At 63.3% G+C, this 47,676-nt stretch carries 41 protein-coding genes, 2 tRNA genes and 1 pseudogene (1 of these 44 only partly in view); 28 read left to right on the top strand and 16 right to left on the bottom strand.

Annotated elements, in window-relative coordinates:
* A pseudogene (locus AC1RBA_RS26410) lies at nt 1-270 on the top strand (IS1595 family transposase); the annotation flags it as partial.
* A gap of 16 nt (nt 271-286) precedes the next feature.
* Here the strand turns inward: AC1RBA_RS26410 and AC1RBA_RS26405 are convergent.
* Entirely contained in the window at nt 287-625 is a 339-nt protein-coding gene (locus AC1RBA_RS26405; protein WP_492420370.1) for a hypothetical protein, read from the bottom strand.
* Between the two features lie 294 nt (nt 626-919).
* On the opposite strand from AC1RBA_RS26405, the gene AC1RBA_RS26400 reads away from it, so the two are divergent.
* From AC1RBA_RS26400 to fdhD, 4 genes are all read left to right on the top strand, one after another.
* A complete protein-coding gene (locus AC1RBA_RS26400) occupies nt 920-2,002 on the top strand; it encodes a calcium:cation antiporter (RefSeq protein WP_070219547.1) in 1,083 nt (360 codons plus the stop codon).
* Between the two features lie 163 nt (nt 2,003-2,165).
* Entirely contained in the window at nt 2,166-3,623 is a 1,458-nt protein-coding gene (locus AC1RBA_RS26395; RefSeq protein ID WP_070219545.1) for a Ppx/GppA phosphatase family protein, read from the top strand.
* Nucleotides 3,624-3,716: 93 nt separating this feature from the next.
* Nucleotides 3,717-4,436 (top strand): hypothetical protein, encoded by a 720-nt coding sequence (locus AC1RBA_RS26390; protein WP_492420368.1) that lies wholly within the window; start codon nt 3,717-3,719, stop codon nt 4,434-4,436.
* A 76-nt stretch (nt 4,437-4,512) separates the two neighbouring features.
* Nucleotides 4,513-5,331, top strand: coding sequence for a formate dehydrogenase accessory sulfurtransferase FdhD (gene fdhD / locus AC1RBA_RS26385; protein ID WP_492420366.1), 819 nt, complete (start codon nt 4,513-4,515; stop codon nt 5,329-5,331).
* Here fdhD and AC1RBA_RS26380 read toward each other — a convergent pair.
* Nucleotides 5,307-5,813, bottom strand: a complete 507-nt coding sequence (locus AC1RBA_RS26380) for a hypothetical protein (RefSeq protein ID WP_492420364.1) — start codon at nt 5,811-5,813, stop codon at nt 5,307-5,309. The two genes, fdhD and AC1RBA_RS26380, sit on opposite strands and share 25 nt — an antisense overlap.
* A 146-nt stretch (nt 5,814-5,959) precedes the next feature.
* Here AC1RBA_RS26380 and AC1RBA_RS26375 point away from each other — a divergent pair, with 146 nt between their 5' ends.
* Nucleotides 5,960-6,721, top strand: coding sequence for a GNAT family N-acetyltransferase (locus AC1RBA_RS26375; RefSeq protein WP_070219538.1), 762 nt, complete (start codon nt 5,960-5,962; stop codon nt 6,719-6,721).
* Here the strand turns inward: AC1RBA_RS26375 and AC1RBA_RS26370 are convergent.
* The 3 genes from AC1RBA_RS26370 to AC1RBA_RS26360 all read right to left on the bottom strand — a co-directional run bounded on the left by AC1RBA_RS26370 (nt 6,654) and on the right by AC1RBA_RS26360 (nt 13,559).
* A complete protein-coding gene (locus AC1RBA_RS26370) occupies nt 6,654-12,131 on the bottom strand; it encodes a CHAT domain-containing protein (RefSeq protein ID WP_492420362.1) in 5,478 nt (1,825 codons plus the stop codon). The two genes, AC1RBA_RS26375 and AC1RBA_RS26370, sit on opposite strands and share 68 nt — an antisense overlap.
* Before the next feature lie 266 nt (nt 12,132-12,397).
* Nucleotides 12,398-12,685, bottom strand: coding sequence for a hypothetical protein (locus AC1RBA_RS26365; RefSeq protein WP_034757399.1), 288 nt, complete (start codon nt 12,683-12,685; stop codon nt 12,398-12,400).
* A 181-nt stretch (nt 12,686-12,866) separates the two neighbouring features.
* Nucleotides 12,867-13,559, bottom strand: a complete 693-nt coding sequence (locus AC1RBA_RS26360) for an ABC transporter ATP-binding protein (RefSeq protein ID WP_070313594.1) — start codon at nt 13,557-13,559, stop codon at nt 12,867-12,869.
* Nucleotides 13,560-13,880: 321 nt separating this feature from the next.
* On the opposite strand from AC1RBA_RS26360, the gene egtD reads away from it, so the two are divergent.
* Nucleotides 13,881-14,873 (top strand): L-histidine N(alpha)-methyltransferase, encoded by a 993-nt coding sequence (gene egtD / locus AC1RBA_RS26355; protein WP_492420360.1) that lies wholly within the window; start codon nt 13,881-13,883, stop codon nt 14,871-14,873.
* A 7-nt stretch (nt 14,874-14,880) separates the two neighbouring features.
* On the top strand, nt 14,881-16,137 hold the full coding sequence (gene egtB / locus AC1RBA_RS26350) for an ergothioneine biosynthesis protein EgtB (RefSeq protein ID WP_492420358.1): 1,257 nt from the start codon (nt 14,881-14,883) through the stop codon (nt 16,135-16,137).
* A 23-nt stretch (nt 16,138-16,160) separates the two neighbouring features.
* Here the strand turns inward: egtB and AC1RBA_RS26345 are convergent, their stop codons facing one another.
* From AC1RBA_RS26345 to AC1RBA_RS26330, 4 genes are all read right to left on the bottom strand, one after another.
* Nucleotides 16,161-17,765: a methyl-accepting chemotaxis protein gene (locus AC1RBA_RS26345; RefSeq protein WP_492420356.1), complete on the bottom strand. Its 1,605-nt coding sequence runs from the start codon at nt 17,763-17,765 to the stop codon at nt 16,161-16,163.
* A gap of 329 nt (nt 17,766-18,094) precedes the next feature.
* Nucleotides 18,095-19,801: a 2-isopropylmalate synthase gene (gene leuA / locus AC1RBA_RS26340; RefSeq protein WP_492420354.1), complete on the bottom strand. Its 1,707-nt coding sequence runs from the start codon at nt 19,799-19,801 to the stop codon at nt 18,095-18,097.
* A 352-nt stretch (nt 19,802-20,153) separates the two neighbouring features.
* On the bottom strand, nt 20,154-20,441 hold the full coding sequence (locus AC1RBA_RS26335; protein ID WP_492420352.1) for a barstar family protein: 288 nt from the start codon (nt 20,439-20,441) through the stop codon (nt 20,154-20,156).
* On the bottom strand, nt 20,438-21,100 hold the full coding sequence (locus AC1RBA_RS26330) for a hypothetical protein (RefSeq protein ID WP_492420350.1): 663 nt from the start codon (nt 21,098-21,100) through the stop codon (nt 20,438-20,440). Before AC1RBA_RS26330 ends, AC1RBA_RS26335 begins: the two co-directional genes overlap by 4 nt.
* Nucleotides 21,101-21,266: 166 nt before the next feature.
* On the opposite strand from AC1RBA_RS26330, the gene AC1RBA_RS26325 reads away from it, so the two are divergent.
* From AC1RBA_RS26325 to AC1RBA_RS26300, 6 genes are all read left to right on the top strand, one after another.
* Nucleotides 21,267-22,175 carry a patatin-like phospholipase family protein gene (locus AC1RBA_RS26325; RefSeq protein ID WP_121669134.1) on the top strand — a complete coding sequence of 303 codons (909 nt, stop codon included), beginning with the start codon at nt 21,267-21,269 and terminating at the stop codon, nt 22,173-22,175.
* Between the two features lie 59 nt (nt 22,176-22,234).
* A complete protein-coding gene (locus AC1RBA_RS26320) occupies nt 22,235-22,639 on the top strand; it encodes a GlcG/HbpS family heme-binding protein (protein ID WP_492420348.1) in 405 nt (134 codons plus the stop codon).
* A 460-nt stretch (nt 22,640-23,099) separates the two neighbouring features.
* On the top strand, nt 23,100-24,278 hold the full coding sequence (gene carA, locus AC1RBA_RS26315; protein WP_492420346.1) for a glutamine-hydrolyzing carbamoyl-phosphate synthase small subunit: 1,179 nt from the start codon (nt 23,100-23,102) through the stop codon (nt 24,276-24,278).
* Nucleotides 24,271-27,501 (top strand): carbamoyl-phosphate synthase large subunit, encoded by a 3,231-nt coding sequence (carB, locus tag AC1RBA_RS26310; protein ID WP_070219519.1) that lies wholly within the window; start codon nt 24,271-24,273, stop codon nt 27,499-27,501. The genes carA and carB overlap by 8 nt, the downstream gene beginning before the upstream one ends.
* 163 nt (nt 27,502-27,664) lie before the next feature.
* Nucleotides 27,665-28,141, top strand: a complete 477-nt coding sequence (gene greA / locus AC1RBA_RS26305; protein WP_034757428.1) for a transcription elongation factor GreA — start codon at nt 27,665-27,667, stop codon at nt 28,139-28,141.
* Nucleotides 28,141-28,584 (top strand): DUF4149 domain-containing protein, encoded by a 444-nt coding sequence (locus tag AC1RBA_RS26300; protein WP_492420344.1) that lies wholly within the window; start codon nt 28,141-28,143, stop codon nt 28,582-28,584. The genes greA and AC1RBA_RS26300 overlap by 1 nt, the downstream gene beginning before the upstream one ends.
* Nucleotides 28,585-28,785: 201 nt before the next feature.
* Here the strand turns inward: AC1RBA_RS26300 and AC1RBA_RS26295 are convergent, their stop codons facing one another.
* Nucleotides 28,786-29,256 carry a YhbY family RNA-binding protein gene (locus AC1RBA_RS26295; protein WP_010397237.1) on the bottom strand — a complete coding sequence of 157 codons (471 nt, stop codon included), beginning with the start codon at nt 29,254-29,256 and terminating at the stop codon, nt 28,786-28,788.
* 42 nt (nt 29,257-29,298) lie between these two features.
* Here AC1RBA_RS26295 and AC1RBA_RS26290 point away from each other — a divergent pair, with 42 nt between their 5' ends.
* From AC1RBA_RS26290 to AC1RBA_RS26265, 6 genes are all read left to right on the top strand, one after another.
* Nucleotides 29,299-29,982 carry an RlmE family RNA methyltransferase gene (locus AC1RBA_RS26290; protein ID WP_070219517.1) on the top strand — a complete coding sequence of 228 codons (684 nt, stop codon included), beginning with the start codon at nt 29,299-29,301 and terminating at the stop codon, nt 29,980-29,982.
* A 202-nt stretch (nt 29,983-30,184) separates the two neighbouring features.
* Nucleotides 30,185-32,065: an ATP-dependent zinc metalloprotease FtsH gene (gene ftsH / locus AC1RBA_RS26285; RefSeq protein ID WP_035817778.1), complete on the top strand. Its 1,881-nt coding sequence runs from the start codon at nt 30,185-30,187 to the stop codon at nt 32,063-32,065.
* Nucleotides 32,066-32,180: 115 nt separating this feature from the next.
* Nucleotides 32,181-33,014, top strand: coding sequence for a dihydropteroate synthase (folP, locus tag AC1RBA_RS26280; RefSeq protein ID WP_230505425.1), 834 nt, complete (start codon nt 32,181-32,183; stop codon nt 33,012-33,014).
* 38 nt (nt 33,015-33,052) lie between these two features.
* On the top strand, nt 33,053-34,390 hold the full coding sequence (gene glmM, locus AC1RBA_RS26275; protein WP_099408642.1) for a phosphoglucosamine mutase: 1,338 nt from the start codon (nt 33,053-33,055) through the stop codon (nt 34,388-34,390).
* Between the two features lie 135 nt (nt 34,391-34,525).
* Nucleotides 34,526-34,602: transfer RNA gene (locus AC1RBA_RS26270), tRNA-Pro, on the top strand.
* 94 nt (nt 34,603-34,696) lie between these two features.
* Nucleotides 34,697-34,771: transfer RNA gene (locus AC1RBA_RS26265), tRNA-Arg, on the top strand.
* 71 nt (nt 34,772-34,842) lie between these two features.
* Here the strand turns inward: AC1RBA_RS26265 and AC1RBA_RS26260 are convergent.
* From AC1RBA_RS26260 to AC1RBA_RS26250, 3 genes are all read right to left on the bottom strand, one after another.
* On the bottom strand, nt 34,843-35,022 hold the full coding sequence (locus AC1RBA_RS26260) for a hypothetical protein (RefSeq protein ID WP_492420342.1): 180 nt from the start codon (nt 35,020-35,022) through the stop codon (nt 34,843-34,845).
* Nucleotides 35,023-35,181: 159 nt separating this feature from the next.
* Complete coding sequence (locus AC1RBA_RS26255) at nt 35,182-35,748, bottom strand: PEP-CTERM sorting domain-containing protein (RefSeq protein WP_070300314.1); 567 nt, start codon at nt 35,746-35,748, stop codon at nt 35,182-35,184.
* A gap of 302 nt (nt 35,749-36,050) precedes the next feature.
* The gene (locus tag AC1RBA_RS26250; protein ID WP_175444744.1) at nt 36,051-36,602 is read right to left on the bottom strand and encodes a GbsR/MarR family transcriptional regulator; all 552 of its coding nucleotides are present in this window, start codon (nt 36,600-36,602) and stop codon (nt 36,051-36,053) included.
* Nucleotides 36,603-36,739: 137 nt separating this feature from the next.
* On the opposite strand from AC1RBA_RS26250, the gene cydD reads away from it, so the two are divergent.
* The 6 genes from cydD (at nt 36,740) to AC1RBA_RS26220 (ending at nt 45,388) form a co-directional block, all read left to right on the top strand.
* Nucleotides 36,740-38,440 (top strand): thiol reductant ABC exporter subunit CydD, encoded by a 1,701-nt coding sequence (gene cydD, locus AC1RBA_RS26245; RefSeq protein WP_492420340.1) that lies wholly within the window; start codon nt 36,740-36,742, stop codon nt 38,438-38,440.
* Nucleotides 38,437-40,119 carry an amino acid ABC transporter ATP-binding/permease protein gene (locus AC1RBA_RS26240; protein ID WP_492420338.1) on the top strand — a complete coding sequence of 561 codons (1,683 nt, stop codon included), beginning with the start codon at nt 38,437-38,439 and terminating at the stop codon, nt 40,117-40,119. The genes cydD and AC1RBA_RS26240 overlap by 4 nt, the downstream gene beginning before the upstream one ends.
* Nucleotides 40,120-40,244: 125 nt before the next feature.
* Complete coding sequence (locus AC1RBA_RS26235; protein WP_489627974.1) at nt 40,245-41,822, top strand: cytochrome ubiquinol oxidase subunit I; 1,578 nt, start codon at nt 40,245-40,247, stop codon at nt 41,820-41,822.
* 13 nt (nt 41,823-41,835) lie between these two features.
* Nucleotides 41,836-42,990 (top strand): cytochrome d ubiquinol oxidase subunit II, encoded by a 1,155-nt coding sequence (gene cydB, locus AC1RBA_RS26230; RefSeq protein WP_492420336.1) that lies wholly within the window; start codon nt 41,836-41,838, stop codon nt 42,988-42,990.
* 173 nt (nt 42,991-43,163) lie between these two features.
* Nucleotides 43,164-43,289: a cytochrome bd-I oxidase subunit CydX gene (cydX, locus tag AC1RBA_RS26225; RefSeq protein ID WP_070222085.1), complete on the top strand. Its 126-nt coding sequence runs from the start codon at nt 43,164-43,166 to the stop codon at nt 43,287-43,289.
* Nucleotides 43,290-43,828: 539 nt separating this feature from the next.
* Nucleotides 43,829-45,388 carry a methyl-accepting chemotaxis protein gene (locus tag AC1RBA_RS26220; protein WP_492420334.1) on the top strand — a complete coding sequence of 520 codons (1,560 nt, stop codon included), beginning with the start codon at nt 43,829-43,831 and terminating at the stop codon, nt 45,386-45,388.
* Between the two features lie 61 nt (nt 45,389-45,449).
* Here AC1RBA_RS26220 and AC1RBA_RS26215 read toward each other — a convergent pair whose 3' ends face one another.
* Nucleotides 45,450-45,629, bottom strand: a complete 180-nt coding sequence (locus AC1RBA_RS26215; RefSeq protein ID WP_070222083.1) for a hypothetical protein — start codon at nt 45,627-45,629, stop codon at nt 45,450-45,452.
* A 165-nt stretch (nt 45,630-45,794) separates the two neighbouring features.
* Between AC1RBA_RS26215 and AC1RBA_RS26210 the strand changes: the two genes are divergently transcribed.
* Nucleotides 45,795-46,514, top strand: a complete 720-nt coding sequence (locus AC1RBA_RS26210; protein ID WP_492420332.1) for a hypothetical protein — start codon at nt 45,795-45,797, stop codon at nt 46,512-46,514.
* A gap of 2 nt (nt 46,515-46,516) precedes the next feature.
* Here AC1RBA_RS26210 and AC1RBA_RS26205 read toward each other — a convergent pair whose 3' ends face one another.
* Both AC1RBA_RS26205 and AC1RBA_RS26200 read right to left on the bottom strand, forming a co-directional pair.
* Entirely contained in the window at nt 46,517-46,891 is a 375-nt protein-coding gene (locus AC1RBA_RS26205) for a DUF1294 domain-containing protein (RefSeq protein ID WP_070222081.1), read from the bottom strand.
* Nucleotides 46,892-46,950: 59 nt separating this feature from the next.
* The gene (locus AC1RBA_RS26200) at nt 46,951-47,517 is read right to left on the bottom strand and encodes a methylated-DNA--[protein]-cysteine S-methyltransferase (RefSeq protein ID WP_492420330.1); all 567 of its coding nucleotides are present in this window, start codon (nt 47,515-47,517) and stop codon (nt 46,951-46,953) included.
* 95 nt (nt 47,518-47,612) lie between these two features.
* Here AC1RBA_RS26200 and AC1RBA_RS26195 point away from each other — a divergent pair, with 95 nt between their 5' ends.
* Nucleotides 47,613-47,676, top strand: partial view of a nucleotidyltransferase domain-containing protein gene (locus tag AC1RBA_RS26195; protein WP_492420328.1) — the 5' end (the start) only. It continues 686 nt past the right edge of the window; 64 of the gene's 750 nt are visible here — the first part of the coding sequence; the start codon lies at nt 47,613-47,615; its stop codon lies beyond the right edge, outside the window.

Here is a 47,676-nt window from a genome sequence, read left to right as displayed (position 1 = left end):
TATCGCGCCTTCGCGCGTGAAGCGGGCATCAGTCACCAGGCCGTCAATGTGCGTGCCGGCATCCGCGTGCAGGGCGCTGCCCACGTGCAGAACGTCAACGCGTATCACAGCCGCTTGCGCGGCTGGCTGCGCATCTTCCATGGCGTGGCCAGCCGTTATCTGCCGAATTACCTGGGGTGGCGCTGGATACTGGACGCCGGGCGCATCCGCTCCCCAGAAACATTATTGAAGGCAACACTGGGCGAGTTCCCACATTTGACGGTGACATAGCCATATCTAAACCGGATTATTTCTTGTGCGAGCCCAGCCAGCTGGGTTCCTTGCCGCATTCTTTGGGCAAGAACAGCGCATCGAGGCCCGGATCGCAGCGCCGGTCAGGCGCCTTCATCGGCTCGACGCTGAGCCATTCGCTCTTGGGCAGTATCTTTTCTTCGCGTGGCGCCACGGGCGGCGCGGGCGGCAGGCTGTCTTGCCAGCGTGCCTCCGGGGCAGGCGCGGGCGCAGTGGCCCAGTTGGCGTCAACCTGCGCTGCCTGCGCCGGCGGTGTGTCTGCGTGCGCGGCGGCGCACAGCAGGCTGCCCGCGAAGAAGAACGCGCGCATGGCTGTGCTGTTTATGGAAATCATGGTTTGTCCTTGGTCGGTGCCTGGAAGGCGGACCCTGCATTATGACGGCGGCAGCAAGCAAAAAGACAAGAAAATTGCAACGGCATGTTACCAAAGGGACTATAGTTACTGGTAGCAAGCAGGTGCACTGTGGCAAGGTGATTGAAAGGCGGGTCAGGCGCGGGTCGCCGTCACTCGAGATGTGTATTCCCTAACTTGCATTTAAGCTAGGCAAGTTATGCTGTGGCATGCACGCCAGGCTGTCCTTTGCCGTCCGCACCGCGCCCCTCTTTTTTTACTCTTGCCAGGCCCATAATGAAAATGCTCAAATCCCTGCCTGTATGGCCGCTTGCCGCCCCGCTTGCCGGCTGGCTGTTCCTGTTCGGTTCCACCCTCAATCTCGGCGGCGCCTATCAGATCCTGCTGGTGGCTGGCCTGATCGGCAGCGTGCTGGCCGCCGTGTACCACGCGGAAGTGGTCGCGCACCGCATCGGCGAACCGTATGGCACCCTCGTGCTGGCGCTGGCCGTGACGCTGATCGAGGTCGCGCTGATCGTCTCGCTGATGCTGGCTGGCGGACCGGAAACGACGGGGCTGGCGCGCGACACCGTGTTTGCCGCCATCATGATCATTTTGAACGGCATCGTCGGCATCTGCCTGCTGCTGGGCGCCGGGCGCCACCGCGAGCAGACCTTCGGCCTGCTGGGCGTGAGCGCGTCGCTGGCCACCCTGGCGGCCATCGCCATTTTGACGCTGGTGCTGCCGAACTACACGTCGAGCGCCGCCGGCCCGTACTACAACTCCAGCCAGCTCATTTTCATCGCCGTCATCTCGCTGGTCCTGTACGGCACTTTCGTGCTGGTGCAGACGGTCCGCCACCGCGATTACTTCCTGCCCAAGGAAGCCGTCGGCGATGAAGAGGTGCATGCGGCGCCGCCCACGCCCACCGTCGCCTGGGTCAGTGCCGGTGCGCTGCTGGTGTGCCTGGGCGCCGTGGTGCTGCTGGCCAAGTCGCTGGCGCCCGCGCTGGAGACGGCCATTGCCGCCATGGGCGCGCCGAAAACCCTGGTCGGCATCGTCATCGCCGCCATCGTGCTGCTGCCCGAAGGCCTGGCCGCCGTGCGCGCCGCGCGCGCGAATCGCCTGCAAACGAGCTTGAACCTGGCGCTCGGCTCCGCGCTGGCCAGCATCGGCCTGACTATTCCGGCCGTGGTGGTGGTGTCGCTGGCCACGGGCCTGACCATTACGCTGGGACTCGATATCAAGTCGACGGTGCTGTTGCTGCTGTCGCTGATGGTGGCCACCCTGTCGCTGGGCACGGGCCGCACCACGGTCATGCAGGGCACGGTGCACCTGGTGATTTTCGCCGTGTATCTCTTTACCACCATCGTCCCATAAGCTGCCGCACGGCTGCCGTTTTGTCACAATCCTGTCACGCCGCTGTCATACGATGAGGGTAGTGTGGTAGGATTTTTAAATCGTTTAAATGATTTATATAGTTTAGCAACTGAATTTGCCAACTTTTTCAGTTGGCACAGTCATGACAAGACAAGAGGCCAGTATGTATGCAGCGGTGGACCTGGGGTCCAACAGTTTTCGTTTACACGTCGGCAAGCATGATGGCGACACCATCCGCGTGGTCAAGAGCGTGCGCGATCCGATACGCCTGGCCGCCGGCCTGGACGCCAATGGCGACCTGACCGAAGCGGCCATGCAGGGCGCGCTGGCCTGCCTGCAGCGCTTTCGCGCCATTCTCGCCGGCTTCGAACTCGATGCCGTGCGCGTGGTGGCCACGTCGGCCATGCGCGTGGCGCGCAACGGCGCCGTCTTCCTGCCGCTGGCCGAGCAAGCCATCGGCTACCCGATCGAGATCATCTCGGGCGAGGAAGAAGGCCGCCTGATCTACATGGGCGTGGCCAATGCGCTGGCCATTCCCGGCGAACGCCGGCTGGTGATGGATATCGGCGGCGGTTCGACCGAACTGATACTGGGGCGCGGCAATGATATCGAACGCGTCGAATCCTTCAGCCTGGGCACGGTCAAGCAAAGCCTGTCGTTCTTCATCGGCGGACGCATCGACGCGCCGTCGTTCGAGGCGGCCATCCTGTCGGCGCGCAGCCATTTCGAGGATGCCGCGCCGCCATACCATCCGCAGCACTGGAAGACGGCCTACGGCTCTTCCGGCACCATCCGCACGATCGCCGACATCATCGCCCGCAACAAGCTCGGTGACGGCTTGCTCACCAGCGTCAGCCTCGATGCGCTGGCGCGCCGCTTCATCGAACTCGGTCACACCAGCCGCATCGACATGCCGGGCTTGCGCCCCGACCGCGCCAGCACCATCGTCGGCGGCCTGGCCATCTTGATCGGCCTGTTCCGCGAATTGGCCATTCCCGCCATGACGCCGATCGAGGCGGGTTTGCGCATGGGTGTGATGTGGGATCTGTACCTGCGTTCGACCAAGCGCGACCGCCGCGAACAGTCGGTGCAGGGCTGCATGGAGAAATTCCATATCGACCAGCAGCGCGCCGGCCGGGTGGCCGAGCAGGCGCTGGCCATGTACGCGCAGCTCAAGCCCACGTCCGATGCCCTCGTGAAATGCCTGCGCTGGAGCAGCCTGCTGCACGAGGTGGGCCTGGCCGTGTCGCAGACGGGCTATCACAAGCACGCATCCTACATCGTGGAAAATGCGGACTTGCCCGGTTTTACCACGCGCGAACAGAAGACCATGAGCCGGCTGATCCTGGCGCAGAAGGGCAACTTGCGCAAGATCGGCGAGGTGCTGTCCGACCCCGATTTCGCCAAGGCCGTGCTGGCGCTGCGCCTGTCGATTCTGCTCATGCATGCGCGCATCGAGGCCGATTTCAGCGAACTGCGCCTGCGCATGAAGAGCCGCATCGAACTCGACATCAAGCGCGGCTGGGTGGCGCACCATCCCACCGTGTCGTTCTGGATCGAGAAGGAGCAGGAATTCTGGGATGAGGTCGGGGTCGATTTCACCATCCGCGCCAGCGCCTAGAAGGTCATGGCATGCGCATGACTTGATGTGCAGCAAGCAAGATTTCAAAAAACAGTATATATTGTTTATATTATTTACTAGATTGGAGAATTCATGACCAAAACCACCCCAGCGAAAAAGGCCGACAGCGCGCCCGTATCGATGTTCCCGACCAGCGCATCGATCAACGCGGCAGCGGCCAAGGCCGCACCGGCCGCCAAGCCTGCAGTGAAGCCCGCCGCGAAGCCGGCAGCCAAGCCGGTGGCCAAGGCCGCCGTCAAGCCAGTGGCCGCCAAACCGGCCGCTGCGAAGCCGGCGGCAGCGAAACCGGCTGCCGCCAAGCCCGCCGCCGCCAAGGCGCCAGCCGCCAAGCCGGCGGCCAAGGCCGTCGTGGCCAAGCCCGTTGCCAAACCTGTCGCCAAGGCCGCTGTCAAGCCTGCCGCCAAGACGGCAGTAAAAACCGTTGCCAAGCCAGCGGCCAAGGTTGCTGCAAAGCCCGCCGCCAAGGCGGCAGCGAAAACCGCCGTCAAACCGGCTGCCAAGGCCGCCGCCAAGCCTGCGCCAGCGAAAAAAGCGCCGGTCGCCAAGGTTGCCGCCATCAAGGAAAAAGCCCGCAAGCCGAAACTGGTGCGCGACAGCTTCACCATGCCGGAAGCGGAATATGAAGTCCTGGGCCAGGTCAAGAAAGCCTGCCTGAAGGCCGGATTCGAGATCAAGAAAAGCGAATTGCTGCGCATCGGCGTGGCGCTGATCAGCCAGATCGACCTGGCCACGCTGCAAAACGTGCTGGCCGGTTTGCCGCAGCTGAAAACGGGCCGTCCGAAGAAGGATTGATGGCGCGGGCAGGGGCCGCCCCCTGCCTGGCCGTTCTGGTTTACCATGGGGCCTGTGATAGTTCCCCATGGTTGCCATGTCAGAAGAAACAGAGATCGAACGCGCCGGCTTCGTCGAGCGCGCCATTGTCCGCCATCGCGCGGGCCAGTTCACCGATGCCATCGACCACGTCGCCGAGGAAATCCCCGTCGCGCTGGTCTTCAATGGCATTTCCCACGTCGTCATGATGGCCACCCCGCGCGACCTGGAAGCGTTTGCCTACGGTTTCGCGCTGACGGAAGGCGTGGTGGCATCGGCTGCCGCCATCTTCGATTGCGAAGTGTTGCTGCGTCCCGATTCCGCCGAAGTGTCCTTGAGCATCGCGCAGGAGGATTTCGTGCGCCTGAAGGACCGGCGCCGCCAGCTGACGGGCCGCACGGGCTGCGGCGTGTGCGGCATCGACAGCATCGACATGCTCGATTTGCGGCCCGCGGCGCTGCCGCCGTCCCTGATCCGCGTCGACTTGCCCGCCGCGCTGGCGCGCGCATCGGCCGGCTTGCGCGAGCACCAGGCGCTGATGCGGGAAACGGGCGGCGTGCACGCGGCCGCGTGGTGCACGCCCGACGGCGACATCGTGCATGTGTTCGAGGATGTCGGCCGGCACAATGGTCTCGACAAGCTGATTGGCTACCTGGCGCTGCACGATATCGACATGCGGCGCGGCTTCGTCTTCCTGTCCAGCCGTGGCAGCTACGAGCTGGCGCGCAAGGCGGCGCGCATGCAGATACCCTTGCTGGCGACGATTTCCGCCCCCAGTTCGCTGGCCATTTCCATCGCGACGCAGGCCGGCATGAAGCTGGTGGGTTTCTGCCGTCAGGACGCGTACGTGGACTACACGCCGGATATCGGCATCTGAACATTCGCCGCTTGTAGCAGCACCGGCACGGACTTCGACGTCGGCGTGCCGGCGCCGTCGGCCGTGCTGGCCAGCGGCACCAGCGCATTCGTCTCCGGGTAGTAGGCGCCCAGGCAGCCGCGCGGGATGTCATAGGCGACCAGCCGGAAACCGTCGGCCCGGCGCGTCACGCCATCGTCCCAGCCGCCTATCAAATCGACCATGTCGCCATCCGTAAAATCCAGCATGGCGATATCGGCCGCATTGGCGGCGACGGCCTTGGCGCCGTTTTCGCAAATGGCGAACGTGGACGCGTGGTGGCGGTCGGGCCAGGCGCAGCTGGGGCAATCGAAACCGTCCGGCTGGTTTTGCGCCAGCAGCGCCTTCAGATTCCCTGGCGCGACGCGCTCCTGGCGCAGGCTGATGGCCGCGTGTTTCAAGGCGTCCCAGCCGGCGGCAGGCTTGGTGTAGGGCGTGATGTGGACGGCGTCGGTGTCTGTCATGGGCTCTTTCGGCCGGGCGAGTGTGGTAATTATGCACGATCCCCGCATGGCATTGCCTTGCGTCATGGAAATGACATTCGGCTGTCATTTTCCTGACATATTAGGCAAGTACGCTGGAGTCGTCTTGATCACAGGGGGATGAAACCATGCAAAACATAATCGCATCAAACGAAGCCAAGGCCCGGCCGGTCCAGCTGGTGCTGAGCCAGGCCTCCACGGCGGCGGAATTGCGCGAAGTCCAGCGTTTGCGTTACAAGGTGTTTATCGAGACGATGGGATTGACGTCGCTGGCCAACGCCGATGGCCTCGACAGCGATGAATTCGACGCGCACTGCGATCACCTGATCGTGCGCGACGCCGACACCCTGAAAGTGGTGGGCACTTACCGCGTGCTGAGCGCGGCCAAGGCGGCCAAGATCGGCCGCCTGTATGCGGAAAACGAGTTCGACCTGAGCCGCCTGAAGAACCTGCGCGGGCGCATGGTCGAAGCGGGCCGCGCCTGCATCCACCCGAAATACCGGGGCGGCAGCGTGATCATGCTGCTGTGGTCGGGCTTGGCCGAGTACATGCGCCGCGAGCGCTGCGACTACCTGGTCGGCTGCGCCAGCATCAGCCTGGCCGATGGCGGCCATAACGCCGTCGCCGTGTACCAGGCGCTGGCGGAAAAGCACATGGCCCCGAGCGAGTACCGTGTCACGCCGCACCTGCCTTTCCCCATCCACCAGGTGGAAGCGGCGCACAAGCCGCAAGTGCCGCCGCTGATCAAGGGCTATCTGCGTTCGGGCGCCTGGATTTGCGGCGAGCCGGCCTGGGATCCTGATTTCGAAAGCGCCGACATGTTCATGATGATGCCGCTGGCGAATCTGGACGAGCGCTATGCGCGTCATTACGGGGTGGTGCCTGGCTAAGGCTGCCAGGGCTCGCGCCGGGCAGTGAGGCCTGCAGCTGGCTGGCCAGCGCCTGCACGGCGCTGCGCAAGCCGGTCTCCGGGCTGTCCGGCGGCAGCAGTTCGAGCAGGAAGCGCAGCGGCGCCGTGATCGTTTCGGGTTCGCCGATGCTGCCGTGGCGCCGCACGGCGTCGTGGTACAGGGCCAGGAAGGCGGCGCGCGCGGAAGAGTCGAAGGGCTGGCCGTCCGGCGCCTGCCACAGGGCCGCCAGCAGGGCGGCGCGCACGGGGGCGCCGGCGTCGATGGCGCGGTGTTCATCCGCGTGGCGCTGGCGCGCATAGGCGATGGCGTCGTGCAGCAAGTCGCCCAGCTGCGGATCGAGCGCGCGCCAGGCGCCGCCGTCGCCATGGGCTTTCAGCAGCAGGGCGCCCGCCAGCGCCTGGAAAATCAGGTCGCAGTCGGCCGCGCCGCTGCGCCGCCGCGCTTCTTCCAGCGCGGCCAGGCAGGCGTCCGTCATGGCGCGCAGGGCCGATGCGCCGGAGTTTCCTTCGCGGCAGGCCAGGCGCGCCTGCAAGGCCCAGTAGCGTCCCAGCAGGGCCAGGCGCTGCGCCGTGGGCGCCAGCGCCACCAGCAGGTCGATATGCTGTTTTCCATCCTGCAGCAGCTGGCGTCCCTGGGCCGGGTCGGGCACGGCGGGCACCTCGATGCCGGCACCCGCATCGAGGCCGCACAGGGCCGCGCCCTGGCGTATCTCCAGTTCCGCCCAGTGCGCGAGCGCGCGCAAGCCCACCTTGCCGTCGGCCGCGCTGTGCGCCGCCCGGTAGTGTTCGATGGCGCGCAGGGTGTTCTCCAGTCCACCGAGACCGGCGCGCGTGGCGGCCATGTTTTCGCGGATGTCGGCGCAGCCGAAGAAGCGCGCGCGCACGGCTTCCTCGATGCTGCCCAGCTTTTCCTCGATGGCCGCGCGGCGCGCAGGATCGGCGCCCGCCAGGCGCGCGTGCAGGGTTTCCAGGTCGGCCAGCAAATGGCCGTGGTAGTGGTAATCGGGCGCTTGCCAGGGCCGGCTCTGCGTGTTCGGAAAGCGGTAGCGGTCGTCGCCGTACGCCTGGTAGGCGCCCCAGGTGTTCGAGGCGGGAAATTGCAGATACGCCGCCTCGCGCCCCAGGCGCACGGCGTCGCCGAAGTATTCGCCGCTCAGCATGGCGTGATAAAAGCTGTGCGCGAAGATGCTGGCTGCCTGGTCGTCGATGCGCCAGCCGGCCGCGATCACCGCCTGCGAGCCCATTTCAATGAAGGCCGTGGCCAGGCTGGCGGCCAGTTTCGACCACGGCGCGATGGCGTCCGGGCGCATGTCGCCCAGGTGGCAGCAATTGATGAAGACGAATTGCGGCACGCGCTTCAATTTCCCCACCTGCGCCGCCGTCAGCCGCGTCTTCGGTCCCAGCACCAGGCCCGTATGGGCGATGCCGGGGCCGGCCACTTCGCCATGGCCGGCCAGGTGGATGGCGAAATAGCGCTCGTCGAACAGGTGCACCAGCACGCGCTGCGCCTGCGGGCGCAGCAGCTCGCGTACCTGGTAGCCGTACGCGCCGAACATGCGCGCCACGTCCTGCGCTTCGGCCTGCGCGGCGGGCAGCTCGGGCAGGCCGGAATCGGTGTCGCCGATCACCAGCACGCTGTTGCTGGGCGGGCTGACGGCCGGCGGCTGCTCGCGCAGGCTGGCCAGCTGGCGCACCATGCCGATGCGCGTCGACAGGGGGCTTTCCTCGCTGCCCGCCTCGTCGCGCATCAGTTCCCACGGGTAGATGGCGGCGCTCTGGTCGACGGCCAGGATCAGGCCGCGCATCTCGGGGATGGCCGCCTTCAGGCCATTGGGCAGCATCAGTTCGTACAGCGCGCGCGACAGGCCCGGCTGGTCGGTGGTGTTGTCGGTGGCATCCATGATCAGGCCATCGACGGCTTGCCGCTGGTTCGGCTCCTCGTCGACGCTGTTGTGGGCGCGGTCCGTCAGCACGGTGAAGCGCAGGGCGCCCGACAGATCGGCGGCGACGATCTGCACGCGGCGCCAGCCGTTGTCGCCGCTCAGGCTGGGCAGGATGCGCCGGTAGCCGCCGGGGCTGTGGCGGATACGCCGCTCGAACGTGAAGCTGCCCTGGTAGCGCGCTTCGGCCATGATCTGTTCGATGGCCACGGCGGCGGCGATGGCGCGCGCCTCGGACTGTTCGTAGATGGCGATATGGCCGATGCGGCAGGTCATGCCCGCGTCTTCGAGGCGCCGGTTGGCGCTGCGCGCGCCGTCGATCAGGGCGCGCGCGCACAGGGCGATGCTCAAGCCGCCGTAGCCGGAACCGGACAACAGGCTGGCCACGCGCAAGCCGTGCTCGCCCATCGGCGGCGCGGCCACATGGCCGGCGGCGCGCACCTGCAGGCAGACGCACGCGTATTCGAGCAGGCCGCCGGCAAAGGCGCGCGCCAGTTCGCCCGGCGTCAGCTCGCCCAGCGCGCCCAGGCCGATGACGATGGCGCCGCCGGGCCGGCGCGCCGCATCGGGCTGCAGCACCACGAGGGCGGAGTCGGGGCGCTGCGGAAAGCGCCCGAGCGCGTGGATTTCCTGCAGCTTGCCCGCCAGCAGGCGGTCGAGAAAACTCATGCTGCCACGCAGCGATTCGGACGCGTAGCAGCCGCTCATGACGGGCGCATCGGCCGAGGCCATGCTGCCGTGGATGACGGATAAGCTCAGCTGCGGCGCGCGGCTTTCCGGCGCGCTGGCGGGGCCGGCGGCGCCGATGGCCGCATCGAGCAGTTCCTGCGGCTGCGGGTACAGCGGCGTGGCGTCGGGCACGTAGGGATGGAAGCGGGGCGGGGCGCCGCCCGGCGCGTGCGGCGGGTGCCGGGGCAGGGCGGCGCCCTGGCCGCCGTCGAGCAGCTGCGCGATGGCCGGGTAGTATTCCTTTTGCAGCAGCAGGTCGCCATGCGCCACCGGCAGGTAGCAGGCCGCCACGCCGTCCGGCACCGCGCCTAGCCAGGCCGTGCGGCCATCGCCGTCCGGCGACCAGGCCGTCTCGATGGCGCCGTCGCGCAGGCGCAGCGCCACCGGCGTGGCGGCGCAGCCGGCCAGGTAGCTGCAATGGCGCGCGTCGAGCGGGGCCGCTTCCAGCAGGGTCACGGTGGCGCGCGCGGCGGCCAGCGCCGGCGCCTCGGGCGCCTGCCAGCCGCCGGGCAGGCCCGCTTGCGCGTCGCCGGCGGCCAGCTGCGCCCAGGCGCCGGCGTCGAAATAATCGATGCCGCCCGCCTGCGGCCACGGCAGCATGTCGAGCACGCCGGGAAAGGCGCGCACGAAGCCGAGAAACTGGCGCCGCGTGTGCTTCCAGCCGATCCAGCAGGCCAGCATCTGCACCAGCCGGTCACGCCCCAGCAGCACTTGCACCATCGCCTGCGTGCCACGGTTGGCCGTGCCCACCTGCAGCAATCGGCTGCCGGGCAGGGCGCCGAAGCGCTGCCAGCGGTCTTTCAGGGCCAGGCGCGCCACCAGTCCGCCCATGCCGTGGGCGACGATGCGCAAGGGCTGGCCGCGCTGTTCGGCGTCGCGCATGGCGTCGTCGAGCACGGGCAGGAAGGCGCGGCACGACTCCTGCAGCGACAAGCGCCAATCATAGGTAAAGGGCCGCACTTCCTGGCTTTGCGCGAGAAAGCGGGCGAACGGTTCATAGCAGGACTCGAGCCAGCCGGCGCTGACGATGTGCGGCTGGCCCACGGCCAGGCGTTCGATGCGCCCTTCGACCAGGTTGACGGGGTCGAACCAGATGCGGTTGCTGCCCACTTGCAGGTGGCTGCCCATGATGTCGGGCAGCAGCAGCACGATGGGCGCGTGCGCGCGCCGTTTCGGCACTTCGCCGCCGCGCGCCAGCGGGCCGTGCTCGATGCCCGGCAGCGGCTGGTAGGCGGTCTCGTCGCCGGCGAGCGCCTGCACGGCGGCCTGGCTCGATGGCGCGCGCTCGAAGTAGTTCAGGTGGTGCGTGTGCGGCCCGCGCAGCAGCAGTTGCCGCACGGGTGTGCTGCGCGTGGCGCCGCCGGCCATCGAGGCGCAATTGACCACCAGGTCGTTCTGCCCGCCGTACAGCTGGTCGTCGAGGCAGTCGCCCAGCCAGCCCAGCAGGCCGTCGCCGCTGCACGCGCCGGCCAGCACGTGCAGCGGACTGGCCACGCGCACGTCGGGCGCGTTGAGCAGCGCCACCAGGGGTGAGTCGGGCATCATCGCTTCCAGTCCCGGCAGGATGCGCGCGTCGCAGCGCTGCTGCACCACGGCCAGCAGGAAGGCCATGGCGCCGTCGGGAACGCCGCCGTGCAGCAGCAGGTTGAACATCACGCTGGCCCAGCGGTCCAGGCGGCCCGACATCAGGGTGGTGCCGCGCGACGGGCAAGCCACGCGCACGAAACGGGCGATGCGGATGGCGCGTGTTTTCAGTTCCACGCTCAATTCGCGCAGGCGCCCCGCATCCGCGTCGTAGCCGCCGCGTCCGCCCAGCCGCGCCTGCGCCGTGAAGTGTTCGATATCGTGGCTGTTGAACGCTTCGCCGCCCACCGTGTTTTCGCTCAACCGCTCCAGGCCGTCGCCGGCCAGGTCGACGGCGCCGCGGCTGTCGATGCGCTGCGCCCGGGCCAGCAATTCGCCCACCAGGCCGCCGCGCGAATGGGTCAGCAGGTGCAGCACGGCGCCGTGCGGCAACTGGCGCACGAGGGCCAGCGCGTTCTCGATGGGACTGTCGCTGAGGCTGCGGTGCTCATAGCCGTAGATGCGGTTGCCGTACTGCGCCGCCAGTTGCGGCGCCAGGCCGTTGCGCCACAGGCCGGCAAAGCTGCGCTGGGTCGACGAGGCCGTGCCGTGCAACAGCAGCAGCACCGGTTCCGGCCCGGCGGGCAGGCTGGCGACGGCCGTCATGCCGCCCGCCTCGATGCCGCAGCGGTACAGGCCCAGCCGTTGTTCCAGCTGGCGGTCCTGGAAGGCGCCGGCCGCCGCCAGCGCCGTCATGGCGGCGGCGCCGCAGCGGTACACGCGCACGGCCCGCAGCATCCAGGCGCCCAGGCCGTCGCGGCTGGCGCCGGGCGGCGGGCGCGCCGCCTGCGGGCGCAGGGCCAGCCCCACTTCGATGCTGGCGGGCGCGCCGTCGCGCGCCAGCGTGGCCGGCCCCAGGTAGCGTGGCAGGTCCAGGCTGCCTGCCAGCAGCGAACTGCCGTCGCACAGCAGCAGCTGCACCACGTCGGCCGGGCCGATATCGAGGGCGATGCGGCAGCTCCCGATGCCGCGCGCGCTCGACAGCACGTGGGTTTCGCTGTGCCAGCCGGGCGCGGCGGGGCAATCGCCGGCGCTGGCGAGCGGATCGCGCGCGAGCGTCAGGCGCAGCACGGGCGGCGCAAGGGGATTGCTGGACATGCGGTTGGGATCACTGGTTAAAAGCTGACCTTGATGCCTGCGCGGACTATGCGTGTTGTGTCAGATCAAGTATGTGTGGAAATGCAGGGGGAGAAGCTGGGAGGGCTGGCGCGGCAGGGCAGAGAAACGGTCAGCATGGTTTGGGCTGGGTCTCTTCGCTATCGTGCTCGGATGTTGTGCGGTGAGCGAACTACGCGAATTGTATGGCAAAAGTTCATGGCGCCGGGGACCTGGGTGCCTGGCATGGCATTACAACAGCGGGTGGTTCAATGGACTGGTGTGGCGGACAATTCCTTCAGTTCGCGGATGGTGATGTCCGATTTTTCATGCATGCGCAATAAAATCGTTGCACCGACCGACAGTTTGCCGTGCCGAATCTTGCTGATGATGGGAGGCTGAACTTCCAGGACGCGGCACAGTTCCGCATCATTTTTCAAGTTCAGCTTCTCGATCAGGGTATCGAGCAGCTTGTTCGGCACAAAACTCGATGGTTCGAGCGCACGCGCCCGGTTCATCGCTTCAATCATTTCCAGCTTCTTTTGTCGAACGTTCATTTACTCCTCCTTCAGGTTATGCAAGGGACGAGACCACTTTTTATATGGTCCCGGCTATAGTTCGTCATCGCAGTACGGCTGTCTGGGTGACGTGACAACATTTGCGTTACAACATTGATAACCAGGCAAGTGTTTTCAATAATACTACGATAACAAAACTTGTGACAGATGGTCAGTTAAATTAACTGATTGTTTGATCAATTTGGTTGACGGTTGTTGTATTTTGTAAGCCGCTTTTCGTCAGAATCATGGTCCGGTCCGCCATTTCGGCGGCGGCCAGCGAGTGCGTGACCATGATCGCGCAACTGCCGTTGGCCTTGATTTCGGCGCGCAGCAATTGCAGGATGCTGTGCGCCGTGTCCGGGTCGAGGTTGCCGGTGGGCTCATCGGCCAGCACCAGCGCCGGCTTGTGCACGAGTGCGCGGGCGATGGCCACGCGCTGCATTTCGCCGCCCGACAATTGCTGCGGAAAGTCGCCGCCGCGTCCGCCCAGGCCGACGGCCTCGAGCATGCTGGCGGCACGCTCCTGGGGCAGTCCGTTGAGCAGCAGCGGCAGGGCCACGTTTTGCAGCAGGGTCAGGTGCGGCAAGACGTGGAAAGCCTGGAAAATAAAGCCCATGCGGGCGCGACGCAGCCGGGTGGCGGCGGCGTCATCGAGGCTGGACATGGCAATGCCGTCCACCAGGATAGGGTGCGCTTCGGCACCCGCATCGGGCGTATCGAGGCCGGCGATCAGGTTCAGCAAGGTCGACTTGCCCACGCCCGAATCGCCCATGATGGCGATGAATTCCCCCGCCTTGAAGCGGCAGGAAAGGTTGGCCAGCACGGGACGGGCATTGGCATAGGACTTCGACAGATGGCGCAATTCGAGCATGGTGATCTTGATTAATAACGGCTATCGTAAAGGGAGGCACGCGGGGGAGAGGGGGGCCTGGGAACTGCAAGGGGCGCGGATTGTTTGGCCGGCAATGTGTAGTATACGACAGCCTTATCATTTTTGCTGGGTAATACCAATTTTATGTGCATGCCGGCTGTTCGACCTTAAGTTACCTGCCGCACGGCTGGCTTGCGCGGATTCCGCTATGATGGAAAAAAGTCATCGGCAAGGCGCCCGCACACCGCTGCGGCAGGGGCGGCGCGCCCGGTGGCTGACCGTGCAAGCCTTTCGTGAACCTCATATTGACGACGCCAGCCCATGACCATGCCACTCGCGCAACAGCAGTCCGATTTGTATCCCGCCAGCAACGCCAGCGCGGCCAGCGCCACTCCTGTCACGATAGCCGAGATCAGCGCAGGCCTGTTGGCGCGCGATGCGTGGACGTCGCCCAAGTATCTGTACGACGCGCTCGGCTCGAAACTGTTCGAAGCCATCTGCGCCTTGCCCGAGTACTATCCGACGCGTACCGAGGCGGCCATCTTCGCGCGCCACGGCGCCGAGATCGCGCACGCCGTGGGGCCGGGCAGCACCCTGATCGACCTGGGCGCGGGCAATTGCGCCAAGGCCGCCAGCCTGTTTCCGCTGCTGCATCCGGCGCAATATGTGGCCGTGGATATTTCCTACGATTTTCTCAGTGAATCGCTGAGCCGGCTGCAGCAGCGCTTTCCGCATATCGAGATGACGGGTCTGGGCCTGGATTTCTCCAGCCGCCTGGACTTGCCCGACAGCGTGCGCGAGGCGCGGCGCCTGTTCTTCTATCCCGGCTCGTCCATCGGCAATTTTGCGCCTGAGCAAGCGACCGCTTTTTTGCGCCGCCTGCGCGCGAACGCGGACGGCGATGGCGGCCTGCTGATCGGCGTCGACCTGATCAAGGACGACGCCATCCTCGACGCCGCCTATGACGACGCGCTGGGCGTCACGGCCGCCTTCAACCTGAACATGCTGCGCCACGTGAACGGCCTGATCGGCGCCGACTTCGACGTGCGCGCGTGGCGGCACCACGGCTTTTTCAACGCCGACGAGCACCGCGTCGAAATGCACCTGGAAGCGCGCAGCGAACAAGTTGTCCATTGGAAAGGTGGCCAGCGCCGTTTCGCGAAAGGCGAACGCATCCATACAGAGGACAGCTATAAATATACGCGCCCGGCCTTCGTCGGCTTGCTGGAGCAGGCGGGGTTTTCCACCGTGCAAGTCTGGACGGACCCGCAGCAGTGGTTTGCCGTCATTTATGCGCGCATCATCAGGGACTAAGAAAAAGATGCTGATCGATCATTACAATACAGTGCGCCAGCACTCGCTGCGGCTGGCCGAACCCCTGTCCGACGAAGATTGCGGCGCCCAGTCGATGCCGGACGCCAGTCCCGTCAAATGGCACCTCGCGCATACGACCTGGTTTTTCGAAACGTTTATCCTGGAAAGCATGGAAACGGCGTTCGCGCCATTCCACCCGGCTTTCCGCGTGCTGTTCAACTCGTATTACAACGGCGTGGGCGAGAAGCACCCGCGCGCCCAGCGGGGCTTGCTGACGCGCCCCGGCATGGCGCAGGTGCGCGCTTACCGGGCCGACGTCGATGCGCGCGTCGCGCGCCTGCTGGCGGGCGAACTGGCGCGCGACGAACGCGAACGGCTGACCATGCTGCTGGCGCTGGGCCTGGAACACGAGCAGCAGCACCAGGAATTGCTGTTGACGGATGTCAAACACCTGCTGGCGCAGAGCGCGCTGTTTCCCGCTTACCTGGACAATGCGCTGAACAATGCGCTGGACAGCACGTTTGCGCCAGCGCAAGAACACGCGCAGCCCACGGCCTGGCTCGCCTTCGACGGCGGTCTGGCGCAGATCGGCCATGCGGGCGACGGTTTTTGCTTCGACAACGAATTGCCCCGTCATCCGCAATACGTGGCGCCGTTCGAACTGGCCAGCGCGCTGGTGACGAATGGCGAATTTCTCGCTTTCATCGAGGCGGGCGGCTACCGCACGGCGCACCTGTGGCTGGCCGAGGGCTGGGACTGGGTGCGCACGCAGCAGCTGCAATGCCCGCTGTACTGGCAGGTCGATGACGCGGGGCATTGGCAGGAATTCACCTTGTTTGGCTTGCGCCCGCTCAACCTGCGGGCGCCGGCCACGCATCTGTCGCTGTTCGAGGCGGACGCGTATGCGCACTGGGCCGGCGCGCGCCTGCCGACGGAAGGGGAGTGGGAGCTGGCGGCGCAGGGTGTCGACATGCAAGTCGGCCGGCTGCATCCGGCGGCCGCCACGCCGGGAACGGGATTGCGGCAAATGTTCGGCCACTGCTGGCAGTGGACCAGCAGCAGCTATGCGCCGTATCCCGGCTACCGCACGGCGCCCGGGGCGCTCGGTGAATACAACGGCAAGTTCATGCTGAACCAGTACGTGCTGCGCGGCTCGTCGTGCGCCACGCCAGCCGGCCATGCGCGCGCCAGCTACCGTAATTTCTTTCCGGCAAGCGCGCGCTGGCAATTTTCCGGCATCCGCCTGGCGCGCCAGGTGGAATAAAGGTGGAATAAAGGTGGAATAACTTAGTGCAGGCGCGGCACGGCGGGCGCGTCAGGGCGGGGCGGCGCCTTGGCGACGGCGTTCTGTTCCAGCTTGAACTGGCTGACGAGGGTTTCCAGTTCGCCCGCCTGTTCATGCATGGCGGCCGCTGCCGCGGCTGCTTCCTCGACCAGGGCCGCATTCTGCTGCGTCGTCTGGTCCATCTGCATGATGGCGGCATTGATCTGCTCGATACCTTCGCTTTGCTCGTGGTTGGCGACGCTGATTTCGCCGACGATGGCGCTGACCCGGCCCACGCTGGCCACCACTTCATCCATCGTGGCGCCCGCCTGGCTGACCAGCTGCGCGCCCTGGCCCACGCGGTTGACGGAGTCGGCAATGAGTTCCTTGATCTCTTTTGCCGCCGCCGCCGAGCGTTGCGCCAGGTTCCGTACTTCGGACGCCACCACGGCAAAGCCGCGCCCCTGCTCGCCGGCACGTGCCGCCTCGACAGCCGCGTTCAGGGCCAGGATATTCGTCTGGAAGGCGATGCCGTCGATGACGGCGATGATGTCGACGATCTTGCGCGACGAGGCATTGATGGCGTCCATGGTGCCGATCACTTCCGCCATGGCCGTGCCGCCGCGCTGGGCGATGGCGGAGGCCGAGCGGGCCAGGCTGTCGGCCTGGCGCGCATTGTCGCTGTTGCTGCGCACGGTGCCCGTCAGTTCGATCATCGACGAGGCCGTTTCTTCCAGCGCGCTGGCCTGCGCTTCCGTGCGGGCCGACAGGTCGGCATTGCCGCTGGCGATCTGGCTCGACGCCACGGCGATCGTGCCCGTGCCGCCGCGCACTTGCCCCACGAGGGTGGCCAGGTTGGTGTTCATGTCGCGCAAGGCCTGCAGCAGCTGGGCCGCTTCATCCTTGCCGTCGGCCACGATCTTGCTGCTCAAGTCGCCTCCAGCCACGGCTTGCGCCACGCGCAGTGCATACGCGATCGGCGTGGTGATCGAGCGCGTGACCCGCCAGGCAAAGAGCACGCCCAGCAGCAGGGCGGCCGTGCCTAGGCTGGCCATCAGCACATTCGCTGCGGAAATATTCTGCTGGATTTGCTGGCCGCCATGCACGACCACGCCGCGCTGGATTTCATTCAGGCGGTTCACCGTCTTTTGCAGCTGGTTCAGGGCGGGCAGGGTATCGTCGCGCACGTGCTTGGCCGCTTCCGCGCGCTGCCCCGCCACCAGCAGCTTGTCTGCCTGGCTGAACGAGACGACATAGGCCTTGCGCTGCTGCTTCAGGGTGGCCAGCAGTTCCTTGCCTTCCGGCAGCACGATCAGGCGGTCGAGGATGGCCAGCGCATCGGTGATGGTGGCCTTGTTGGCATCGATTTCGCCATGGATGGCGTTGGCGCGGGCTGGATCTTCATGGATGAACAGTTCCAGCACCAATGCCGCGTTCGAACGCGTCGTGCTGCGGATGGTGGCGATGGCGTCGGCCTTGGCCCAGTCTTTCTCGATGATGGACTCGCTGAGCGCGCCGATCTTGTCCAGCCGGAACAGGCCCGTTCCCACCAGCACTGCCATCAGCAGCAGCACCACGCCAAAGCCGGCACCCAGGCGCGCGCCTATCTTCATATCCGTCAATTTCATACTGATTCCCTCGGTAGCGAAAGTAATCCTCAAGAAATTATTGGCAATTTATAGCGAACAGAAACAGATGTGATGCTAGGCGCGCTCTGCGACGCAGTGCAAGCACTGCTAGCGGAGGGCAACAAAGCAGCACGCTGTTTATGGAAGCTAGAAATGACAAGAATTTATTGGGGGTTACTTTTAAATCTGTCCCCGGTGGTCTTATTATGAGTCGATTATACGGCGCGTGATACTTCTTTTGCAGCAACAATTGCCTTGCGGAAATGAAAAAGCGGCACGGCGATCAAGCCGTACCGCTTTTTTTCCCTGTGCGAGAGGGAATGCAGTCCTTAGACGGCGCTCGCCGCCACGTTGGCCGTTGTTGTTTTTTCGGCTTCCGTCTGCCCGATGCGGCGGTTCACGGCCGACAGCACGGCCTTGAACGAGGCGGTGACGATGTTGCTGTCGATGGCGGCGCCGAACAGGGTCGGGCCGTTATCGAGGCGCAATTCCACGTAGCACGCCGCTTGCGCGTTGGCGCCGGAGCCGATCGAGTGTTCGTGGTAATCCATCAGCTTGATGTCGAGACCGAGCGCATTGACGAAGGCGTCGATGGGACCGTTGCCGCCGCCTTGCAGGGCCAATGGCGTGTGGCGGTGCGACAGGCTGATGTCGATCTGCACGGACTCGTCGCTGCTCGTGTCTTCCACCATGCGGTGCGAAGCGTAGGCGTACGGTGCCGTCTGCTCCAGGTATTCCTTCTGGAAGATTTCATGGATATCCTGCGCGGCGATTTCGCGGCCCGTGGCGTCGGCCACGGCTTGCACGGCGCGCGAGAATTCGATCTGCAGGCGGCGCGGCAAGACCAGGCCGTATTCCTGTTCCAGCAAGTAGGCCATGCCGCCCTTGCCGGACTGGCTGTTGACGCGGATCACGGCGTCGTAGCTGCGGCCCAGGTCGGCCGGGTCGATCGGCAGGTAGGGCACTTCCCAGATGCTGTCCGGTTGTTGCTTGGCAAAACCTTTCTTGATCGCATCCTGGTGCGAGCCGGAGAATGCCGTGAATACCAGGTCGCCCGCATACGGATGGCGCGGGTGGACGGGCAACTGGTTGCATTCTTCCACGCACTTGCGCACGGTATCGATGTCGGAGAAATCGAGGCCCGGATGCACGCCTTGCGTGTACAAGTTCATCGCCAACGTCACCAGGTCGACGTTGCCCGTGCGCTCGCCATTGCCGAACAAGCAGCCTTCGACGCGGTCGGCGCCCGCCATCACGGCCAGCTCGGCCGAGGCGACGGCCGTGCCGCGGTCGTTATGCGGGTGCACGCTGATGATGATGGAATCGCGGCGCGCCAGTTTGCGCGACATCCATTCGATCTGGTCCGCATACACGTTGGGCGTGCTGCATTCCACGGTCGATGGCAGGTTGATGATCATCTTGTTGGCGGGCGTCGGCTTCCAGATGGCGCTGACGGCGTCGCAGATATGCTTGGAGAAATCGAGTTCCGTGGTGGAGAACGATTCCGGCGTGTATTCAAAGCCCCATTCCGTTTCCGGATGCTGGGCCACCAGCTGTTTTACCAGGGTAGTGCCGGTGGTGGCGATAGTCGTGATTTCTTCGCGCGACATGCCGAACACGACCTTGCGGAACACGGGCGCCACGGAGTTGTACAGGTGGACGATGGCGCGTTTGGCGCCGACGACGGATTCCACCGTGCGGCGGATCAATTCTTCGCGCGACTGGGTCAGCACGATGATGGTGACGTCGTCCGGAATGCGGCCTTCATCGACAAGCTTGCGCACGAAATCGAAATCCGTCTGCGATGCCGATGGGAAACCCACTTCGATTTCCTTCAGGCCGATGGCGATCAGCATCTCGAAGAACCGCAGCTTCTTTTCCGCGCTCATCGGCTCGATCAAGGACTGATTGCCGTCGCGCAAGTCGGTGCTCATCCAGATGGGCGGCTTGCTGATGATCTGGTTCGGCCATTGACGGTCGGTCAATTTAACTGGAGGAAAGGCGCGGTATTTGGAAGCTGGGTTTTGCAACATCATGATCGGGTACTCCTGAAGATAGGGGGAAATCAATGGTTGTGGCGCAAGCTTGCCGGGCGGCCACGCAACACTAGGCCAGGCAAGCGATCGGTAGCGGTAGCAGTGCGGCCGCGATGCCGGCAGGGGCGGTCGCAGCGGGGATTACGTGTACGTATGGGGATGGTGCAAACATCATCAAACCTTCCAGGGTTTTTGAAACACGCCGGCGTGTGGCCAGGCGAAGCAATGCGGCAAACTTATGCGCGTGCTAGTAGTAGTCGCGATAGCGACGGCAGGGAAGGGGAGGAATGTTTGAAGGAAGACATGCACTCAATGTAAGGGATGTCGGGCGGGGCTGTCAAGCGTTTCCGTTTTACATGTAGTGCACGTGTGATGCCCCGTTCGGCATTTCCTGCTGCGCGCGTTCCAGGCAGCGCCGCAACAGGGCCGCATCGCGGGGCAGCCGCTCCGCCAGCCCCTGCCAGCCCAGCAGCTCCAGCTGTTGCGGCATGTCCACCAGGCCCGTGATGGCATCCCAGAAGGCATCCCAGTTCATGCCGTAGAAGGAAGGGAAATCCAGTGCGGCCGCCAGGGCGGCATGCAGCTGGCGCGGCGAGTTGATTTCGCTCAAGTCGATGCTGATATGGGTTGGCCTGTTCACAGTATGCCCTTGAGCAAGTTCTGCAGGTTTTGCCGCATGCCGCCCAGCACCGCCTCGTGCTGCTCCAGGATGGCGGGCGCATCCTTGAACGGTGCCGGGTCCAGGTACAGGCGCGGCAAGTCGGCCACGGCCACGCCGCGCGGGCCGCCGCGCAGGATCTCGTCCACATGCTTTTTGATCGCGTGGATGGCAGCCTGGATGCGCGGCGTGGAAGATGCCGCCAGGCAGGCGGCCAGTGCGGCGTCGAGTTCGGCGCGCGCTGGCGCTTGCGGCAGCACGGGGGCGGCGATCTGTTCCAGCGGCGACATGTTGACGGCGGGCTTGCGGTACGCGAGCAAGGCATCGAGCGCCATCAGCCGGTGCGCGCCGCCCCGTTGCAGCCAGTCAACGATTTGCGGCCACGGCGTGCCCAGCAGGGCCGCCGCCACGCCCCATTGTCCCGCCACGGGCGAGCCGATATTAGCGTCGATCCAGGCGATTGCGGCCGGATTGCCCGTGTAGGCCAGCAGGATGGCGTTCGACGAGCGCAGCGCGGGCGCCTGCGTGGCGAGGATGGCGCTCAGCCAGGCGAGGGCGCCGTCGGGCGGCTGCCGCGATAACTGTTGCGCAAATGGTTCGCCCAGGGCGCGGCTGTCGGCAAATTGCAATTGTTCTGGCATGGGGGATAACGAGTAAGAGACCAGGCGCCAGTCTAGCAGCCGGCGTGGCGCGCACGAACCTTGTCACTATAAACATTTAAGACCGCCTTCAGTGCGGCCGGCCCCGCTTGCGCTACAATCGGCTCTCCTTTATTGCCACTGCCACGCGCGGTTCTCTTCTGCCACCATGTTCCCTAAACGCCTGACCCTGCTTGCCCTGGCCGCCTTCGTGCTGGCCGGTTGCGATACCACCGCCCCGAAACCCGTACAAGTATTGACGCCGCCCGAACCCGTCGTCGCTCCCCGCAAGATCAAGATCGGCCTGGCGCTGGGCGGCGGCGCGGCGCGCGGTTTTGCGCACATCGGCGTGATCAAGGCGCTCGAATCGCAGGGCATCCATGCCGACATCGTCACCGGCACCAGCGCCGGCAGCGTGGTGGGCGCCCTGTATGCGGCAGGCAACTCGGGCTTCACCTTGCAAAAGATGGCCTTCGACATGGACGAGGCGGCCATTTCCGACTGGGCCTTGCCCCTGTTCGGCAAGTCGTCCGGCGTGCTGAAAGGCGAAGCGCTGCAAAGCTATGTCAACAAGGCGGTCGGCGGCGTGTCGCTGGAAAAGCTGAAGATTCCGTTTGGCGTGGTGGCGACCGACCTCAAAAATGGCCAGCCGATCCTGTTCCAGCGCGGTAACACCGGCATGGCCGTGCGCGCCTCGTCGGCCGTGCCCGGCGTGTTCCAGCCCGTGACGATCGCCGGCCATACCTATGTCGATGGTGGCCTCGTCGCTCCCGTGCCCGTGCGCTTTGCGCGCGACATGGGCGCCGACTTCATCATCGCCGTGAATATTTCGTCGCAAACGGATACGCAAAAGGCCATCAGTTCGATGGAAGTCATCATGCAAACCTTCGCCATCATGGGTCAGCGCATCAACCAGTTCGAATTGAAAGATGCGGACGTGGTGATCCAGCCCAGCCTGGGCACCATGAAAGGGAACGATTTCAACAGCCGCAACCAGGCCATCCTGGCGGGCGAGCAGGCGACGTTTGCCGTCATGGCGCAGCTCAAGCAAAAACTGAAGGCCAAACGCGAGCAGTAGGCGATGGCGCCGCTGCGCATTTCGTATACAATTTTGTTTCAACATAACAAGGATGCACCATGCAATCGAAACCGATTTTGACCCTGGACGACGTAAAGAAAATCGCTGCCGCCGCCGAAGCGGAAGCGGTCAAGAATAACTGGGCGGTCACGATCGCCATCGTCGACGACGGCGGCCATCTGGTATGGCTGCAGCGCATGGACGGCGTGGCGCCGATCTCGTCGCACATCGCCCCATCGAAAGCCAAGACGGCCGCGCTGGGTCGCCGCGAATCGCGCATCTATGAAGAGATGATCAACGGCGGCCGCGTGTCGTTCCTGAGCGCCCCGGAAATCGACGGCTTGCTCGAGGGCGGCGTGCCCATCGTGTACGACGGCCACTACGTGGGCGCCGTCGGCGTCTCGGGCGTGAAATCAGCCGAGGATGCGCAAATCGCCAAAGCGGGTATTGCCGCTTTGGTGTGATGGGCACCTGGCCAAACCTACTGCGCGGCGCGCTTTGCGGCCGGCGATGCTCACCGTACTTTAGTACGGTTGCGCTTCTCGGCCACAAATCACTGCCGCTCGCTACGGTTTTGCCAGGTGCCGTGACGTCAACTGTGATTTATGTGATTTAAGTAATAACCGCAATTGTGTATTCAGAAGAATGAATTAGCCGCCTCGCGCAAGCCGGGCGGCTTTTTTCATGGGGCGCAGGATTTATGTTGCTGCGCAAAAAAATGCCGGGCTTTCTGAATTTTCTTCCTTGTGGAAAAGCTTCCTTTTGGTTATAATTCAAAGGTTTAGCCAATCACACATATACCGTAGCGACTACCCATCCCCTCATTCAAAATGACCGTTGAAACACCCTGAGTGCATCTGGCTCGGGTATCTAGGCGGTCGGTCTGACGTGGCGCAGCTACGGTAACTTTATCAGGAGTTGCCCTTGCCGCCATTTTTTTCTGGCCCTGCCGTTCCAGCCATATTAGCGCTTGCTGATGGAACGATCTTTAAAGGTTTTTCGATCGGTGCCGCCGGTCATACCACGGGCGAGGTTGTTTTCAACACCTCGATGACCGGGTATCAGGAAATCCTTACCGACCCAAGCTATTGCCGCCAGATGGTCACCCTGACCTATCCGCATATCGGCAATACGGGCGTCAATCCCGAAGACGTCGAGTCTTCCAAGGTACACGCCGCTGGCCTCATCATCCGCGATCTGCCATTGCTGGCATCCAATTTCCGTTCCACGCTCTCCCTGTCCGATTACCTGAAAGCTGAAAATATCGTCGCCATCGCCGGCATCGATACACGCAAGCTCACGCGCATCCTGCGTGAAAAAGGTGCGCAGGGCGGCGCCATCCTCGTCGGTACGCAAGGCAACGAGCCATCTAGCGCCCAAGCGCTGGAACTGGCCCGCTCCTTCCCCGGCCTGGCCGGCATGGACCTGGCCAAGGTCGTCTCGGCCAAGGCGCCGTATGAATACCGCGAAACGGAATGGACCCTGGGCGAAGGCTATGGCCAGCTGGCCGACGCGGACGCGAAATACCACGTGGTCGCCTTCGACTACGGCGTCAAGCGCAACATCCTGCGCATGCTGACGGCGCGCGGCTGCAAAGTCACCGTGCTGCCCGCGCAAGCGACGGCCGCCGATGCCCTGGCACTGAATCCGGACGGCATCTTCCTGTCGAACGGTCCCGGCGATCCGGAACCGTGCGACTACGCCATCGCGGCGACCAAGGAGCTGATCGAGAAGGGCATCCCGACCTTCGGCATCTGCCTCGGCCACCAGATCATGGCGCTCGCTTCCGGCGCAAAAACCTTGAAGATGAAGTTCGGCCACCACGGCGCCAACCATCCGGTGCAAGACCTGGAAACGAAACAGGTCTTGATTACGTCGCAAAACCACGGTTTCGCAGTCGACGCGGCAACCTTGCCCGCGAATTGCCGCGTGACCCATGAATCGCTGTTCGACGGCTCCCTGCAGGGCTTTGCCCGCACGGACAAGCCGGCCTTCTGCTTCCAGGGCCACCCTGAAGCGTCGCCGGGCCCGATGGATGTTGCTTACCTGTTTGACCGCTTCATCAACTTGATGGCTGCGGAGGAGAAAAAGAAAAATGCCTAAACGTTTAGATATCAAAAGTATTCTGATTATTGGCGCTGGCCCGATCGTGATCGGCCAGGCCTGCGAATTCGATTATTCCGGCGCGCAAGCGTGCAAGGCCCTGCGCGAAGAGGGCTACAAAGTCATCCTGGTCAACAGCAATCCTGCGACCATCATGACGGACCCGGAAATGGCCGACGTGACTTACATCGAACCGATCACCTGGTCGGTCGTCGAGCGCATCATCGCCAAGGAGCGTCCTGACGCGATCCTGCCGACGATGGGCGGCCAGACGGCGCTGAACTGCGCGCTGGACCTGTTCAACAATGGCGTGCTGGCAAAATACAACGTCGAGCTGATCGGCGCGTCGCCGGAAGCCATCGACAAGGCCGAAGACCGCTCCAAGTTCAAGGATGCGATGACCAAGATCGGCCTCGGTTCGGCCCGTTCCGGCGTGGCGCACTCGATGGAAGAATCGTGGGCCGTGCAGCGCACCCTGGGCTTCCCGACCATCATCCGTCCATCGTTCACCATGGGCGGTTCCGGCGGCGGCATCGCCTACAACGAAGAAGAATTCGAAACCATCTGCAAGCGCGGCCTGGAAGCATCGCCGACGAAAGAGCTGCTGATCGAAGAATCGTTGCTGGGCTGGAAAGAGTACGAGATGGAAGTGGTGCGCGACAAGGCGGACAACTGCATCATCATCTGCTCGATCGAAAACCTCGACCCGATGGGCGTGCACACGGGCGACTCGATTACCGTCGCTCCTGCGCAAACGCTGACGGACAAGGAATACCAGATCATGCGCAATGCCAGTCTGGCAGTGCTGCGCGAGATCGGCGTCGACACGGGCGGCTCGAACGTGCAATTCTCGATCAACCCAGTCGATGGCCGCATGATCGTCATCGAGATGAACCCGCGCGTATCGCGTTCGTCGGCCCTGGCCTCGAAAGCGACGGGTTTCCCGATCGCCAAGATCGCCGCCAAGCTGGCCGTCGGTTTCACCCTGGACGAGCTGCGCAATGAAATCACGGGCGGCGCCACGCCGGCATCGTTCGAACCGTCGATCGATTACGTCGTCACCAAGATTCCCCGTTTCACGTTCGAGAAATTCCCGACCGCCGACCACCACCTGACGACGCAGATGAAATCCGTCGGCGAAGTGATGGCCATCGGCCGTACCTTCCAGGAATCGTTCCAGAAAGCCTTGCGCGGCCTGGAAGTGGGCGTGGACGGCATGAACGAAAAGACCAAAGACCGTGAAAAGATCGAAGAAGAACTGGGCGAGCCTGGTCCTGAGCGCATCTGGTATGTGGGCGACGCGTTTGCCCAGGGTTTTACTCTGGAAGAAGTGCACCAGCTGACCAAGATCGACCCATGGTTCCTGATCCAGATCAAGGAAATCGTCGACCTGGAACTGTGGCTCGATACGCAGAAGCTGGAAAACCTGGACAAGAACACCCTGTACAAGTTGAAACAGAAGGGCTTCTCGGACCGCCGCCTGGGTTTCCTGTTGCAGACGACCGACACGGCCGTGCGCCAGCAGCGCCATGCGCTGAACATCCGTCCCGTCTACAAGCGCGTCGACACGTGCGCGGCGGAATTCTCGACCGACACGGCGTACATGTATTCCACCTACGACGAAGAGTGCGAATCGAATCCGACCGACAAGAAAAAGATCATGGTGCTGGGCGGTGGCCCGAACCGTATCGGCCAGGGTATCGAGTTTGACTATTGCTGCGTCCACGCGGCCCTCGCCATGCGCGAAGACGGCTACGAAACTATCATGGTCAATTGCAACCCAGAAACGGTTTCGACCGACTACGATACCTCGGACCGCCTGTACTTTGAATCGCTGACGCTGGAAGACGTGCTGGAAATCGTCGCCATCGAAAAACCCGTCGGCGTGATCGTGCAGTACGGCGGCCAGACGCCACTGAAACTGGCGCTGGACCTGGAAGCGAATGGCGTGCCAATCATCGGCACCTCGCCCGACATGATCGATGCGGCCGAAGACCGCGAACGTTTCCAGCAGATGCTGCACAAGCTGGAACTGCGCCAGCCGCCTAACCGCACCGCGCGCACGGAAGCCGACGCCCTGGCGCTGGCGCAGGAAATCGGCTACCCGCTGGTCGTGCGTCCATCGTACGTGCTGGGCGGTCGCGCCATGGAAATCGTCCACGAGCAACGCGACCTCGAGCGCTACATGCGCGAAGCCGTCAAGGTCTCGCACGATTCGCCGGTGCTGCTGGACCGCTTCCTGAACGACGCCATCGAGTGCGACGTCGATTGCATCTCCGACGGCGAAACGACGTTCATTGGCGGCGTAATGGAACACATCGAACAGGCTGGCGTCCACTCGGGCGACTCGGCTTGCTCCTTGCCGCCATACTCGCTGGCACCGGAAACCATTGAAGAACTGAAACGCCAGACGGCGCTGATGGCCAAGGGTTTGAACGTGGTCGGCCTGATGAACGTGCAGTTCGCGATCCAGAAGCAAGAGATCGATGGCGCAATGAAAGATGTCGTCTTCGTGCTGGAAGTCAATCCACGCGCGTCGCGCACCGTGCCTTTCGTCTCGAAAGCCACGGGTCTGCAACTGGCGAAGATCGCCGCGCGCTGCATGGTCGGCCAGTCGCTGGCGTCGCAAGGCATCACGCAGGAAGTCGTGCCGCCATATTTCAGCGTCAAGGAAGCCGTGTTCCCGTTCGTCAAGTTCCCGGGCGTGGACACCATCCTCGGCCCTGAAATGAAATCGACGGGCGAAGTCATGGGCGTGGGCCTGACCTTCGGCGAAGCGTTTGTGAAATCGCAACTGGGCGCCGGCGTCAACCTGCCAAAATCGGGCAAGGTTTTCATCAGCGTGAAAGCGTCGGACAAGCCGCGCGCCGTGCAAGTGGCGCGCGACCTGGTCGAGTCCGGTTTCACCGTGGTCGCCACCAAGGGCACCGCCGCCGTGATCGCTGCTGCCGGCATCGCCGTCACGCCAGTGAACAAGGTGATCGAAGGCCGTCCGCACGTGGTCGACATGATCAAGAACCATGAAATCGTGCTGGTGATCAACACCGTGGAAGAAAAGCGCAGCGCCATCGTCGATTCGCGGGCCATCCGCACCTCGGCCCTGGCCTCGCGCGTGACGACCTACACGACCATCGCGGGCGCGGAAGCGGCCGTCGAAGGCATCCGCCATCTGGATGAGTTGCGTGTGTATGATTTGCAAGGTCTGCACAAGACCTTGAACTAAGTGCGTTTGCAGTGACCGCCGTTAGGCGGTACACTGCATGCTTATCAACCACAGAGTTCCGTGCAGAGCAGCGCGCGGCCTCTGTGGTTTTCACTTGGTAAGTCCGTTAACCGTGGCAAAACACGGACAACGGCGCCGATAACTAGCAGATAGTAGAGATAACATGACCTCAGTCCCATTGACCAAATACGGCGCAGAACTTCTGAAGGAAGAGCTGCATCATTTGAAGACCAAGGAACGCCGCATCGTCATCGATGCGATCGCCGAAGCGCGTTCGCACGGAGATTTGTCGGAAAACGCCGAGTACGATGCCGCCAAGGAACGCCAGGCCTTCGTCGAAGGCCGCATCGCCGAGCTCGAAGGCAAGCTGGGTGCAGCACAAATCATCGACCCGACCGCGCTCGACGCGGAAGGCCGCGTGGTGTTTGCCTCGACCGTGAACCTGGAAGACCTGGAATCGGGCCAGAAAGTCACGTACCAGATCGTGGGCCTCGATGAAGCCGACCTGAAAATGAACAAGGTGTCCGTGACGTCCCCGATCGCCCGCGCGCTGATCGGCAAGTACGCCGGCGACGTGGTGGAAGTGCAGGCGCCGTCCGGCCCGCGCGAATACGAGATCCTGGAAGTACTGTACATCTGATGCTGGGCCGCGTGCGCTTCCTCGTTGCCACCCTGTGGGCGGGCAGCCTGTGGACCATCGGCTTCATCGTGGCGCCCACCCTGTTCGGCACCCTGAGCGACCGCGTGCTGGCCGGTAATATCGCCGGCAGCATGTTCCGCGCCGAGGCGTGGCTGTCCATCGTCTGTGCGCTGGTACTGCTGGCCTTGCTGCAATGGGCGCCCGGTGCGCTGGAGCGCAAGCGCCGCCGCCTGCTGGGCGCGCTGGTGCTGTCCATGCTGGTGTGCGCTTTGCTCAGCCATTTCGGCATTTCGCCGCTGATGGCCGAACTCAAGGCGCAAGCGCCGTCGGGCATCATGGACGAGGCCATGCGCAGCCGCTTCGGCATGCTGCATGGCGTGTCGACCCTGATCTTTGCCGTGCAGAGCTTGCTGGCGGGCGTGCTGATCTGGAAGCAGCAGTAATCGCTGGTGTTTGTCGGATTACGCGCTGCGCGCTAATCCGACCTACATGACTGATGGTCGATATCGTAGGTCGGATTAGCGGCGCCTTGGCGCCGTGTAATCCGACAAGCGCAATTGCAATAAAAAAGCGGAGCAGGGGATATCCCGTGCTCCGCTTCTTGTTTCAAGCCCGGCTGCCTTGCGGTGGCCGGGTGAACAGGCTTACTTGCTGCCCAGTGCGCTTTTCTTGGCGCTTTTCTGACGTGGCTTGGCACGCTTGATGGAACCGCCTTCGGTAACGCGCTCATTGCCCTTGATCATGACTTTCGTCACGCTGGGGCGCTTGGTGCCGCTGGCGCTGGCCTTGACGATGGTCACTTCGCGCATGCCTTTGCCGGCGCTGACCTTCTCCTTAACCACTTCTTTTTTCGGACGGTAGATTACCAGCAGTTTGCCAATATGTTGTACCGGGGCGGCGCCGAGATTGCCGCAAATCGTATCGTACATTCCGACGCGGGCTTCGCGGTCGTCGCCGAACACGCGGACTTTAATCAGGCCGTGCGAATCCAGGCCAAGGTCGATCTCTTTGAGGACAGCAGGTGTCAAGCCCGCTTCGCCAATGATGACGATAGGCTTCAGCGCGTGTGCTTCGGCGCGCAGTGCGCTGCGCTCTACGGGTGTAAGTTTTAGCATAATAATATTTAGTAATTCCCTTAAAAGCAGTATTCTACGCGAATGGCAAAGAAGAAATTAAACAAAAACTGGTTGCACGACCACATAAATGATCCTTATGTGAAGTTGGCGCAAAAAGAGGGCTACCGCGCCCGAGCAGCATACAAGCTCAAAGAAATCGATGAAGACGAGAAACTGATCAAACCTGGCCAGGTGATTGTCGACCTTGGTTGTACTCCCGGCAGCTGGGCCCAGTACACGCGGCGCAAGCTGGCCGGCAAGGATGGCGGCGGGGTCAATGGTACCCTGATTGGCCTGGACATGCTGGAAATGGAGCCGATCGCCGATTTCCACTTCATCCAGGGCGACTTCCGCGAAGCGCGCGTATTGCGCCAGCTGGAAGTGGTGTTGCAAGGCCGCAAGGTCGATCTGGTGCTGTCGGACATGGCGCCCAACCTGTCGGGCATTGCCACGGCGGATGCCGCGCGCATGGAGCATCTGATCGACCTGGCCATCGAATTTTCGCAATTGCACCTGAAGCCGTCTGGCGTATTGCTGGTGAAATGCTTTAAAGACATGGGTTTCAGCCAGATCGTGGAGAAATTCCGCGCTGAATTCAAGGTCGTGGTACAGAAAAAGCCGAAGGCCAGCCGCGATAAATCGTCGGAAATCTTCCTGATGGGCCGTGGAATCAAGAATCCGCTGAAAAATGCCGTAGAAGAAGATGATCCCGCCCTTGATATTTAAGAGGGAATCCGCACATGGGAACGAGAAGTGCAGTAGCGTCTGATGGCATAAAAGCCTAAATTGTTTATACTGCATTTTTTTGCGTGAACGCGGTTTTTTCGCGCGCACGGATCGGCGGGCTTTGGCACGGCCCGCTTATTGCGAGTAAAATCGTGTTTCTAGCTATAGGTAAAGAGATGCGCACTGCATCCAAGGAGTCTTCGTGAATAACATGTTTTCCAAATCTGCCATCTGGGTAGTCGTATTGCTGCTGTTGTTCATGCTGTTCAAGCAATTCGACAGTCATGGCGCCACAGGCGGCAGCAAGGCCATCGCTTATTCCGATTTGCTGGATGAAGTCAAAGCCAAGCGCGTCAAGGATGTCGTGATCGAAGGTTCGTCGATCACCGCCAAGCTGATGGACGACACCAAGGTGCGTACCACTGCCACCAGCCTCGACAAGGGCCTGATCGGCGACTTGCGCGACAATGGCGTGCATTTCGATGTGCGTCCGCCCGAGGAAGCGTCTTTCCTACAAACTATTTTTGTTTCCTGGTTCCCCATGCTGCTGTTGATCGGCGTCTGGGTCTTCTTCATGCGTCAGATGCAAGGCGGCGGCAAGGGCGGGGCATTCTCGTTCGGCAAGTCGAAGGCGCGCATGATGGATGAAGCCAGCAACACCGTCACCTTCGCCGATGTCGCCGGTTGCGACGAAGCGAAAGAAGAAGTCAACGAAGTGGTCGACTTCCTCAAGGATCCGAGCAAATTCCAGAAACTGGGCGGCCGTATTCCCCGCGGCGTGCTGATGGTAGGTCCTCCTGGCACGGGTAAAACCCTGCTGGCGCGCGCCATCGCCGGCGAAGCCAAGGTGCCGTTCTTCTCGATTTCCGGTTCCGACTTCGTGGAAATGTTCGTCGGCGTCGGTGCCAGCCGCGTGCGCGACATGTTCGAAAACGCCAAGAAACACTCGCCGTGCATCATCTTCATCGATGAGATCGACGCTGTCGGTCGTCACCGCGGTGCCGGCATGGGCGGCGGCAATGACGAGCGCGAACAGACCCTGAACCAGTTGCTGGTCGAGATGGACGGTTTTGAAGCGAACTCCGGCGTCATCGTCGTGGCCGCCACCAACCGCGCCGACGTGCTCGACAAAGCCTTGCTGCGTCCGGGCCGCTTCGACCGCCAGGTGTCCGTCGGCTTGCCCGATATCCGCGGCCGCGAACAGATCTTGAACGTGCATATGCGGAAAGTGCCTATCGGTACTGACGTGAAAGCCGATATCCTGGCCCGCGGCACCCCCGGTTTCTCGGGCGCCGACCTGGCCAACCTGGTCAACGAAGCAGCCTTGTTCGCCGCCCGCCGCAGCAAGCGCCTGGTGGAAATGGCTGACTTTGAAGATGCGAAAGACAAGATCTACATGGGTCCGGAGCGTAAATCGATGATCATCCGCGAGGAAGAGCGTCGCAATACGGCTTACCATGAGTCCGGTCACGCCGTCGTCGCCAAGTTGCTGCCGAAAGCCGATCCCGTGCATAAAGTGACGATCATGCCGCGCGGCTGGGCCCTGGGCCTGACCTGGCAGTTGCCGGAACACGACAACTTGTCGGCCTACAAGGACAAGATGCTGGAAGAAATTTCCATCCTGTTCGGCGGCCGTATCGCCGAAGAGATCTTCGTCGGACAGATGTCCACGGGCGCCTCGAACGACTTCTCGCGCGCCACCAAGCTGGCCCGTTCCATGGTGACCCGCTTCGGCATGTCCGACAGCATGGGCGTAATGGTCTACGAAGACAGCGAAAACGAAGGTTTCTTCGGTGGCGCCACCAAGACGATCTCGGAAGCGACCCAGCAAAAGGTCGATGCTGAAATCCGCAACATTCTCGACAAGCAATATGCTTTGGCGCGCACCTTGCTGGAAGGCAACCGCGACAAGGTCGAAATGATGACGAAAGCGTTGCTGGAATGGGAAACCATTGATGCAGAGCAAATCAATGACATCATGGCCGGCCTGGAGCCACGTCCACCGAAAGTCATTCCGCCACGCCGCAATGCGGGCGACAGCGGCACGGGCGGCATCTCGCCAAACGTGACGGCACCAGCCTGATTAGTGCCGCCCTGACGGGCGGCACGCAATGGGATGGCAAGAACGAGGGTAAGGAGCAATCCTTGCCCTTTTTCGTTGCCGCAGCAGTTTTTTCCTGACGACTACAAAGATTCACATGCGACACTATTTGCAATTCGGCCGTTTCGGCTTCAACCTGTCCGGTGCGCAGGCGCTGGTGATGGGCATCCTGAACATCACGCCCGACTCGTTTTCCGATGCGGGCCAATACCAGCACCTGGAATTTGCCCTGTCGCGCGCTGAGCAGATGATGCTTGATGGCGCCGACATCATCGATATCGGCGGCGAATCGAGCCGCCCCGGCGCGCCGCCGCTGCCGCTGCACGATGAGTTGCAGCGCGTCATGCCGGTGCTGTACGCCTTGCGCGACTGCGGCAAGCCCTTGTCCGTCGACACGTACAAGCCGGAAGTCATGCGCGAAGCCATCCTGGCGGGCGCCGACATGATCAACGACATCAACGGTTTTCGCGCGCCAGGCGCCATCGAGGCCGTGCGGGACAGCGATTGCGCGCTGTGCATCATGCACATGCAAAACGTGCCAGAAACCATGCAAGCCCAGCCGCAGTACGACGACGTGGTGCGCGAAGTCATCGACTTCCTGCGCGAACGCATCGACACCATGACGGCGGCCGGCATCGCCCGCGAACGCCTGTGCGTCGATCCCGGCTTCGGCTTTGGCAAAACGGTGGAGCAGAACTACGCTTTATTGCGTGCCACGCGCCAGCTGCGCAGCGAGCTGGACCTGCCTGTGCTGGCGGGCCTGTCGCGCAAGTCGATGATCGGCGCCGTGACGGGACGTCCCGTCGAGCAGCGCCTGGCCGGCAGTGTTGCCGGTGCGCTTGCGGCGGTAGCGCAAGGCGCGGAAATTATTCGTGTGCATGATGTAGCAGAAACCGTCGATGCCCTGAAGGTCTGGCGCATGGCGCACTGAAGCTGTAAGATTCATTATAAACAACAAAAGAGAAATTTATGACGCGTAAATATTTTGGCACCGATGGCATCCGCGGCCTGGTGGGCACCGCTCCGATCACCCCCGATTTCGTCATGCGCCTCGGTTATGCGGCCGGCAAGGTGCTGGCCAAGTCGGAGGGCGGCAAGGCGCGTCCGACGGTACTGATCGGCAAGGACACGCGCATTTCCGGCTACATGCTGGAAGCGGCGCTGGAAGCGGGCCTGTCGGCCGCAGGCGTGGATGTGATGCTGGCCGGCCCCATGCCGACGCCGGCGATCGCTTACCTGACGCGGGCACTGCGCCTGTCGGCCGGTGTGGTCATTTCCGCCTCGCACAATCCGTATCACGACAATGGCATCAAGTTCTTTTCCGGCCAGGGCACCAAGCTGCCCGACAGCGTGGAACTGGAAATCGAGGCGGCGCTCGACGAGCCCATGGCTTGCGTGGCGTCGGACAAGCTGGGCCGCGCCAAGCGCCTCGACGATGCCCAGGGCCGCTACATCGAATTTTGCAAGAGCACCTTCCCGAACGAGCTGGACTTGCGCGGCCTGAAGATCGTCGTCGATTGTGCGCATGGCGCCGCCTACCATATCGCGCCGCACGTCTTCCATGAGCTGGGCGCGGAAGTCATCGCGATCGGCAACAAGCCCGATGGCTTCAACATCAATGCGGGCTTTGGCGCCACGGCAACCAAGGCCATGGCCGAAGCCGTCGTCGAGCACGGCGCGGACCTGGGCATCGCCCTTGACGGCGACGCCGACCGCCTGATCATGTGCGACGCCACGGGCCGCTTGTACAACGGCGACGAATTGTTGTACGTCATGGTCAAGGACCGTCTGGCGACGGGTCCCGTGGCCGGTGCCGTCGGCACGTTGATGACGAATATGGCGCTGGAAGTGCTGTTCAAGCAGCAGGGCATCGGCTTTGCGCGCGCCAAGGTGGGCGACCGCTACGTGCTGGAAGTCATGAAGGAAAAGGGCTGGATACTGGGCGGCGAGGGCTCGGGCCATTTGCTGTGTCTGGACCGCCACACGACGGGCGACGGCATCGTCTCTGCGCTGCAAGTATTGTCCGCGCTCAAGCGCAGCGGCCAAAGCCTGCAGCAATGCCTGGCCGAACTGGTGCTGTTCCCGCAAACCCTGATCAATTTGCGTGTGGCGCCCGGTTTCGACTGGCAGAAAAATGCCGCCATGGTGGCCGAGAAGGAACTGGTCGAGGCCGAACTGGGCGACACGGGCCGCGTGCTGATCCGCGCTTCGGGCACCGAGCCGCTGATCCGCGTGATGGTGGAGGCGAAGGACAAGGAGAAGGCCGAGTCGATGGCGCGCCGCATCGCCGACAAGGTCGCCAGCTGAAAACGCCCAGGGTGGCGTTGCACTGCCTTGCCCTGTACGTTTTCAGCAAGCGCCCAAGCGGGAGTGATAGTTATTTCCATCTAATTCGCCTGGGGCAATTGACGAAATTGGGTGGGGGCGTTATTATCTTGTCTTCGGAGTGTGGCGCAGCCCGGTAGCGCACCTGGTTTGGGACCAGGGGGTCCAAGGTTCGAATCCTTGTACTCCGACCAAAGTCATAAGCGGGCTGTCAGAAATGACAGCCCGTTTTCTATTGTGCGACGCCTTGGCATTGCTGGCGCGCATAGACTAAAATGCTGCACCTTTCCGCCCATCGTTCAACGGATAGGACAACGGTCTTCTAAACCGTGAATGGGGGTTCGATTCCCTCTGGGCGGACCAGTTCATGCTGGTCATGCACGCGACAGCCTGTCGCATTGCCATCACTCTTCATCTTTTGCCTGCCTGCCGTGTCACGGCTGCGCAAACAGTACCACGCTCAGCAAATACAACAGCGGCGCCGCGCACAGCAGCGCGGATAGTAGCGACCCCATTTTCTTGCTGGACAGCCGGGCCAGGCGCAGCCGTTCCCGCGCGGGCAAGTGCTGGCGGATCACGCTGCGCGCGCGTAGCTGAAACGGTTGTTCGTGCATGAGATCTCCCTCGTCGATCAGCAGTGGATGCCGTCGAGCATAGCGAGAGGGATCTAAAAATGGTGTAAAAAGCGTGCCTGGCGCCGCAAGCGCGGCGTAAAGATGCGGCTGGAATGGAGGCGGCAGCGGGCGATGGTGCGCCGCTGCCGCTGGTGATGCTTACTTTCCCTGGCGGCGGCGTGCCAGGAAGCCCAGCAGGCCCAGGCCGGCGAGCAGCATGGCATAGGTTTCAGGTTCCGGCACGGCGGAAATGAAGGCCCTGTAGTTGCTCAGATCCTTGGGCAGGCCTTCCACCGTGAACGTGGTGCCGGCAGCCACTGGCGCGGCCCAGTGGAACACCAGTTCGCCCTGGCCGAAGTGGATGGCCAGATAGTCATAGGCGGCCGCGCTCGTATAGGAATTGACCCCGCCGCTCAAGCCTGCCGTGGTGCCGGCAGTGCAGCCCGAAGTGGCGCTGTCGCAATACGAAACGGCGGCGCCCAGGCTGCTGCCGAACACGCCATTGATGTAGCCCTGGATGTCCGAGGGGCTCTGCGGCACCAGATTATCGTCATAATATTTCACTTCCAATGCCGGTGATGGCGAATAGGTGACGGTGCTGCCGGCGATGACGAAACCGCTGGCCGGCCCCACATCGACCCAGGTGGCCGCTTGCGCTGCACTTGCCAGTACGGTCATTGCGGCCAGCATGGATGCCTTGACGGCAATGCTTTTTATGCTTTTCATGAAAATCCCCTTGTGCTTGAGACAGTTGCTACATCGTGTAGGGATACGCCCCTGCCTGCCGGGGAAGTCATCCCATTGCCCGTTTTTAGCTGCTATTTCCTGCGCGTATTGAGTACGCAAATGCAAGCTTACTCTTGATGTAAATTAATACAATTTTAATAATTCTATTGGTTTGCTTGACAACATCGCATACGGCTATGTATGGATGTGCCAGCGATGGCCAATATAACGTTAGGAAATAGCGTGACAAGACGCGCCAGCTTGTGCTAGCGGCGTCTTGCGTGGGAAGAGGGGGGCGGGTTTCAGTCGCTGTTGTTGCTGACGCCAAACAGGCGATCCTTGGCGTTGAGCAGCTTTTGTACCTTGGCGCCCATTTTCATCAGTTGCGCCATCGATTCGGGCGACAGGCGCTGCAAGTCGTCGAACCAGGTGTTGGCCAGGTCGACCAGTTCATACATTTCGCGCATGCGCTCCTGGGCATATTGATCCACGGGTTCCGTGGCCGGCGCCAGCAGCGCTTCGCGCAGCACCGTCAGGGTCGGGGCCACCTCGCGGCGGCGCCGCTCGGCGGCCACCACGCGGAAGATTTGCCACACGTCGCCCAGCGAGGAAAAATATTCGCGCCGGTCGCCGGGGATGCGCGACTGGCGGATCAAGCCCCAGCCCTGCAATTCCTTCAGGCCGATGCTCACGTTCGAGCGCGAAAAACTCAGGTGCTCCGCGATTTCATCCGCGTGCAAAGGATGCTCCGCGACAAACAACAAGGCGTACACTTGCCCCACCGTGCGGTTAAAGCCCCAGCGGCTGCCCATCTCGCCGAAATGGCTGACGAAGGTCAGGATCAGCGGCGTCATTTGGATATTTTGAGTTTTCATAATTATCTGAATTTTTTCACGCCAAACCGCCAGGGTCAATTGATATATGTCATGTTTCGCAGTATTATACAAAAAATCGAATTTACAGAAAATTCTGAAAACTCAAAAAATATAAGATGACGACCTCGCCACTGTCCTTGCCCCGCTTTATTCTTCCCCGTGCCGCCAGTCTGGCGCAAGGCGGCGCCGCCTTGCTGTGGCTGCCGCAAGCGGCCTTGCTGGCCTGGGCCGTCCAAGCCATGCTCGATGGCGCGCCGTGGCGCGCGGCCCTGTTGCCGGCCGCTGGCGTGCTGCTGCTGGGCATGCTGCGCGCCGGCTGCGAAGCATGGGGCGCGCGGAGCATGTATGCGGCGGCGCGCGCGCACCTGTCCACCTTGCGCGGGCAAGTGGCGCAGGCGCTGGCGCGCCGTTCGCCGCTGGACCGCCAGCGCGCCCAGTCAGGCCAGGCGGCCAGCGTCATCGCCGAGCAGGCCGAAGCCATCGTGCCGTATCTGGTGCGCTACAAGCCGGCGCGCTGGAAAGTCATGCTCGTGCCGCTCGTGATCCTCGCCGTGGTGACGCCGCTGTCGTGGATCGCCGCCTTGATCCTGCTCATCGCCGCGCCCCTGATTCCCGTCTTCATGGCCCTCGTGGGCATGGGCGCGCAGGCGGCCAGCCGCGCGCAGATGGTGGAAATGGGCAGCATGAACGCCTTTCTGCTGGACCGCCTGCGCGGCCTGGCCACCTTGCGCGCGCTCGATGCCGTCGATGCCACGGCCGCGCGGCTGGACGCCTCGTCGCAATCCGTGCGCCGGCGCACGATGGTGGTGCTGCGCATCGCCTTTTTGTCGTCCGCCGTGCTGGAACTGTTTTCCGCGCTGGGCGTGGCCATGGTGGCCGCCTTCATCGGCTTCTCGCTGCTGGGCAGCCTCGATTTCGGCACCTGGGGCCGCGAACTGAGCCTGGGGCAGGGCTTGTTCATCCTGCTGCTGGCGCCCGCGTTCTTCGAGCCGCTGCGCGAGCTGGCCGCCGTCTGGCACGACAAGGCGGCCGGCGAGGCGGGCCTGGCCGGACTGCACGATCTGGCCGCCGAGGGCGTGCCTTTGCCGGGCTTTGGTGCGGAAGTTGCCGCCGTCTCCGCCGCCGCCATGGCGGTGGCGCCGCCGCCTGCCATTGACATCCATCAACTGCGCTTTGCCCATCCCGGCGAAGCGCCCGTGTTCGACGGCTTGGACTTGAGCGTGCGCGCCGGCGAACACGTGGCCCTGCTGGGCGCCAGCGGCGCCGGCAAGACCACCTTGCTGTCCCTGCTGGCCGGCTTGCTGCCCGCCGGCGGCGGCGACATCCGCATCGGCGGCGTGCGCCTGAATGACGGTACCGTCAATACCGTGCGCCAGCGCATGGCCTGGATGGGCCAGCGTCCGCACGTGTTTGCCGCGTCCGTCAGCCAGAACGTGACACTGGGCCGGGCAGGTGCGAACGCCGCGCACGTGACGCAGGCGCTGCACCTGGCCGACCTGACCAGCGTGGCGCAGGCGCAGCCGGCCGTCATGCTCAGCGATGGCGGCCAGGGCTTGTCCGGCGGTGAAGCCGTGCGCCTGGCCTTGGCCCGCGTGGCCGTGCATCCGCATGCGGACTTGTTGCTGGTCGATGAGCCGACGGCCCACCTGGACAGCGAAACGGCGGCGCGCGTCACGGACGCCTTGCTGGCCCTGGCAAAAGGCAAGACGATGCTTGTCGCCACGCACGACCCCGTGCTGGCTGGCCGGCTGCAGCGCACGGTGCAAGTTGATGCCCAGGCGCATGCGCAGACGCAGAAGGCAGAGGCGCGCGCATGAAAACATCGCTGATATCGCACCCCGTGCTGCGGCAATTGCTGCTGGCCCAGCCCCGCAAGCTGATCGGGGGCGCCGTGCTGGCGGCCCTGACGGCCGTGGCCGGCATGGCCTTGCTGGGCTTGTCCGGCTGGTTCATCACGGCCACCTCGATCGCCGGCTTGCATGCCTCGACGGCCATCCTGTTCGACGTGTTCGGCCCGTCGGCCGGCATCCGCCTGCTGGCCATCGGCCGCACTGGCTCGCGCTATGCGGAGCGCCTCGTCACGCACGACGCCACGTTCGCCGCCCTGGCGGCCATCCGCGTGCAGCTGTTTCGCGGCTGGTCGCGTCCGGAAGCGGCCAGCCGCCTGCTGCGCCAGCCCGCCAGGCTGCTGTTCCGCCTGACGGCCGATATCGACGCGCTCGAATCGCTGTATCTGCGCCTGCTGGTGCCCGCCTTCACGGCACTGTGCGTGGCCCTGCTGGCCGGCGTGGCGTTGGGCGTGATGCAGTGGCAGCTGGGCCTGGGCCTGGCCGCGTGGCTGCTGGCCGCCGGCGGCGGCATCAGCTGGCTTCTGGCGCGCGGCGCCCGCCGTCCCGCCATCGTGCGTACACGCGCCATCGAAAAACTGCGTTCCGCCACCATCGACCTGGTGGCGGGCCAGACGGACCTGGTGATGGCGGGCCGCATCGACGCCCAGTGCGCCGCGCTGGGACAGATCGACCGCTCGCTGGCGCAAGCCGATGTTGCCCTGCTGCGCCTGGAGACGGCGGCGGGCGCTGCATATGGCGTGGCGGGCAGCGCGACCCTGGCAGGGGTGCTGCTGGCCGTGGCCGCGCTGGTGCAGCAGCAGGCGCTGAACGTGCCGCTGGCAGCCCTGGCCCTGTTGATTGCATTGACAGCCGTGGAACCGTTTGCGGGACTGCGCCGCGGCGCGCTGGAAGCGGGGCGCATGCTGCTGGCCATGCGCCGCCTGGCGCCGCGCCTCGATGCTCAGGAGATCGCAGTGCCGCCGGCTGACAGCGCACCGGGCTTGCGCCTGGAACATGTCAGCGCCGCACATGCGGGCAGTGATGTCGCCATCTTGCACGACGTATCGCTGCACATCGGCGAGGGCGAACGCGTGGCCTTGATCGGCCCCAGCGGCGCGGGCAAGTCGACCTTGCTGGCCATCGCCGCGCGCGAGCTGGCGCCGTTGTCGGGCACGGTGCACGCGGGCCGCGCCTGTTTGTTCACCCAGAAGACGGAACTGTTCCAGGACAGCTTGCGCGACAACCTGCGCTTGGCCGCCCCGTCCGCCAGCGATGCGCAGCTGTGGGCGGCGCTGCAGGCGGCCGGCCTGGACGACGAGGTGCGGGCCTTCGCGGACGGCCTCGATACCATGCTGGGCGAGGGCGGCCTGGGCTTGTCGGGCGGCCAGGCGCGCCGGTTGGCACTGGCGCGGCTGTTCCTGCACGCATCGACCTTGTGGCTGCTGGACGAGGCGACGGAAGCGCTCAATGCGCAGACGGCGATCGATGTCCTGCAGCGCCTGGGCGCGCGCTGCGAAGGGCGCAGCTTGCTGATCGCCACCCACTTGCGGCGCGAAGCAGCGCTGGCGGACCGGCTGGTCAGCCTGCGCGATGGCCGTATCGTCGGCGACGCGCGCCGTGGCACGCCAGCCTTCGAGGCGGCGCTGGCGGGCCTGCGCGCAGATTAAGGCATCAAGGAACGACTGGAGGCACAGGCGGCGCTGCCTGACAGCTTTGCAACAACAGCGCCAAGCGAAACAGCATCAGATAGATACCAAGTTTACACACAGTAGGGAAATACCAAGGAAATCATATGGACTTCGATATTGTCGCTTTATCCAGACTGCAGTTCGCGCTGACAGCTCTGTACCACTTTATATTCGTTCCGCTGACGATAGGGCTGTCAGTGATCCTCGCCATCATGGAGACGGTCTACGTGATGACGAACCGCCCCATCTGGCGCGACATGACCAAGTTCTGGGGTGTCTTGTTCGGCATCAACTTCGCCATGGGCGTGGCGACGGGCGTCGTCATGGAATTCCAGTTCGGCATGAACTGGAGCTATTACAGCCATTATGTGGGCGACATTTTCGGCGCGCCGCTGGCCATCGAGGGCTTGATGGCTTTCTTCCTGGAAGCGACCTTCGTCGGCCTGTTCTTCTTCGGCTGGGACAAGCTGTCGAAGCGGGGCCACCTGGTCACCACCTGGCTGGTGGCCATCGGCTCGAACTTCTCGGCCCTGTGGATTTTGATCGCCAACGGCTGGATGCAAAATCCCGTCGGCGCGGCCTTCAATCCGCAGACCATGCGCATGGAAGTGACGGATTTCGGCGCCGTGCTGACGAATCCCGTGGCACAGGCGAAATTCGTGCATACGGTGTCGGCCGGCTACACGGCGGCGGCGATCTTCGTGCTGGGTATTTCCGCCTGGTATCTGCTGAAGGGCCGCCACGTGCAGCTGGCCAAGCGCTCGATGACGGTGGCCGCCTCGTTCGGCCTGGCCGCCACCTTGTCGGTGGTGGTGCTCGGTGACGAAAGCGGCTACCTGTCGTCCGAACATCAAAAGATGAAGCTGGCCGCGATCGAAGCCATGTGGACCACGGAGCCGGCGCCCGCCGCCTTCACGGCCATCGGCTTTCCCGACGCGAAAGCGCGCGAGACGCATTACGCCGTGCACATCCCGATGGTGATGGGCTTGATCGGCACGCGTTCGCTGACGACGGAAATCCCCGGCATCGAGCAATTGGTCGACCGCGGCGAGCTGCTGATCCAGGATGGCATCAAGGCGTACGACGCGCTGCAAACCATCCGCAGCGTGGCGCCAGGTGCGCCTGTGCCGCAAGAGGCGAAAGACATGTTCGAGTCGAAAGGCCAGTCCATGGGCTATGCCTTGCTGCTGAAACGCTATGTCGACGATCCGCGCCAGGCCACGCCCGAGCAGATCCGCCAGGCCGCGCTCGACACCGTGCCGCCCGTGGGGCCCTTGTTCTGGTCCTTCCGCGTGATGGTGGGCCTGGGCATGTTCTTTATTTTGCTGACCGGCACCTTCTTCATCCTGTCGACACGCCGCACCCTGGACAAGCATCGCTGGCTGCTGAAGCTGGCCGTGTTCGCCATCCCGTTGCCGTGGGTGGCCATCGAGGCGGGCTGGATCGTGGCCGAAGTGGGCCGCCAGCCGTGGGTCATCGAAGGCGTGCTGCCGACGGCCGTGGCCGTCTCCAACCTGGGGGCGTCGACGCTCCTGATTACCATCGCCGGCTTTGCCGCCATCTACACCGTGCTGTTGATTATCGAAATGAAGCTCATGCTCAAGGCCATCCGCAAGGGGCCGGAAGAGACGCCGCGGGCTCCCGTGCCAGCGGCCGCAGCCATTCATACTCAACGCGCCTGAGGAGGGCCAGACCATGATTTTGCATGAAATGATTTCGTATGAAACCCTGCGCCTGATCTGGTGGTTGCTGATCGGCATCCTGCTGGTGGGCTTTGCCATCACGGACGGCTTCGACCTGGGCACGGGCATGCTGCTGCCGTTTGCCGGCAAGACGGACCTCGAGCGCCGCGTCATCATCAACAGCATCGGACCCGTATGGGAAGGCAACCAGGTGTGGCTGATCCTCGGCGGCGGCGCCATCTTTGCCGCCTGGCCGCAGCTGTACGCCGTCTCGTTCTCGGGCTTTTATCTGGCCATGTTCGTCATCCTCGTGGCGCTGATCGTGCGTCCCGTCGCCTTCAAGTTCCGCAGCAAGCGCGAAGACCCGCGCTGGCGCGCCCGCTGGGACGCGGCCCTGTTCGTGGGCGGCTTCGTGCCGGCCCTGATCTGCGGCGTGGCCATCGGCAACGTGCTGCAGGGCGTGCCGTTCCGTTTCTCGCCGGACATGCATATCTTCTATGATGGCAGCTTCTTTGCGCTGCTCAACCCGTTCGCCTTGCTGTGCGGCCTCGTCTCGGTGGCCATGCTGGTGATGCACGGCGCCACCTGGCTGCAAGTGAAAACGGACGGTGCCGTGGCGGAACGTTCGCGCCGCTACGGCAGCGTGGCGGCAATCGCCACGGTCGTGCTGTATGCGGCAGCCGGCGCGGCCTTGTGGCTGTGGGTCGATGGCTACCGCGTCACCAGCGCCGTCGTCGTCGACGGCCCGTCGAACCCGATGCTGAAAACGGCGCAAGTGCACGTGGGCGCCTGGTTCCTCAACTTCGCCGCCCACCCGTGGACCTGGATCGCCCCTGCGGTCGGCTTGCTGGGCCCCTTGCTGGCGTTCGCCTTGCTGCGCGCGCGCCGCGAAGTGCCCGCCTTGCTGGCCAGCGCGGCCAGCATCGCCGGCATCATCCTCAGCGTGGGCGCGGCCATGTTCCCGTTCATCCTGCCATCGTCGATCGACCCGCGCGCCAGCCTGACGGTGTGGGATTCCTCGTCCAGCCACATGACCCTGTTCATCATGCTGGTCGTCACCGCCGTCTTCATTCCCCTCATCGTGGCGTATACGACGTGGGTGTATAAAGTGCTGTGGGGTAAGGTTGACGGCAAAGCCATCGAAGACGACAGCGGTCACGCTTATTGAGAACACCTGACTAAACCTACTGCGCGTCGCCCTTTGCGGCCGGCGATGCTCACCGTACTGGAGTACGGTTGCGCTTCTCGACCACAAATCGCTGCCGCTCGCTACGGTTTTGTTAGGTGTCGTTAGTTTGATCGTAAAAACGATCAAGCTGGAATTGAAGAAAGGAAATAATTATGTGGTACTTCGCCTGGATACTGGGTCTTCCGCTGGCGGCGACGTTCGCCGTGCTCAATGCGATGTGGTATGAAGTCGCCGATGGCGACACGACGCCCGAGCAGTACCGCGACACGCCGAACTAGTCGCGCCTGAATTTGATCTGCCCCGCCCGGTGCAATGGTTTTGCCATTGCCGCCCGGCGGGGCATTTTTATGGTTTTTCGCGGATTTCAGTCAAGCAAATCCCGCCATGCCGTGAAAGAGGAAAGATTTGTTGTACGGCCAACACGGTATTCGCCGCCGTACCGGCAGAACTTCACTGAGCCTTGCCGAACGCACGGCTTTTTCATTGCCGGCTCCCTGCATTGTCATCGACGCGACGTACGTCCGCGGATCGGGCCCGTCTGCACAGGCGGAAATTCGCTAACACTTGCCCTTGCACACTTCACGTCATTTGATAATAAATTTGTGATTTTTGTTTTATTTTTGTTGTTTTCATTTATTTTTATTAAATTTACTTTAAATCGCCAAAGCTTAGCTGTAAAATAAGTTGCTTTATATAAATATAAAGTGACGAGTTGGCAAGGAATTTGACTTCGAATGATCGCCTCTCACTCATGCGAGAGCAATGTCATCTCGGTAGCTGAACCAGAGGCAAGCATAGTTAATTCAAGGAAAATATTATGAGCATGATAAGGGGACTCAAGCTAACGCACCGGCTGGCTGTACTGATTGTGATCTTTTCGGTCGGTTTCATCCTCTATGGCCTGTGGTCGTTCAAGACTCTGCAAGAATGGAAAGTGAACGGCCCTGTTTATCAGAAAATAGTGCAAAGCAAGGATCTGATTGCGGACGTGTTGCCACCGCCGGAGTACATACTGGAATCCTATCTGGTCAGTTTTCAGCTGCTGGCGACCGAGGATCGTGCCGAACAGGCGCAGTTAATCGCACGATTTAACACGCTCAAACGTGATTACGATGAGCGCCATGCATTCTGGAAGGGCGCGACACTGGATGCCGATATCGCCGGGCTGCTGCTGAACAAGGCGCATGCGCCGGCGCTGGCCTTCTACACGGTTGCACTGCAACAGTTCATCCCCGCAATAGAGGCACAGGACAAGGCCAGCGCCACCGTTGCGATGAAAAAAATGACGATCAGCTACGCCCAGCATCTGCAGGCCATCAAGCAACTGGTCGAGATGACCAGCCAACGCGCGTCGGCGATAGAGGCGGATTCGAGCGCGCGCATCACGGTGGCGGGCAGCTTGCTGTTGGCGATACTGCTGGTTTCGCTGGGCACGGCGATTGGGGTGGCTGTGCTCATTAGCAAGAGTATTACCAAGCCACTGCAGGACGCCGTGCACGTTGCCCGCGTTGTCGCTTCCGGTGACCTGCGCAGCCATATCGCGACCGACTATCGCGACGAGCCGGGCGAATTGATGCGTGCTCTGAAAAGCATGACGGAGAGCCTGCGTCATACGGTGGGCCGTGTGCGTGGCGGTACTGAAACCATCTCGACTGCCTCGCAGGAAATTGCTGCTGGCAATTTGGACCTCTCGGCCAGAACCGAGGCTCAGGCCGGTGCACTGGAGCAAACATCGTCGGCGATGCAGCAGTTAACCAGCAATGTGCAGCAGAATGCCGAAAGCGCTCAGCAAGCCAATCAACTGGTTTTGTCGGCTTCAGCGGTAGCGGTGCAGGGCGGGCAGGTGGTCGAACGTGTCGTCGCGACCATGGTATCCATCAAGGACAGCTCGAACCGTATCGTCGAGATTATTTCCGTGATCGACGGCATCGCGTTTCAAACGAATATTCTGGCCCTGAACGCGGCTGTCGAAGCGGCGCGCGCCGGTGAGCTGGGGCGCGGTTTTGCTGTCGTCGCATCGGAGGTGCGCGCCCTGGCGCAACGTTCCGCCACGGCCGCCAAAGAGATCAAGCAGCTGATTGCCGAGTCGGTCGAAAAAGTCGAGCTTGGCAGCAATCTGGCCGATGAAGCGGGCGGCACGATGAAGCAAATCGTCTCCTCTGTCCAGCAAGTCGCGGGCATCATGGGGGAAATCGCCGTCGCCAGCCAGGAACAAAACGATGGCATCAAACAGGTGAATCAGGCCATCAGTCAGATGGATGCAGTGACCCAGCAGAATGCCGCCCTGGTCGAGCAGTCGGCGGCGGCGGCGGCCAGCATGCAGGAGCAGGCGGACAGCATGATGCAGGACATGCGCGTGTTCAAATTGCTGGCGTGACCTTGGTGGCCGGCCTTGTGCAACCGGGGCCGCGCCTGGCCGGCCAGGAAAGGCAGGGGACTCAGGCCGGCGACTTGCTGACCGGTTTTGGGGTGGCAATGGCGATCGGGTCGCTGGCCGGAAAGCTCTCCTTCAGCGCTTCATCGAGCGCTTCCTCGGCGTGGCTTTCGCCCGCCGGCGTGGGCGAATCGCGCTCCGGTGGCGGGGCGGGCGTGGTGGCGGCGTTGGTGCTGGAATGCATGATATTCCCCTCGCGGTGGTGCGCCATGGGGCCGGGGTGGTCTTGGCGCGGACTGATGCATCCAGCCTAGCACATCGCGCAGGAATGGCGCGCAGGATGCGCCTGCCGCAGGGGCGGATGGCGGCGTCTGCTACACTGCGCTCCACTTTGACCGACGGAATTGCCATGACTTCCCTATCCCTGCCGTACCGCGCCACCGCACTTGACGCCTGTGCCTGGCTGGCGCAACAGACGGGCACCCCGTGGACCCTGGCGCGCCTGCTCGAGCAGGGCGGCTTGCCGTTTATCTGGCTCGACTACAGCGCAGCCTGGGCCGAGCTGTTCCATGACGGCGTGACGCGCTATGCGGCGCCCGTCGTGTTCATCGAGGACAAGCAGCACCTGGCCGCGGGCGCCGGTGATGTCTGGCTGCGTTTTACGCGCGACTCGGGCAATCTCCCCATTGAACTCAAGGGGCAGGGCTTGCGCGTGCCGCTGGACGGCTTGCACTTCCAGGAGCGCGACCTGTTGCGTTTGCTCAAGGAGTTGCAGCATCCGCAGCCGGTCGACACGGCAGCGGACAAGGCGCCCGTGGTCTTGCCCAGCGCCTTGAAAGGCCTGGGGCGCGAGCAGATTTTGATTGCCTTCGCCAGCGTGGGCAAGGTCGACCTGGACCAAGGCATGGCCAGCGGCGTGGGCATCTTTGGCGACGATGGCGCGCGCGTGCGCAAGAATTCGCGTGGCGGCAAGAACAGCCACCTGTGGCATCCGGTGACCCTGGCGTTCGGCTTGCACGATGTGCACCGCGTGCCGATGGCGCATTTGAAAAAGGCGTTCGCCACGCAACCGTTGCTGCGCGACTGGAAGGCGGACTGGCTGGAATCGCTGCGCCTGCTGGGAGAGTGACCTTATAACTCGATGGGGGCGACGTCCGTGCCGATATCGGGCGCCGCGTAATGCATGCTGAAATACACGAAAGCGCCGATATTGAGGGCGACCGTGATCCAGAACACGATGCGGAACGAGCGCTTGCTGGACTTGTGGCGCAGCCATTGCTGGGCCAGCACGGCGCCCGGCCAGCCGCACAGCAGTCCCAGCAGCAGCAAGGTGCGCTCCGGGGTGCGCCAGCGGCCCTCCTTGGCGGCGGACTTGTCGATCGCATAGGCAACGAAGCATCCCAGGCTCAGCACGCCATACACGAGGGCAACCAGGGCGGGGATGTGGAAAAAGAAGGTGGCGAGTAAGTACAGTACGACAAAGAACGCGATGACAAGGTAAGGCATAGGATGTGTTGGCTTGAACGGAGGGCGTGAGTATCCCACATGGGGAGCGATGGCGCCGCCTAAAATAAACAGCCTTGCGCCGTATCGACATGCACGGCGCGGCGGCGGGCGTGGCCCGTTTTCAGCGCTTCGCGGTCGCTGGACAGGGCGATGCCTTCCAGCGCCAACAGGGTTTCCTTGGCATGCAGACCGCCCGCAAAGCCCGTCAGCTCGCCCGTGGCACCGACGACGCGGTGGCAGGGGGCGATGATGGAAATGGGATTCTTGCCGTTGGCGGCGCCCACGGCGCGCACGGCGGCGGGGCGGCCGATCTGGCGCGCGATCTCGCCATAGCTGCGCGTCTGGCCATACGGTATCGTCAGCAGCGCGCGCCAGACTTCCTGCTGGAATGGCGTGCCGGCAAAATCGAGCGGCACCTCAAAATGCTGGCGCGTGCCGGCAAAATATTCATCCAGCTGGCGCGCCGTTTCCTGCAGCACGGCGCAACCGTCATCGACGCGCATCGCGCCCATGCGCACGCGGTTCGGCTTGTCGTTTTCCCACAGGATGGCGGCCAGGGCTTCCCCGCGCGCCACCAGGGTCAGCTCGCCCACGGGCGAGGGCACCACGATGCAGTCGTATTCCATGTTGGTTCCTTGATCAGATGGCGCCAGTGTAGCAGGCTGGCGGCAGCCTGCGTATTGCGTGTAGGATAGTGTTTTATCGACATGGAGCACCGGCTTTGACGACGATCCCCACCTATGAGACCATTCGCGCGATTGCCCAGCGGCTGGTGCACGAGCGCT

The sequence above is a fragment of the Janthinobacterium sp. GW823-FHT03B06 genome (assembly GCF_058796955.1).
This window is presented reverse-complemented; position numbering and strand designations above follow the sequence as displayed.

Bases quoted from the DNA above. Each gene is read 5' to 3' on its own strand.
- AC1RBA_RS26295 (WP_010397237.1), bottom strand. From the start codon at position 29,256: ATGCTAAAACTTACACCCGTAGAGCGCAGCGCACTGCGCGCCGAAGCA.
- AC1RBA_RS26255 (WP_070300314.1), bottom strand. From the start codon at position 35,748: ATGAAAAGCATAAAAAGCATTGCCGTCAAGGCATCCATGCTGGCCGCA.
- AC1RBA_RS26405 (WP_492420370.1), bottom strand. From the start codon at position 625: ATGATTTCCATAAACAGCACAGCCATGCGCGCGTTCTTCTTCGCGGGC.
- AC1RBA_RS26395 (WP_070219545.1), top strand. From the start codon at position 2,166: ATGTATGCAGCGGTGGACCTGGGGTCCAACAGTTTTCGTTTACACGTC.
- AC1RBA_RS26375 (WP_070219538.1), top strand. From the start codon at position 5,960: ATGCAAAACATAATCGCATCAAACGAAGCCAAGGCCCGGCCGGTCCAG.
- egtB (WP_492420358.1), top strand. From the start codon at position 14,881: ATGCTGATCGATCATTACAATACAGTGCGCCAGCACTCGCTGCGGCTG.
- cydX (WP_070222085.1), top strand. From the start codon at position 43,164: ATGTGGTACTTCGCCTGGATACTGGGTCTTCCGCTGGCGGCGACGTTC.
- AC1RBA_RS26390 (WP_492420368.1), top strand. From the start codon at position 3,717: ATGACCAAAACCACCCCAGCGAAAAAGGCCGACAGCGCGCCCGTATCG.
- AC1RBA_RS26215 (WP_070222083.1), bottom strand. From the start codon at position 45,629: ATGCATTCCAGCACCAACGCCGCCACCACGCCCGCCCCGCCACCGGAG.
- AC1RBA_RS26260 (WP_492420342.1), bottom strand. From the start codon at position 35,022: ATGCACGAACAACCGTTTCAGCTACGCGCGCGCAGCGTGATCCGCCAG.
- glmM (WP_099408642.1), top strand. From the start codon at position 33,053: ATGACGCGTAAATATTTTGGCACCGATGGCATCCGCGGCCTGGTGGGC.
- fdhD (WP_492420366.1), top strand. From the start codon at position 4,513: ATGTCAGAAGAAACAGAGATCGAACGCGCCGGCTTCGTCGAGCGCGCC.
- AC1RBA_RS26235 (WP_489627974.1), top strand. From the start codon at position 40,245: ATGGACTTCGATATTGTCGCTTTATCCAGACTGCAGTTCGCGCTGACA.
- AC1RBA_RS26200 (WP_492420330.1), bottom strand. From the start codon at position 47,517: ATGGAATACGACTGCATCGTGGTGCCCTCGCCCGTGGGCGAGCTGACC.
- egtD (WP_492420360.1), top strand. From the start codon at position 13,881: ATGACCATGCCACTCGCGCAACAGCAGTCCGATTTGTATCCCGCCAGC.
- cydB (WP_492420336.1), top strand. From the start codon at position 41,836: ATGATTTTGCATGAAATGATTTCGTATGAAACCCTGCGCCTGATCTGG.
- AC1RBA_RS26320 (WP_492420348.1), top strand. From the start codon at position 22,235: ATGCAATCGAAACCGATTTTGACCCTGGACGACGTAAAGAAAATCGCT.
- AC1RBA_RS26325 (WP_121669134.1), top strand. From the start codon at position 21,267: ATGTTCCCTAAACGCCTGACCCTGCTTGCCCTGGCCGCCTTCGTGCTG.
- AC1RBA_RS26220 (WP_492420334.1), top strand. From the start codon at position 43,829: ATGAGCATGATAAGGGGACTCAAGCTAACGCACCGGCTGGCTGTACTG.
- AC1RBA_RS26300 (WP_492420344.1), top strand. From the start codon at position 28,141: ATGCTGGGCCGCGTGCGCTTCCTCGTTGCCACCCTGTGGGCGGGCAGC.
- AC1RBA_RS26345 (WP_492420356.1), bottom strand. From the start codon at position 17,765: ATGAAATTGACGGATATGAAGATAGGCGCGCGCCTGGGTGCCGGCTTT.
- AC1RBA_RS26370 (WP_492420362.1), bottom strand. From the start codon at position 12,131: ATGTCCAGCAATCCCCTTGCGCCGCCCGTGCTGCGCCTGACGCTCGCG.
- cydD (WP_492420340.1), top strand. From the start codon at position 36,740: ATGACGACCTCGCCACTGTCCTTGCCCCGCTTTATTCTTCCCCGTGCC.
- AC1RBA_RS26365 (WP_034757399.1), bottom strand. From the start codon at position 12,685: ATGAACGTTCGACAAAAGAAGCTGGAAATGATTGAAGCGATGAACCGG.
- greA (WP_034757428.1), top strand. From the start codon at position 27,665: ATGACCTCAGTCCCATTGACCAAATACGGCGCAGAACTTCTGAAGGAA.
- AC1RBA_RS26290 (WP_070219517.1), top strand. From the start codon at position 29,299: ATGGCAAAGAAGAAATTAAACAAAAACTGGTTGCACGACCACATAAAT.
- AC1RBA_RS26210 (WP_492420332.1), top strand. From the start codon at position 45,795: ATGACTTCCCTATCCCTGCCGTACCGCGCCACCGCACTTGACGCCTGT.
- leuA (WP_492420354.1), bottom strand. From the start codon at position 19,801: ATGATGTTGCAAAACCCAGCTTCCAAATACCGCGCCTTTCCTCCAGTT.
- AC1RBA_RS26400 (WP_070219547.1), top strand. From the start codon at position 920: ATGAAAATGCTCAAATCCCTGCCTGTATGGCCGCTTGCCGCCCCGCTT.
- AC1RBA_RS26240 (WP_492420338.1), top strand. From the start codon at position 38,437: ATGAAAACATCGCTGATATCGCACCCCGTGCTGCGGCAATTGCTGCTG.
- AC1RBA_RS26380 (WP_492420364.1), bottom strand. From the start codon at position 5,813: ATGACAGACACCGACGCCGTCCACATCACGCCCTACACCAAGCCTGCC.
- AC1RBA_RS26330 (WP_492420350.1), bottom strand. From the start codon at position 21,100: ATGCCAGAACAATTGCAATTTGCCGACAGCCGCGCCCTGGGCGAACCA.
- carB (WP_070219519.1), top strand. From the start codon at position 24,271: ATGCCTAAACGTTTAGATATCAAAAGTATTCTGATTATTGGCGCTGGC.
- AC1RBA_RS26250 (WP_175444744.1), bottom strand. From the start codon at position 36,602: ATGACGCCGCTGATCCTGACCTTCGTCAGCCATTTCGGCGAGATGGGC.
- AC1RBA_RS26205 (WP_070222081.1), bottom strand. From the start codon at position 46,891: ATGCCTTACCTTGTCATCGCGTTCTTTGTCGTACTGTACTTACTCGCC.
- folP (WP_230505425.1), top strand. From the start codon at position 32,181: ATGCGACACTATTTGCAATTCGGCCGTTTCGGCTTCAACCTGTCCGGT.
- AC1RBA_RS26360 (WP_070313594.1), bottom strand. From the start codon at position 13,559: ATGCTCGAATTGCGCCATCTGTCGAAGTCCTATGCCAATGCCCGTCCC.